This is a genomic window from Methanocaldococcus lauensis, from assembly GCF_902827225.1.
In the GTDB taxonomy this organism is placed as follows: domain Archaea; phylum AGJL01; class Methanococci; order Methanococcales; family Methanocaldococcaceae; genus Methanocaldococcus; species Methanocaldococcus lauensis.
Genome location: NZ_LR792632.1, coordinates 287,594 through 343,708, shown reverse-complemented (window position 1 = coordinate 343,708; position 56,115 = coordinate 287,594). Strand labels below are relative to the sequence as shown.

Annotated in this window: 68 protein-coding genes and 4 tRNA genes (2 of these 72 only partly in view); 50 read left to right on the top strand and 22 right to left on the bottom strand. The window is 29.8% G+C overall.

All coding sequences use genetic code 11. The annotated features are described in order from the left end of the window. Window positions 1–112 carry the beginning of a Tfx family DNA-binding protein gene (locus KMP69_RS01980; RefSeq protein WP_214400299.1) on the bottom strand. Its footprint begins 293 nt before the window's first position, so 112 of the gene's 405 nt are visible here — the first part of the coding sequence; it begins with the start codon at window positions 110–112; the stop codon falls past the left edge of the window. 77 nt (window positions 113–189) lie between these two features. Here KMP69_RS01980 and KMP69_RS01975 point away from each other — a divergent pair, with 77 nt between their 5' ends. The 3 genes from KMP69_RS01975 to KMP69_RS01965 all read left to right on the top strand — a co-directional run bounded on the left by KMP69_RS01975 (window position 190) and on the right by KMP69_RS01965 (window position 3,729). Next, window positions 190–834: a protein-L-isoaspartate O-methyltransferase gene (locus tag KMP69_RS01975; protein WP_214400298.1), complete on the top strand. Its 645-nt coding sequence runs from the start codon at window positions 190–192 to the stop codon at window positions 832–834. Between the two features lie 61 nt (window positions 835–895). Continuing rightward, window positions 896–2,629 (top strand): ATP-dependent DNA ligase, encoded by a 1,734-nt coding sequence (locus KMP69_RS01970; protein WP_214400297.1) that lies wholly within the window; start codon window positions 896–898, stop codon window positions 2,627–2,629. 44 nt (window positions 2,630–2,673) lie between these two features. Further along, on the top strand, window positions 2,674–3,729 hold the full coding sequence (locus KMP69_RS01965; protein ID WP_214400296.1) for a mechanosensitive ion channel family protein: 1,056 nt from the start codon (window positions 2,674–2,676) through the stop codon (window positions 3,727–3,729). 4 nt (window positions 3,730–3,733) lie between these two features. On the opposite strand, the gene KMP69_RS01960 is transcribed toward KMP69_RS01965, so the two are convergent. Next, window positions 3,734–4,342, bottom strand: coding sequence for a translin family protein (locus tag KMP69_RS01960; RefSeq protein ID WP_214400295.1), 609 nt, complete (start codon window positions 4,340–4,342; stop codon window positions 3,734–3,736). Between the two features lie 225 nt (window positions 4,343–4,567). Between KMP69_RS01960 and KMP69_RS01955 the strand changes: the two genes are divergently transcribed. The 5 genes from KMP69_RS01955 to rpsS all read left to right on the top strand — a co-directional run bounded on the left by KMP69_RS01955 (window position 4,568) and on the right by rpsS (window position 7,983). Further along, on the top strand, window positions 4,568–5,575 hold the full coding sequence (locus KMP69_RS01955; RefSeq protein ID WP_214400294.1) for a 50S ribosomal protein L3: 1,008 nt from the start codon (window positions 4,568–4,570) through the stop codon (window positions 5,573–5,575). A gap of 83 nt (window positions 5,576–5,658) precedes the next feature. Continuing rightward, window positions 5,659–6,420 carry a 50S ribosomal protein L4 gene (rpl4p, locus tag KMP69_RS01950; protein WP_214400293.1) on the top strand — a complete coding sequence of 254 codons (762 nt, stop codon included), beginning with the start codon at window positions 5,659–5,661 and terminating at the stop codon, window positions 6,418–6,420. 25 nt (window positions 6,421–6,445) lie between these two features. Continuing rightward, the gene (locus tag KMP69_RS01945; protein ID WP_214400292.1) at window positions 6,446–6,706 is read left to right on the top strand and encodes a 50S ribosomal protein L23; all 261 of its coding nucleotides are present in this window, start codon (window positions 6,446–6,448) and stop codon (window positions 6,704–6,706) included. Between the two features lie 26 nt (window positions 6,707–6,732). After that, entirely contained in the window at window positions 6,733–7,458 is a 726-nt protein-coding gene (locus tag KMP69_RS01940; protein ID WP_214400291.1) for a 50S ribosomal protein L2, read from the top strand. A 69-nt stretch (window positions 7,459–7,527) separates the two neighbouring features. Further along, entirely contained in the window at window positions 7,528–7,983 is a 456-nt protein-coding gene (gene rpsS, locus KMP69_RS01935; protein ID WP_214400290.1) for a 30S ribosomal protein S19, read from the top strand. A 102-nt stretch (window positions 7,984–8,085) separates the two neighbouring features. On the opposite strand, the gene argJ is transcribed toward rpsS, so the two are convergent. Genes argJ through KMP69_RS01920 form a run of 3 tightly spaced genes read right to left on the bottom strand, consistent with a single transcriptional unit; the run spans window position 8,086 to window position 10,529 of the window. Then, complete coding sequence (argJ, locus tag KMP69_RS01930) at window positions 8,086–9,288, bottom strand: bifunctional ornithine acetyltransferase/N-acetylglutamate synthase (protein ID WP_214400289.1); 1,203 nt, start codon at window positions 9,286–9,288, stop codon at window positions 8,086–8,088. A gap of 15 nt (window positions 9,289–9,303) precedes the next feature. Then, entirely contained in the window at window positions 9,304–9,735 is a 432-nt protein-coding gene (gene cgi121, locus KMP69_RS01925; protein WP_214400288.1) for a KEOPS complex subunit Cgi121, read from the bottom strand. 14 nt (window positions 9,736–9,749) lie between these two features. Further along, a complete protein-coding gene (locus KMP69_RS01920) occupies window positions 9,750–10,529 on the bottom strand; it encodes a CBS domain-containing ParB/RepB/Spo0J family partition protein (RefSeq protein WP_214400287.1) in 780 nt (259 codons plus the stop codon). A gap of 267 nt (window positions 10,530–10,796) precedes the next feature. Here KMP69_RS01920 and KMP69_RS01915 point away from each other — a divergent pair. From KMP69_RS01915 to KMP69_RS01855, 13 genes are all read left to right on the top strand, one after another. Next, window positions 10,797–10,885, top strand: a tRNA-Ser gene (locus KMP69_RS01915). Window positions 10,886–10,958: 73 nt separating this feature from the next. Further along, complete coding sequence (locus tag KMP69_RS01910; protein ID WP_214400719.1) at window positions 10,959–11,411, top strand: 30S ribosomal protein S13; 453 nt, start codon at window positions 10,959–10,961, stop codon at window positions 11,409–11,411. A 54-nt stretch (window positions 11,412–11,465) separates the two neighbouring features. Next, window positions 11,466–12,014: a 30S ribosomal protein S4 gene (locus tag KMP69_RS01905; protein WP_214400286.1), complete on the top strand. Its 549-nt coding sequence runs from the start codon at window positions 11,466–11,468 to the stop codon at window positions 12,012–12,014. Between the two features lie 25 nt (window positions 12,015–12,039). Then, window positions 12,040–12,429, top strand: a complete 390-nt coding sequence (locus KMP69_RS01900; protein ID WP_214400285.1) for a 30S ribosomal protein S11 — start codon at window positions 12,040–12,042, stop codon at window positions 12,427–12,429. 12 nt (window positions 12,430–12,441) lie between these two features. Further along, window positions 12,442–13,017, top strand: a complete 576-nt coding sequence (locus KMP69_RS01895; protein WP_214400284.1) for a DNA-directed RNA polymerase subunit D — start codon at window positions 12,442–12,444, stop codon at window positions 13,015–13,017. 61 nt (window positions 13,018–13,078) lie between these two features. Further along, window positions 13,079–13,441, top strand: coding sequence for a 50S ribosomal protein L18e (locus KMP69_RS01890; RefSeq protein ID WP_214400283.1), 363 nt, complete (start codon window positions 13,079–13,081; stop codon window positions 13,439–13,441). 18 nt (window positions 13,442–13,459) lie between these two features. Beyond that, the gene (locus KMP69_RS01885; RefSeq protein WP_214400282.1) at window positions 13,460–13,873 is read left to right on the top strand and encodes a 50S ribosomal protein L13; all 414 of its coding nucleotides are present in this window, start codon (window positions 13,460–13,462) and stop codon (window positions 13,871–13,873) included. Between the two features lie 9 nt (window positions 13,874–13,882). Beyond that, a complete protein-coding gene (locus KMP69_RS01880) occupies window positions 13,883–14,305 on the top strand; it encodes a 30S ribosomal protein S9 (RefSeq protein ID WP_214400281.1) in 423 nt (140 codons plus the stop codon). A 54-nt stretch (window positions 14,306–14,359) separates the two neighbouring features. Beyond that, window positions 14,360–14,581, top strand: a complete 222-nt coding sequence (locus tag KMP69_RS01875; protein ID WP_214400280.1) for a DNA-directed RNA polymerase subunit N — start codon at window positions 14,360–14,362, stop codon at window positions 14,579–14,581. A 35-nt stretch (window positions 14,582–14,616) separates the two neighbouring features. Further along, a tRNA-Pro gene (locus tag KMP69_RS01870) sits at window positions 14,617–14,693 on the top strand. Between the two features lie 73 nt (window positions 14,694–14,766). Then, a complete protein-coding gene (locus KMP69_RS01865; RefSeq protein WP_214400279.1) occupies window positions 14,767–14,940 on the top strand; it encodes a DNA-directed RNA polymerase subunit K in 174 nt (57 codons plus the stop codon). A gap of 43 nt (window positions 14,941–14,983) precedes the next feature. After that, the gene (locus tag KMP69_RS01860) at window positions 14,984–15,931 is read left to right on the top strand and encodes a phosphopyruvate hydratase family protein (RefSeq protein WP_214400278.1); all 948 of its coding nucleotides are present in this window, start codon (window positions 14,984–14,986) and stop codon (window positions 15,929–15,931) included. 126 nt (window positions 15,932–16,057) lie between these two features. Then, complete coding sequence (locus KMP69_RS01855) at window positions 16,058–16,246, top strand: 4Fe-4S dicluster domain-containing protein (protein ID WP_214400277.1); 189 nt, start codon at window positions 16,058–16,060, stop codon at window positions 16,244–16,246. Between the two features lie 71 nt (window positions 16,247–16,317). Here KMP69_RS01855 and hypC read toward each other — a convergent pair whose 3' ends face one another. Together hypC and KMP69_RS01845 are read right to left on the bottom strand one after the other, a co-directional pair. After that, window positions 16,318–16,566 (bottom strand): HypC/HybG/HupF family hydrogenase formation chaperone, encoded by a 249-nt coding sequence (hypC, locus tag KMP69_RS01850; RefSeq protein WP_214400276.1) that lies wholly within the window; start codon window positions 16,564–16,566, stop codon window positions 16,318–16,320. Between the two features lie 92 nt (window positions 16,567–16,658). Next, window positions 16,659–17,141 carry a YqaA family protein gene (locus KMP69_RS01845; protein ID WP_214400275.1) on the bottom strand — a complete coding sequence of 161 codons (483 nt, stop codon included), beginning with the start codon at window positions 17,139–17,141 and terminating at the stop codon, window positions 16,659–16,661. Between the two features lie 113 nt (window positions 17,142–17,254). Here KMP69_RS01845 and KMP69_RS01840 point away from each other — a divergent pair, with 113 nt between their 5' ends. The 3 genes from KMP69_RS01840 to purF all read left to right on the top strand — a co-directional run bounded on the left by KMP69_RS01840 (window position 17,255) and on the right by purF (window position 20,751). Next, window positions 17,255–18,133 (top strand): damage-control phosphatase ARMT1 family protein, encoded by an 879-nt coding sequence (locus tag KMP69_RS01840; RefSeq protein WP_214400274.1) that lies wholly within the window; start codon window positions 17,255–17,257, stop codon window positions 18,131–18,133. 14 nt (window positions 18,134–18,147) lie between these two features. Then, on the top strand, window positions 18,148–19,200 hold the full coding sequence (purM, locus tag KMP69_RS01835; protein WP_214400273.1) for a phosphoribosylformylglycinamidine cyclo-ligase: 1,053 nt from the start codon (window positions 18,148–18,150) through the stop codon (window positions 19,198–19,200). 129 nt (window positions 19,201–19,329) lie between these two features. Then, the gene (gene purF / locus KMP69_RS01830; RefSeq protein WP_214400272.1) at window positions 19,330–20,751 is read left to right on the top strand and encodes an amidophosphoribosyltransferase; all 1,422 of its coding nucleotides are present in this window, start codon (window positions 19,330–19,332) and stop codon (window positions 20,749–20,751) included. 4 nt (window positions 20,752–20,755) lie between these two features. Here the strand turns inward: purF and asd are convergent, their stop codons facing one another. The 3 genes from asd to KMP69_RS01815 form a co-directional block, all read right to left on the bottom strand. Next, complete coding sequence (gene asd, locus KMP69_RS01825) at window positions 20,756–21,802, bottom strand: aspartate-semialdehyde dehydrogenase (RefSeq protein ID WP_214400271.1); 1,047 nt, start codon at window positions 21,800–21,802, stop codon at window positions 20,756–20,758. Between the two features lie 79 nt (window positions 21,803–21,881). Next, on the bottom strand, window positions 21,882–22,952 hold the full coding sequence (locus KMP69_RS01820) for an MnmC family methyltransferase (RefSeq protein WP_214400270.1): 1,071 nt from the start codon (window positions 22,950–22,952) through the stop codon (window positions 21,882–21,884). Window positions 22,953–22,958: 6 nt separating this feature from the next. Next, window positions 22,959–23,621, bottom strand: coding sequence for a 2,5-diamino-6-(ribosylamino)-4(3H)-pyrimidinone 5'-phosphate reductase (locus KMP69_RS01815; protein ID WP_214400269.1), 663 nt, complete (start codon window positions 23,619–23,621; stop codon window positions 22,959–22,961). Window positions 23,622–23,813: 192 nt separating this feature from the next. On the opposite strand from KMP69_RS01815, the gene KMP69_RS01810 reads away from it, so the two are divergent. Both KMP69_RS01810 and KMP69_RS01805 read left to right on the top strand, forming a co-directional pair. Next, complete coding sequence (locus tag KMP69_RS01810) at window positions 23,814–24,200, top strand: 30S ribosomal protein S8e (RefSeq protein WP_214400268.1); 387 nt, start codon at window positions 23,814–23,816, stop codon at window positions 24,198–24,200. A gap of 88 nt (window positions 24,201–24,288) precedes the next feature. Next, window positions 24,289–25,305 carry a radical SAM protein gene (locus tag KMP69_RS01805; protein WP_214400267.1) on the top strand — a complete coding sequence of 339 codons (1,017 nt, stop codon included), beginning with the start codon at window positions 24,289–24,291 and terminating at the stop codon, window positions 25,303–25,305. 1 nt (window position 25,306) lies between these two features. Here KMP69_RS01805 and KMP69_RS01800 read toward each other — a convergent pair whose 3' ends face one another. Further along, window positions 25,307–26,500 carry a bis-aminopropyl spermidine synthase family protein gene (locus KMP69_RS01800; RefSeq protein ID WP_214400266.1) on the bottom strand — a complete coding sequence of 398 codons (1,194 nt, stop codon included), beginning with the start codon at window positions 26,498–26,500 and terminating at the stop codon, window positions 25,307–25,309. Window positions 26,501–26,571: 71 nt separating this feature from the next. After that, window positions 26,572–26,648 (bottom strand) — tRNA-Thr (locus KMP69_RS01795). 100 nt (window positions 26,649–26,748) lie between these two features. Between KMP69_RS01795 and KMP69_RS01790 the strand changes: the two genes are divergently transcribed. Beyond that, window positions 26,749–26,824, top strand: a tRNA-Gln gene (locus KMP69_RS01790). A 57-nt stretch (window positions 26,825–26,881) separates the two neighbouring features. Continuing rightward, a complete protein-coding gene (locus KMP69_RS01785; RefSeq protein WP_214400265.1) occupies window positions 26,882–27,544 on the top strand; it encodes a DUF166 family protein in 663 nt (220 codons plus the stop codon). Here the strand turns inward: KMP69_RS01785 and priS are convergent. Next, window positions 27,516–28,571, bottom strand: a complete 1,056-nt coding sequence (gene priS, locus KMP69_RS01780) for a DNA primase catalytic subunit PriS (protein ID WP_214400264.1) — start codon at window positions 28,569–28,571, stop codon at window positions 27,516–27,518. The genes KMP69_RS01785 and priS overlap by 29 nt on opposite strands. Before the next feature lie 186 nt (window positions 28,572–28,757). Between priS and mfnF the strand changes: the two genes are divergently transcribed. Further along, window positions 28,758–29,753, top strand: coding sequence for a (4-{4-[2-(gamma-L-glutamylamino)ethyl]phenoxymethyl}furan-2-yl)methanamine synthase (gene mfnF, locus KMP69_RS01775; protein WP_214400263.1), 996 nt, complete (start codon window positions 28,758–28,760; stop codon window positions 29,751–29,753). A gap of 255 nt (window positions 29,754–30,008) precedes the next feature. On the opposite strand, the gene mmp10 is transcribed toward mfnF, so the two are convergent. After that, window positions 30,009–31,256: a methyl coenzyme M reductase-arginine methyltransferase Mmp10 gene (gene mmp10 / locus KMP69_RS01770; protein WP_214400262.1), complete on the bottom strand. Its 1,248-nt coding sequence runs from the start codon at window positions 31,254–31,256 to the stop codon at window positions 30,009–30,011. Between the two features lie 201 nt (window positions 31,257–31,457). On the opposite strand from mmp10, the gene mcrB reads away from it, so the two are divergent. From mcrB to KMP69_RS01695, 15 genes are all read left to right on the top strand, one after another. After that, window positions 31,458–32,792, top strand: a complete 1,335-nt coding sequence (gene mcrB, locus KMP69_RS01765) for a coenzyme-B sulfoethylthiotransferase subunit beta (protein WP_214400261.1) — start codon at window positions 31,458–31,460, stop codon at window positions 32,790–32,792. Between the two features lie 9 nt (window positions 32,793–32,801). Further along, window positions 32,802–33,290 carry a methyl-coenzyme M reductase operon protein D gene (gene mcrD, locus KMP69_RS01760; RefSeq protein WP_214400260.1) on the top strand — a complete coding sequence of 163 codons (489 nt, stop codon included), beginning with the start codon at window positions 32,802–32,804 and terminating at the stop codon, window positions 33,288–33,290. 2 nt (window positions 33,291–33,292) lie between these two features. After that, window positions 33,293–33,889 carry a methyl-coenzyme M reductase I operon protein C gene (gene mcrC / locus KMP69_RS01755; protein WP_214400259.1) on the top strand — a complete coding sequence of 199 codons (597 nt, stop codon included), beginning with the start codon at window positions 33,293–33,295 and terminating at the stop codon, window positions 33,887–33,889. A 9-nt stretch (window positions 33,890–33,898) separates the two neighbouring features. Next, window positions 33,899–34,681, top strand: coding sequence for a coenzyme-B sulfoethylthiotransferase subunit gamma (gene mcrG / locus KMP69_RS01750; RefSeq protein ID WP_214400258.1), 783 nt, complete (start codon window positions 33,899–33,901; stop codon window positions 34,679–34,681). 111 nt (window positions 34,682–34,792) lie between these two features. Next, window positions 34,793–36,454 carry a coenzyme-B sulfoethylthiotransferase subunit alpha gene (gene mcrA / locus KMP69_RS01745; protein ID WP_214400257.1) on the top strand — a complete coding sequence of 554 codons (1,662 nt, stop codon included), beginning with the start codon at window positions 34,793–34,795 and terminating at the stop codon, window positions 36,452–36,454. A 257-nt stretch (window positions 36,455–36,711) separates the two neighbouring features. Further along, window positions 36,712–37,611: a tetrahydromethanopterin S-methyltransferase subunit E gene (gene mtrE / locus KMP69_RS01740; RefSeq protein ID WP_214400256.1), complete on the top strand. Its 900-nt coding sequence runs from the start codon at window positions 36,712–36,714 to the stop codon at window positions 37,609–37,611. Between the two features lie 33 nt (window positions 37,612–37,644). After that, window positions 37,645–38,337, top strand: a complete 693-nt coding sequence (mtrD, locus tag KMP69_RS01735) for a tetrahydromethanopterin S-methyltransferase subunit D (RefSeq protein ID WP_214400255.1) — start codon at window positions 37,645–37,647, stop codon at window positions 38,335–38,337. 54 nt (window positions 38,338–38,391) lie between these two features. Continuing rightward, window positions 38,392–39,192, top strand: coding sequence for a tetrahydromethanopterin S-methyltransferase subunit MtrC (mtrC, locus tag KMP69_RS01730; protein WP_214400254.1), 801 nt, complete (start codon window positions 38,392–38,394; stop codon window positions 39,190–39,192). Window positions 39,193–39,201: 9 nt separating this feature from the next. Further along, window positions 39,202–39,525 (top strand): tetrahydromethanopterin S-methyltransferase subunit B, encoded by a 324-nt coding sequence (locus KMP69_RS01725; protein ID WP_214400253.1) that lies wholly within the window; start codon window positions 39,202–39,204, stop codon window positions 39,523–39,525. Window positions 39,526–39,538: 13 nt separating this feature from the next. After that, a complete protein-coding gene (gene mtrA / locus KMP69_RS01720) occupies window positions 39,539–40,261 on the top strand; it encodes a tetrahydromethanopterin S-methyltransferase subunit A (RefSeq protein WP_214400252.1) in 723 nt (240 codons plus the stop codon). A 35-nt stretch (window positions 40,262–40,296) separates the two neighbouring features. Further along, on the top strand, window positions 40,297–40,512 hold the full coding sequence (gene mtrF / locus KMP69_RS01715) for a tetrahydromethanopterin S-methyltransferase subunit F (protein ID WP_214400251.1): 216 nt from the start codon (window positions 40,297–40,299) through the stop codon (window positions 40,510–40,512). 5 nt (window positions 40,513–40,517) lie between these two features. Continuing rightward, window positions 40,518–40,742 (top strand): tetrahydromethanopterin S-methyltransferase subunit MtrG, encoded by a 225-nt coding sequence (mtrG, locus tag KMP69_RS01710; RefSeq protein ID WP_214400250.1) that lies wholly within the window; start codon window positions 40,518–40,520, stop codon window positions 40,740–40,742. Window positions 40,743–40,772: 30 nt separating this feature from the next. Beyond that, the gene (gene mtrH, locus KMP69_RS01705; RefSeq protein ID WP_214400249.1) at window positions 40,773–41,732 is read left to right on the top strand and encodes a tetrahydromethanopterin S-methyltransferase subunit H; all 960 of its coding nucleotides are present in this window, start codon (window positions 40,773–40,775) and stop codon (window positions 41,730–41,732) included. A gap of 165 nt (window positions 41,733–41,897) precedes the next feature. Then, window positions 41,898–43,460, top strand: coding sequence for an FIST signal transduction protein (locus KMP69_RS01700; protein ID WP_214400248.1), 1,563 nt, complete (start codon window positions 41,898–41,900; stop codon window positions 43,458–43,460). A gap of 18 nt (window positions 43,461–43,478) precedes the next feature. Further along, entirely contained in the window at window positions 43,479–44,165 is a 687-nt protein-coding gene (locus tag KMP69_RS01695; protein WP_214400247.1) for a V4R domain-containing protein, read from the top strand. 13 nt (window positions 44,166–44,178) lie between these two features. Here KMP69_RS01695 and KMP69_RS01690 read toward each other — a convergent pair whose 3' ends face one another. The 7 genes from KMP69_RS01690 to KMP69_RS01660 all read right to left on the bottom strand — a co-directional run bounded on the left by KMP69_RS01690 (window position 44,179) and on the right by KMP69_RS01660 (window position 49,936). Beyond that, window positions 44,179–44,709 (bottom strand): DUF2096 domain-containing protein, encoded by a 531-nt coding sequence (locus KMP69_RS01690; protein ID WP_214400246.1) that lies wholly within the window; start codon window positions 44,707–44,709, stop codon window positions 44,179–44,181. Beyond that, the gene (locus tag KMP69_RS01685; RefSeq protein WP_214400245.1) at window positions 44,706–45,008 is read right to left on the bottom strand and encodes a DUF749 domain-containing protein; all 303 of its coding nucleotides are present in this window, start codon (window positions 45,006–45,008) and stop codon (window positions 44,706–44,708) included. The genes KMP69_RS01690 and KMP69_RS01685 overlap by 4 nt, the downstream gene beginning before the upstream one ends. A gap of 40 nt (window positions 45,009–45,048) precedes the next feature. Beyond that, complete coding sequence (locus KMP69_RS01680; RefSeq protein WP_214400244.1) at window positions 45,049–45,537, bottom strand: DUF2118 family protein; 489 nt, start codon at window positions 45,535–45,537, stop codon at window positions 45,049–45,051. Between the two features lie 26 nt (window positions 45,538–45,563). Continuing rightward, complete coding sequence (locus KMP69_RS01675) at window positions 45,564–46,517, bottom strand: polyprenyl synthetase family protein (RefSeq protein WP_214400243.1); 954 nt, start codon at window positions 46,515–46,517, stop codon at window positions 45,564–45,566. Window positions 46,518–46,535: 18 nt separating this feature from the next. Then, the gene (locus KMP69_RS01670) at window positions 46,536–47,882 is read right to left on the bottom strand and encodes an RNase J family beta-CASP ribonuclease (protein WP_214400242.1); all 1,347 of its coding nucleotides are present in this window, start codon (window positions 47,880–47,882) and stop codon (window positions 46,536–46,538) included. Window positions 47,883–48,046: 164 nt separating this feature from the next. Beyond that, window positions 48,047–49,123: a type 2 isopentenyl-diphosphate Delta-isomerase gene (gene fni, locus KMP69_RS01665; protein ID WP_214400241.1), complete on the bottom strand. Its 1,077-nt coding sequence runs from the start codon at window positions 49,121–49,123 to the stop codon at window positions 48,047–48,049. 75 nt (window positions 49,124–49,198) lie between these two features. Then, window positions 49,199–49,936: an HDIG domain-containing metalloprotein gene (locus KMP69_RS01660; protein ID WP_214400240.1), complete on the bottom strand. Its 738-nt coding sequence runs from the start codon at window positions 49,934–49,936 to the stop codon at window positions 49,199–49,201. A 130-nt stretch (window positions 49,937–50,066) separates the two neighbouring features. On the opposite strand from KMP69_RS01660, the gene KMP69_RS01655 reads away from it, so the two are divergent. From KMP69_RS01655 to KMP69_RS01630, 6 genes are read left to right on the top strand one after another with little or no spacing between them, the layout of a single operon-like run. Beyond that, a complete protein-coding gene (locus KMP69_RS01655) occupies window positions 50,067–50,429 on the top strand; it encodes a cysteine-rich small domain-containing protein (RefSeq protein WP_214400239.1) in 363 nt (120 codons plus the stop codon). Between the two features lie 4 nt (window positions 50,430–50,433). After that, window positions 50,434–51,450 carry an A24 family peptidase C-terminal domain-containing protein gene (locus tag KMP69_RS01650; RefSeq protein WP_214400238.1) on the top strand — a complete coding sequence of 339 codons (1,017 nt, stop codon included), beginning with the start codon at window positions 50,434–50,436 and terminating at the stop codon, window positions 51,448–51,450. Window positions 51,451–51,461: 11 nt separating this feature from the next. After that, on the top strand, window positions 51,462–51,848 hold the full coding sequence (locus KMP69_RS01645; protein WP_250543612.1) for a class III signal peptide-containing protein: 387 nt from the start codon (window positions 51,462–51,464) through the stop codon (window positions 51,846–51,848). A 42-nt stretch (window positions 51,849–51,890) separates the two neighbouring features. Beyond that, window positions 51,891–53,147 (top strand): DUF515 domain-containing protein, encoded by a 1,257-nt coding sequence (locus KMP69_RS01640; protein WP_214400236.1) that lies wholly within the window; start codon window positions 51,891–51,893, stop codon window positions 53,145–53,147. A 13-nt stretch (window positions 53,148–53,160) separates the two neighbouring features. Further along, on the top strand, window positions 53,161–54,090 hold the full coding sequence (locus KMP69_RS01635) for a hypothetical protein (protein ID WP_214400235.1): 930 nt from the start codon (window positions 53,161–53,163) through the stop codon (window positions 54,088–54,090). Between the two features lie 38 nt (window positions 54,091–54,128). After that, window positions 54,129–54,542 (top strand): class III signal peptide-containing protein, encoded by a 414-nt coding sequence (locus KMP69_RS01630; RefSeq protein WP_214400234.1) that lies wholly within the window; start codon window positions 54,129–54,131, stop codon window positions 54,540–54,542. A gap of 177 nt (window positions 54,543–54,719) precedes the next feature. On the opposite strand, the gene nrdD is transcribed toward KMP69_RS01630, so the two are convergent. Then, window positions 54,720–56,115, bottom strand: partial view of an anaerobic ribonucleoside-triphosphate reductase gene (nrdD, locus tag KMP69_RS01625; RefSeq protein ID WP_214400233.1) — the 3' end only. Its footprint extends 2,252 nt past the window's final position; the window shows 1,396 of its 3,648 coding nt (coding positions 2,253–3,648); its start codon lies off the right edge, out of view — the gene reads right to left on this strand; it ends in the stop codon at window positions 54,720–54,722.

Genomic DNA, 56,115 nt, shown 5'->3' with positions numbered 1-56,115 from the left:
TACTAATATTTGCTCTACTTGTTCCCAATAATTTTGCAATCTCTTCTTGTGTTAAACCCTTTTTTCTTAATTTTAAAACCTTAATTTGTGTTTCTGTTAGAAAGGATTCCATATTAACACCATGTAGAAATTTAATGTTATAAAAATTATATAAAATAAAATTTATTTAAATTTTATTTGGTGATAAGTATGAACTTAGAGGAAGAGAAAAGGAAAGTTATTGAAAAGTTAATTAGGGAGGGGTATATAAAGAGTAAGAGAGTGATAGATGCATTACTAAAAGTTCCAAGAGAGGAATTTCTTCCCGAACATTTAAAAAAATATGCCTATGTAGATACACCCTTAGAAATTGGTTATGGTCAAACGATTTCAGCCATTCATATGGTAGGCATGATGAGTGAGTTATTAGATTTAAAGCCAGGAATGAAAGTTTTAGAGGTAGGAACTGGATGTGGTTATCACGCGGCTGTTACTGCTGAAATAGTTGGTAAAGATGGTTTAGTAGTTAGTATAGAAAGAATTCCAGAATTGGCTGAAAAAGCTGAAAGAACTTTAAGAAAATTGGGATATGACAATGTTATTGTAGTTGTAGGGGACGGAACTTTGGGTTATGAGCCACTGGCTCCTTACGATAGAATATATGTAACTGCCGCTGGGCCTAAAATTCCAGAGCCGTTAATAAAACAGTTGAAGGATGGAGGAAAATTATTAATGCCAGTAGGTAGATATTTACAAAAATTGATTTTAGCAGAAAAGAGAGGAGATCAAGTTATAATAAAAGATTGTGGTCCAGTAGCATTCGTTCCTTTAATTGGAAAGGAAGGTTTTCAATAAATCAATAAAATAGTTAGTTTTATTTAATCCTTTAATTATTTTAGTTATATGTGGTGAAATTATGCTATGGAAAGATGTTTGTGAAATATTTGACAAAATTGAAAAAACCACTAAAAGATTGGAAAAAAGAGATTTATTTATAAAATTAATTGATATGGTTAAAGAAAAAGGAACACCAGAAGATTTAAAAAAGATTTGTTACATGGCAATAGGTAGAGTTTATCCAGAATATGATGAAAGAGAATTAGGAATTGGAGAAAAACTTTTAATTAATGCGGTAACATCAATAGGAATTAAAAAAGATGAATTATTGGAGAAAATTAAAGAAACTGGGGATATTGGTTTAGCTATTGAAAAGTTAAAGTCGAAAATTAAGCAGTCCTATTTATTTTTTCAGCCATTAACGGTAGATGAAGTTTATAATACATTAAAGAGAGTTGGAGAGATTGAAGGAGAAGGTTCAGTAAAGAAAAAGTTGAGATTAATAAGTAGTTTATTTTTAAGAGCGTCACCAATTGAGTGTAGATATTTAGCGAGGTTAATATTGGAGGATATGAGAATAGGGATGAATGTTCCTACTATATTGGAGGCACTTTCAGTTTATTTCAATGTGCCTAAGGAAAAATTGGAAAAATTATATGCTATAACCAATGACATTGGGCTTTTAGCTGAGAAATTATTAAGAGGAAATTTAGATGATGAAGAATTAAAATTAAAAATATTTAGACCAATAAAACCTATGCTGGCACAAATTGCTCCATCAATTGAAGAGGCTTTATTAGAAATGGGTAGGGCACAATTTGAGACAAAGTATGATGGAGCAAGAGTTCAAATACACAAAGATAAAGATAAAGTTAAAATTTACAGTAGGAGATTGGAAGATGTTACAAACGCTCTTCCTGAAATTGTAGAGGCTATTAAAAAAATTAATGTAGATCAGTTAATTGTTGAAGGAGAATGTGTAGCAATTGATAAAAATACTGGAAAGCCAAGACCATTTCAAGATATCCTTAGGAGGTTTAGAAGAAAGTATGACATTGGAAAGATAATGAAGGAAATTAATTTGAGAGTTTATTTATTTGACATACTTTATAAAAATGGAGAATCATTTATTGATGAAGAGTTTGAAAATAGAAGAAAAGTTTTAGAGGAAATTGTTGGTTATGAAAATGATTGGAGAACTGAAAGGGAAAGAATAGAGAAAGAACTGAGATCAGATAAAATTATTGACATATCTTATAAGTTAGTTACTAACGATCCAAAAGAGGCTAAAGAGTTTTATAATTGGAGTTTATCTATAGGGCATGAGGGAGTTATGATTAAAAATCTAAAAGCCCCATATACACCGGGAAGTAGAGTTAGAACTATGTATAAATTTAAACCAACTCTTGAAAATTTAGATGTTGTAATTACAAAGGCTAAAAGGGGAATGGGTAAGAGAAAAGATTGGTATGGTTCTTTTGAAATTTGTGTTAGGGATGAAGAAGGTAATTTATATCCAATCGGACATGTAGGAACTGGATTGACTGAAAGTGACTTAGAAATGTTAAAAGAGGAGATTGATAAAATAATTATTAGAGATTTAGGGGAAGAGGTAGAAGTTGAGCCAAAAATTGTTATTGAAGTTGCTTATGAAGAAATACAAAAATCTGATAAGTATCCCTGTGGATATGCTTTAAGATTCCCAAGAGTTGTAAGATTTAGATTTGACAAAGGTAAGGATGATATAAACACAATAGAGGATGTAAAAAGAATTTACGAAATTCAAAGAGGTAGAAAACAGAATAATAAGTAAGTAAATTAAACAATAATTAACTTTTATAAGAAAGGTGTAGGAGTATGGAGATATTTAATAATACTCCAACTCATATAGTTATTTTTATTGCTATTACATTGTTAGGAATTGTTGCAGGAAAAATTGTAGATAAATTTATAAAAAATTATATAAAAAAAATTGTATCTAAAACAAAAACAAAACTTGATGATATTTTTTTAGACGCCATAGATATACCAACAGTTGTAATTATAGTGGTTATATTCTTTTATTTTGGATTGAACTTTTTAGTATTACCTGATTACATTCATAAAATCATAGAAAGTGCTATAAAAGTTGTTGTTATTTTTTCAATAACATACTTTGCTGTTAAGTTTGTTGATGGGATTTTCGAACATTATGTATCACCATTAGTTGAAAAAACTAAAACAAAACTTGATGATCACATATTTAAACCGTTAAAAAAATTTACAAAAATATTAATAATAGTTCTTGGAATATTAACTGCTTTAAGTTCTGTTGGATATGATGTAACTGCTATATTGGCTGGTTTAGGTATTGGAGGTTTAGCAGTAGCACTGGCAATGCAAGATACAATAAAAAACTTTATTGCAGGTGTTTTAATATTAATTGATAAGCCATTTAGTTTTGGACACTGGGTTAAAGTTGGCGATGTTGAAGGAATCGTTGAAGAAATTGGTATGAGAAGTACAAGAATAAGGACATTTGATTATACATTAATAACAGTCCCTAATTCTAATTTGTTGGAATCCTCTATTGAAAATTTAACAGTTAGGGATAGAAGAAGAGTTTTAATGACTATTGGTTTAACTTACAATACACCAGTTGAGAAAATTAAAAAAGGTAAAGAAATAATAACAAATATTGTTGAAAATCATCCTGCCACTCTACCCCCCTATAGAGTTCATTTTACAGAATATGGTGATTGGAGTTTAAATTTAAGAGTAGAATATTTTGTAAGAAATATTAGTTTTGATTATTATTTAAATGCTGTTGATGAGATTAATTTAAAAATAAAAGAGGAGTTTGAGAAAGAAGGAATAGAGATGGCATTCCCAACATATACAGTATATTTAGAGAAAGATGAAAAAGATAATTAAATATTTATTTAAGATTTTTTACATTTTTTAAATCTTCTCTAAGTTTCAAATTTTCTATAAATGTAACTATATCTCCATGAGTTTTTTCTAAGATTCCTCTACATATATCTTGCTTTCTTCTTAAATTATCTACAACATAGTAGTAATCAAAGTTCATTAAAAAATCGTATAATGTTTCCATAAATTTAAAGTATCTTTCAACTTCTGATAGATCATCATTTTTCATAGATTCTAAAACTTCTCTCCTTAATTCCCCAATCACATCAGATAATCCCAAAATATAATTTTCCTCCTTTATAAAATCAAGGTCTTTAAACTTAGGAATTTTATTTTTAAATTTTATCATATACAATGCCAATGCCTCTACGAACTCCTGCTGAGGAGTTGATAAATATCCAACAAACTCTGGAAATGTTGCCATACTATTCAATTTTTTAATTTTTTCTTCAATTTCTTTTAATTTATCTTCAAAATTTTCTTCTTTGTCTGATTTATGTATTTTTCTAATTAACATTGAGCAATCTCTTACTATTTCCCTTGATAATTTTAAAATTTCTTCTCTAACGCTGTCTTTATTTGCAAGGTAGTTTATTAAGTATTCTACCTCTTCCATGATCATCACCAAAAATTTTATATACCCTTTTGTTAGTATTTGTTTATACACTTCTTTTCTTTTATTATGTTTATTAATATTAATGCAAACCTGAAAAGCCTTAATAGGCAATGACAGGTTTGCGCTATTATAGGCTTAAATTTAATATAGTATAAACACACTAAAACATAAAAACACAATTAAGATTTTTTAATTTATAGTAATAAATATTTCGGAGGTTAGATTATGGGGTTAAATGTTAATAGACCAAGAAGAGGTTCCTTAGCATTCAGTCCAAGAAAAAGAGCAAAAAGACCTGTGCCAAGAATTAGAAGTTGGCCAGAAGAAGATACTGTAAGATTGCAAGCATTTCCTGTATATAAAGCAGGAATGAGCCATGCATTTATTAAAGAAGATAATCCAAAAAGTCCTAATGCTGGGCAGGAAATATTTACTCCAATCACAATATTAGAGGCTCCGCCAATTAATGTATTTGGTATAAGAGTTTATGGAAGAAATGAGAGAAACTATTTAACAACATTAACAGAAGTTTGGGCAGATAACTTAGATAAAGAATTAGAAAGAAAAATCAAATTACCAAAGAAAGAAGATAAAAAGACAGTAGAAGATTTAGAATCATTAAAAGATAAAATAGAGGATGTTAGAGTTTTAGTTCATACAAATCCAAAATTAACATGCTTGCCAAAGAAAAAGCCAGAAATTTTAGAAATTAGAATTGGAGGAAAAAATATAGATGAAAGATTAAACTACGCTAAAGAGATTTTAGGTAAGCAATTAAATATTACAGATGTCTTCCAAGAAGGAGAATTAGTTGATACAATTGGAGTTACAAAAGGTAAAGGATTCCAAGGACCTGTAAAAAGATGGGGAGTTAAAATACAATTTGGAAAGCACGCAAGAAAAGGAGTAGGTAGGCACGTAGGTTCTGTAGGTCCATGGCAACCAAAAATGATAATGTGGACCGTTCCAATGGCAGGGCAAATGGGTTACCACCAAAGAACAGAATACAATAAAAGAATTTTAAAAATTGGAAATAATGGAGAGGAAATTACTCCAAAAGGAGGATTCTTACACTATGGTGTTATTAGAAACAAATATGTTGTATTAAAAGGTTCAGTTCAAGGACCAGCAAAGAGGTTAATTGTGTTAAGAAGAGCTATAAGACCACAAGAACCATTAATTAAGGTTCCAGAAATTACATACATAAGTACAACATCAAAACAAGGGAAATAATCAGGGAAATTAAAATAAACTAATTTAAAATTAAAAATTTTAAACGATAAATATGAGTAAATAGATGATAAAGGTGAATAAAGATGAAAGCCGTGGTTTATAATTTAAATGGTGAAACAGTCAAGGAAATTGAATTACCATCAGTATTTGAAGAAGAATATAGACCTGATCTAATTAGAAGAGCATTTTTATCTGCATTTACTGCAAGATTGCAACCAAAAGGTTCAGATCCTATGGCTGGTAAGAGAACTTCTGCAAAGTGTATAGGTAAAGGGCATGGTATGGCAAGAGTTATAAGAACCCCACAAGGATGGGCGGCATTTGTTCCACAGGCTGTTGGAGGTAGAAGAGCACATCCACCAAAAGTTGAAAAGATATTATGGGAGAGAGTAAATAAAAAAGAAAGAATTAAAGCAATAAAAAGTGCTATTGCCGCAACAGCAAATCCAGAATTGGTTAGAGAAAGAGGACATATATTTGAAAATGAAAATTTACCAATAATCGTTGAAAATTCATTTGAAGATTTGCAGAAAACAAAAGAAGTTTTTAAAGTTTTTGAAAAATTGGGAGTAAGTAGTGATGTTATAAGGGCTAAGAATGGTATTAAGATTAGAGCTGGAAGAGGAAAAATGAGAGGTAGGAGATATAAAAAGCCAAGAAGTGTTTTAGTTGTTGTTGGTGATAAATGTAATGCAATATTAGCATCAAGAAATCTACCTGGAGTTGATGTTATAACAGCCAAAGATTTAGGAATTATACACTTAGCTCCAGGGGGAGTTGCTGGAAGATTAACAGTATGGACTGAAAATGCTATAGAAAAATTAAAAGAGAGATTTAACAAATAAAAAATTTGAAACAAGGGGATGAATTATGGATGCTTTTGATGTAATAAAAATGCCGGTAGTTTCAGAAAAGGCTGTTAGATTAATTGAAACAGAAAACAAGTTAGTATTTTATGTAGATAGAAAGGCTACAAAAAGAGACATAAAAAGAGCAATGAAAGAATTGTTTGATGTTGAAGTAGAAAAGGTAAATACATTAATAACTCCTAAGGGAGAAAAAAAGGCATACATTAAGTTGAAAAAAGGATATGATGCTCGTAAAATAGCTGCAAGCTTAGGAATATACTAAGATTAAATTAAAAAACGGTGATGAATATGGGTAAAAGATTAGTATCCCAAAGAAGAGGTAGAGGTAGCCCAACATATACAAGTCCTTCACATAAAAGAAGGGGAGAAGCAAAATATAGAAAATTTGACGAATTAGAAAAAAAAGGAAAAGTTTTAGGTAAAATTGTTGATATTTTACATGATCCTGGAAGAAGTGCCCCAGTAGCAAAAGTAGAATATGAAACAGGGGAGGAAGGGTTATTAATAGTTCCAGAGGGAATGAAAGTTGGAGACATAATAGAATGTGGAGTTACCGCTGATATAAAACCAGGAAATGTTTTACCATTAGGATCAATTCCAGAGGGTATTCCAGTATTTAACATAGAAACAATCCCAGGAGATGGTGGAAAATTAGTTAGAGCAGGAGGATGTTATGCTCATATCTTAACACATGACGATGATAGAACATATGTTAAATTACCATCTGGACATATTAAGGCTTTACATTCAATGTGTAGAGCTACAATAGGAGTAGTCGCTGGTGGAGGTAGAAAAGAGAAGCCATTTGTTAAGGCAGGTAAGAAATATTATGCTATGAAGGCTAAGGCTATTAAATGGCCAAGAGTTAGAGGAGTAGCAATGAACGCAGTCGATCACCCATTCGGTGGTGGAAGACACCAACACACTGGAAAACCAACAACAGTTTCAAGAAGAATGCCTCCAGGAAGAAAAGTTGGACACATTGCAGCAAGAAGAACTGGAGTCAGGAAGTAATTTTCTCTAAATTTTTTCTACCTACCTTCATAAATTATAAATAAAAATAACAATTAATGGTGAATTAATATGGCATCTAAAAGAAGAAGATTAAGAAAGAAAAAACAGGTAATTTCTAAGAAAGTTGAATTTAGATATAGAGGATACACATTAGAAGAATTACAACAAATGCCTTTGAGAGAGTTTGCTAAATTATTACCTGCAAGGCAGAGAAGAACATTGTTAAGAGGATTAACTCCACAACAGAAAAAATTGGCTATGAAAATTAAAAGAGCAAGAAGATTGTTAAACAAAGGTAAAGAACCAAGAATTATTAGAACTCACTGTAGAGATTTCGTTATAACTCCAGATATGGTTGGATTAACATTTGGTGTCTATAATGGAAAAGAGTTTGTTGAAGTTAAAGTGACTCCTGAAATGATAGGTCATTACTTAGGAGAGTTCTCATTAACAAGAAAACCAGTTCAGCACGGAGCTCCTGGTATGGGTGCTACAAGAAGTTCAATGTTCGTTCCAATCAAATAAATTTGGCAAGATTTATTACTATTTTTTATTTTGATTAATAAGATTTACTAATCTAAATTTATAAATATAGATTTTAAAATAAAAAATAATTTAAAAAATAATTTAAGTAGTGTATTCAGCATTTATTCTAACATACTCATAACTTAAATCACATCCATAACAAACATTTTCAAAGTCACCCATTTTTAAATCAACTATTATTTTAATTTCATCACTTTTCATAATTTCTTCTGCTTTTTTTAACTCATCAGTTCCTTCATCTGCTAATGGAGTTCCATCTTTGACTAAATAAACCTCCTCCTTATTATTACCAATTATAATATCAACAATACTTGGATCAAAATCAGCCCCACTATACCCAACTGCCGCTAAGATTCTTCCCCAGTTAGGATCTTCTCCAAATATTGCAGTTTTTACTAATAAAGAATTAACTATTGCCTTTGATGCTTTAATAGCATTCTCTTTAGTTTTTGCTCCTTTAACTATTACCTCTACAAATTTAGTGGCTCCTTCTCCATCTTTGACTATCATTTTGGAAAGTTCTCTACAAACATAAAGTAAAGATTTTTCAAACTCTTCCTTACATTCCTCATAATTAACTCCACATCTACCATTAGCTAAAATAAAAACAGTATCATTTGTAGAAGTATCTCCATCAACAGATATATTATTGAAGGTTTTATCCACAACCCTATGTAAAATTTTAGTTAAGTTTTCTTTGTCAATAATTATGTCGGTAGTTATAAAACAGAGCATAGTAGCCATATTGGGATGTATCATTCCCGCTCCCTTAGCAATTCCCCCAATTCTAACTTTTTTTCCATTTACTTCAAACTCAACTGCAATCTCTTTTGGTTTTGTATCTGTTGTCATTATAGCCTTAGCGGCATTTATAGAACTACTCTCTTTTTGCATTAATTCATAAACTTTTTTTATTCTATCTTTTATAATTTCCATATTCATTTTTCTTCCAATTACTCCTGTAGATGCCACTAAAATTTCCTCTTCTTTGATATTAAAAAGTTCAGCAACTATTTTCTGCATTTCTTTTGCATCTTCTAAACCATTTTTTGTAAAGCAGTTAGCGTTTCCACTATTTGCAACTATTGCCCTAAATTTATCTCTATTTTTTATTAGGTTCTTTGATAAAACAACTGGATGAGCTACAACTTTATTTTTTGTAAAAACACCAGTTCCAACAGCTTCATTTTCAGAGATAATTATTGCCACTCCATACTTTCCTTCCTTATAACCATTAGCCTTAAAACCTTTTGGGGCTATAACTCCACCATTAATAACTTTCACAACATTCACCTTATTTTATTTTAATTCAATTAATGCTATCTTCTCTAAAACTCTCTCAACAGTATTTCCAAAACCTTTTATGTTAAAAGCTTTTCTAATTAGTTTTTCTTTTTCTTCATTAAGTTCTAAAACTGAATCATCAACTTCTCCACCTATTAGTTTATGAATCTTTTTAAATGTATCCTCATCTTTACATACTACACAAACATTTCCATCTTTTGCTCCTATAATCTTTATAGCCTCCTGTATCTGCCTCTGTCCAGAAGCTCTAACTAAAATTTCAATCCAAAAATTTTTAGCAATTGGTTTTTTTGTCTTAGCCTGATTTATTGCATGTAGTATATGTTTTTTTGTCGCTATTAAATCAGCATTTAAAATTTGAAATTCTAATCCTAAATTAAAAATGTCTTTATTTATTTTTGCTCCTCTTATACCTTTAATTATCATAACTATCCCTAAATTTAATATACTTTTTTCAATTTAACTGAGTTTTCGTCTTCCTCATCAACAATCTTAATATCATCCAATGATTTTAAATTCATCATTTCAGCAGTCTTCTCGATACCAAGTTTTTTATCCGTATCTAAGTAGATAACATAAGCATCTAACTTTGGAATACCCATTTTATATGCCGCAACTGCCCTATGATGTCCATCTATTAAAATATAATGGTTATCATTTTTTTTCTTTATTACTATTATAGGTTCAGCTAATCCTTTTTTTAGTTCATACTTTCTTCCAACTAATTCATCAGCTTGTATTTTATTTTGGGTAGGTTTTAATTTAGTAACCTCCACTTCTTTCTTTTCGACTTTTAAGTTGTATCCTAAGCTTTTATAAGTTTTAATTATATTTTCTAATTTTTTAGGAGTAGTTTTTTCTATTTGTGATCTAATAACATCCATATTTGATATTATTCCAACCAAATTATTCTCATTATCTACAACTGGTAATTTTGAAAAGCCTGTTCTAAACATTATTCTACCAACATCCATTATATTAGCGTCAGGAGTTGTAACTACCATATCCTTTCTTTTAGTCATTACATTTTCTACTTTTTCATTATCATCTTTACCGACAATATCATTAACTGAAACTATTCCTATTAATTTTCCATTCTCTACAACAGGAAATGAGTTATGACCTGTTTCTTTTATCAATTTAATAACATCCTTAACCGTGTTATCTTTAGATACAGTTATGACATTTTTTGTCATATACTCAGAAACTTTAACTTTCATATTATTTCCCCCTATTAATACTATAATTAAAGAGTAACAACATATAAGGTTTAAATATTATGCATTAGAATTAATATAAAAGTTTATTTTAATTCTGATTTTGAGTGATTAATATATTTTTATATGCATCTGTATAGAAATACCTTAATTTTTAAATCTACAAACCGAAAATAATATATAAGTATAATTGACATTAATAATCATAGCATAAGGTATAGGTTTTAATATTGGTGCCATAAATTATATAAAGCACAAAACACTTTTAGAGCGGAGGTAGCCTAGCCCGGCCAAGGCGTGGGACTGGAGATCCCATGGGGCTTTGCCCCGCGGGGGTTCAAATCCCCCCCTCCGCGCCACTTATTTTTTATTTTTTGTTTTTTATTTTTATATTAAAACACGAATTATGGAGGTGCAACCTTGACTGAAAATATGCAAAATTCTGAATTTAAATACTTAATTAGAGTTTCAAGAACAGATTTAGATGGTAATAAAAAGTTAATAATGGCTCTCCAAGATATATACGGCGTTGGAGAGGCAATGGCAAGAGCTGTTATAAGAGTAGCTAAATTAGACCCTAACAAGTTGGCAGGTTACTTAACTGAAGAAGAAGTTAAAAAAATTGAGGAAATATTGGCTGATCCTGCTAAATATGGAATACCATCATGGATGTTTAACAGAAGAAAAGATTATGTTACTGGAAAAGATAAACACGTTATTGAAAGTGACTTAATGATTGTAAAACAAGAAGATATAAACAGATTGAAAAGAATTAGATGTTATAGAGGAATTAGGCACGAACTTGGATTACCATGTAGAGGACAGAGAACAAAAAGTACATTTAGAAGAGGACCTACTGTTGGAGTTTCAAGAAGAAAGAAATAAACTAATAAGTTTATAAAACAAACATAAATTTAAAAATTTAACAAAGGTGATTAAATGGGAGATCCAAGAAGAAGATTTAAAAAAACTTATGAAACACCTAACCACCCATGGATTAAAGAAAGAATTGAAAGAGAAAAAGAATTATGTAGGAAGTATGGGTTAAGAAGAAAGAGGGAAGTCTGGAAAGCTGAAACAATTTTAAGAAAGTATAGAAGACAGGCAAGAAGATTAATTAGCGATAGAACAGAACAAGGGGCTAAAGAAGCTGTTCAGCTATTTAATGTATTGAAAAGATATGGTATTTTAAAAGTAGAGAATCCTACTCTTGATGATGTCTTATCATTAACAGTTGAGGATATTTTAGAAAGAAGATTACAAACACTCGTATTTAGAAAAGGATTGGCAAGAACACCTAAACAAGCAAGGCAGTTAATAGTTCATGGTCACATAGCAGTTAATGGAAGAGTGGTAACTGCTCCAAGTTATATGGTATCAGTTGAAGAAGAAAACAAAATTACCTATGCAAAAAACTCTCCATTTAATTATGAGGATCATCCAGAAAGAGCAAAAATTATAGGTTTAGAAGAAACACAAACTGAATAAATTAAAATAAGAAAGGTGAAATACCATGACTGAACAAAAAAAAGAAAAATGGGGGATTGTTCATATATACTCATCTTATAACAACACAATAATTCACGCGACAGATATTACTGGAGCGGAAACTATTGCAAGAATCTCAGGAGGAATGGTTACAAGAAATCAGAGAGATGAAGGTTCTCCATATGCAGCAATGCAGGCGGCTTTTAAGTTGGCTGAAGTATTAAAAGAGAGAGGTATTTACAACATACATATAAAAGTTAGAGCTCCGGGAGGTAGTGGTCAGAAAAATCCTGGACCTGGAGCTCAAGCGGCAATTAGAGCATTAGCAAGATCTGGGTTAAGAATAGGAAGAATTGAAGATGTTACACCAATACCACACGATGGTACAACTCCTAAGAAGAGGTTTAAAAAATAAAGGTGGTAACCTTTGATTACACTTAAAGAGAAGAAAAAAACAAGAATTGGTGAAAATTTTATTTTTTCTTTAAAAGCACCAATATCTTTTTCTAATGCTATTAGAAGAATAATGATTTCTGAAGTTCCAACCTATGCTATTGAAGATGTTTATATATATGAGAATTCTTCATCAATGGATGATGAAATTTTAGCACATAGATTGGGATTAGTTCCAATTAAGGGAAAACCATTATTAGAAAATGAGGTTATAAAATTCACCTTAGAAAAAGAAGGGCCTTGTGTGGTTTATTCATCAGATTTAAAATCTGATAATGGAGAAGTAGCATTTAAAAATATTCCAATTGTAAAATTAGGTAAAGGACAAAAGATACAGATTGAATGTGATGCAGTTCCAGGTATCGGTAAAATACATGCAAAATGGCAGCCATGCAATGCTGTTTATAAACAAATTGATGAAGATGAGGTAGAATTTTTAGTAGAAACATTTGGTCAAATGGAGGCTGAAGAAATATTAGAAGAGGCTGTTAAAATATTAAAAAATAAGGCAGAAAGTTTTTTAAAACAACTGGAACAAATTGAGGAATAATACTATATAATATTATTAAATTTTTTAAAACCTTAAAAAGGTTTAAAACACGGTGAGAATTATGAAAAAGATTAGAGCAACAAATCCAAGATTGGTTAAGTTAATTGAGACTTTAAAGTATGAAAGTTATAAAAATCAGGCAAAGATTTGGAAGGATATAGCAAGAAGGTTAGCAAAACCAAGAAGGAGAAGAGCTGAAGTAAATTTAAGTAAAATAAATAGATACACAAAGGAAGGAGACATAGTTTTGGTTCCTGGTAAGGTTTTAGGAGCTGGTAAATTAGATCATAAGGTAATAGTTGCGGCATTTGCATTTTCAGAAACAGCTAAAAAGTTAATTGAAGAGGCTGGAGGAGAGGCTATAACTATTGAAGAATTAATAAAAAGAAATCCAAAAGGTTCAAATGTTAGAATTATGGCATAAAACACGTTGGTGATAGTAATGACAGTAATAGATGCTGAAGGAGCGATATTGGGAAGATTAGCTTCAGAAGTAGCGAAAAGAGTATTAAGAGGAGAAGAAATAGTTATAGTAAATGCTGAAAAGGTAATTATAACTGGTAATAGAGATTGGATTATAAAAACATATCAAGAAGAGAGAGAAAAGAAAAACGTTGCTAATCCAAGAAGATTTGGTCCAAAGTTTCCAAGAAGACCTGACGATATATTGAGAAGAACTATAAGAAAAATGCTTCCATATAAAAAACCAAAAGGTAGAGAGGCATTTAAGAGAGTTAAGGTTTATGTTGGCAATCCTAAAAATTTACAAGTTGATGAAAAAATATCTCATCCATTAAACACTACAAAGTATATTACATTAGGTGAGTTAAGCAAACACTTAGGAGCGAAATTCTGAGGTGATTAAATGGAAGAACAAAATAAAAAAATAGTTTTAACAGTTGGTAAAAGAAAAAGGGCAATTGCAAGGGCTGTAGCAAGACCTGGAAAAGGTAGAATAAGAATTAACAAAATACCAATTGAGTTAATAGAACCAAAGTATAAAAGAATGAAATTAATGGAACCTATATTGTTGGCTGGAGAGGAAATAATTAGCCAGATGGATATAGATGTTACTGTAAAAGGCGGAGGAGTTATGGGACAAATGGATGCCGCAAGAACCGCAATTGGTAAGGCAATTGTTGAATTTACTGGTAGTAAAGAGTTGAGAGATAAATTCTTAGCTTACGACAGAACATTGTTAGTTAGCGATGCAAGAAGAACCGAGCCACATAAACCAAGTAGATCTACAAAAGGTCCAAGAGCAAAGAGACAAAAATCTTACAGATAAATTCTTTACTTTATTTATTATGTTATAATTTTCTTTTTATAATGGGTGATGATTATGATGTTCCCAATTAGATGCTTTTCTTGTGGTAATGTTATTGCCGAAGTTTTTGATGAATATAAAAGAAGAATATTAAATGGAGAAAATCCAAAAGATGTTCTGGATGATTTAGGAATTAAGAAATACTGTTGTAGAAGAATGTTTATATCATATAGAATTAGTGAAGATGGAAAAGAGATTATAGATGAAATTATTGCTCACGATGAAAAATACTTATAAAAATTTTTAGTTCTTTAGAAATTATACACTCTTGTGGGGCCGTGGGGTAGCCTGGTTATCCTGTGCGCTTGGGGGGCGTGCGACCCGGGTTCAAGTCCCGGCGGCCCCACCATTTTAACATAAACACATAAAATAAATAAAAATAAGGTTATTTTTCAATAATTTAATATGTTAGGGGTGAGATTTTGAAATTAACGAAATTTGAAATTGCGAGAATTTTAGGGGCAAGAAGTTTGCAATTATCCAATGGAGCATATACAACAATTGAAACAACCTTAGATAGTTCATTAAAAATAGCTTATGAGGAGCTTAAACAAGGAAAAGTTCCTTTAAAACCTATAAGACCAATAAAAGGGTAGAAACTACTATTTTTTAATTGATTTCTAATTGAGGTGGATGTATTTGACAAATGTTATTATTGAAAAAATTAGTGCAAAAAAAGTTTTTAAAGGAGCTAAAATTAAAGTAATGATAACTACAATGACAAACATTTCAGCAGGTTATGATATTATTGATGTTGCCAATCCTGAGGAAGCTATAGCTGACGTTGAAAATGTTATAGCTCCAGAACTTATAGGATATCCAGCAACTGACATTGATTTTATTGACTCATTAATTTGTGAAACTTCAGCATCTAACAATCCTAATGTTGCCATGGGAATATCTATCAGCATAGCAAGAGCGGCATCAAATAGTTTGGATATTCCTTTATTTAAATTTTTAGGGGGAGCTTTAACAACAGACTTACCAATAGTAGCCTCAGGAATATTGGTTGATAAAAATGATAATGAATTAATCCCAATAGTTATGGCTGAATCTATAGAGGATATTGTTAATTTCTATTTAAAATTGTCTAAAAGGTTGGTAGAGGACTATTCTATTGTAAATATTAATGGAGCATACACTTGTAGTGATATATTCAACGAAATCCCAAAAATTAGGAAATTAATTGATGAGCTTAAAGAAGATGAGGATTTAGATGTTTTATTAGGACTTAGTACTAAAAAGGATATTGTTAAAGATAAGGAATTATCTCAAATTGACTACTTAGAAGTTGAAGAACCCATAGAGTTTGATGGATTTTTATGCACGGATATTATTTATGAGGAAAGTGATTTTGTTAAAGTATATCCTTACGAAATGGGAACGATAACTGAGATGTATTACTATATAAACTATATTATGGAAAAAGGACTTTATCCAGTAATATTTGGAAATAATTCCTCATTTGCACATATAGCAGTTAGTTTTAAAGTACCATTTTTGAGATCAAATCTTTCCTCAAATGTACTAAATGAAGTTTGGAACATAGAGAGAACTATAGTTAATCCAAATATAAGAAGATTTTAAAACTTTTTTAATTTTTAAATTTTTATTATTTAATATTATTCGATAACTATTTATAGATAGATATTACTATACCTTAACTATCCTATCCTAATTAAACTTTAAATAATTAAGTAATGAGGTGATATAATGGCAGTAACTATAAACTACGATTTATGTAAAGGTCCTGACTGTGCAGAATGTGTAAATAACTGCCCAATGGAAGTTTTTGAAATTGATGGGGATAAAGTAGTTGTTGCAAGAGAAGATGAATGTACTTATTGTGGAGTCTGTGAAGATGTTTGTCCAACTGGGGCTGTAAAGGTTGAACCAGAATAAAAAGGAGATTTTAACAAAACAATTAAAAATAAGTAATAATAAATTTAAAATTTTAAAATTTTTTATTCTTTTTATTCTTCCATTTCCTTTAAAGCGTTAAATAGTTCTTCCCAAGCTTCTAAACTTAATTTTGCATCTTCTTCACTTAAAACTTCTAATGCATAGCCAGTGTGAATTAAAATATAATCTCCTATTTTAACATCTTTATCTAATAATGTTAATTTTGCTTTTTGTCTAACTCCTTTATATTCTGCTATTGCATATTTCTCTCCATCCTCTTCTATTATCTCTACAACTTTACAGGGAATAGCCAAACACATAATTCATCACCATAAAAATTTAAACCCTAATAATTATTTTCCTATAAAGAATATAAAATTATGCTTATGAAATTTTTTATTTAAAGTATTAATCAAAAATTGATGTGGTCTTTTAAAACAAATGGAATAATAACCATCCCATGCCTAATTAACCTACTTAAAAATACTGCAACCATATATTTTCCAAATGGCATTTTAAAGATACCACAAATCCAACATATAACTTCAAAAGGAATTGGCGTAAAACTCGCAATAATAACTCCAAGAATTCCCCACTTTTTTAAATAGAAAGTTCCTTTATCTATTTTTTCCTCTTCAAATAATTTTAACATTAACTTTTTTCCATACTTCATTGCAAGATAATATGTAACTACTGCCCCAAGGTTGCAAGCAACTGTTGAAATAATCCAAACCAATTTCCAATCTAATCCAGCCAATAAGCCAGCGGCAATAAATATCTCTGTTGGAAAAGGTTGAAATATTGGTTCAGAAAATCCTACTAAGAAAATACCAAAATAACCATATTCCTTTATAAGGTTTAATAGGAATTCTTTAAATATCTCAAAGTTAATCATATCTATCTCCAAGATTTTTAATCATTCCACATAATTATATAATTCTCAATTATATAAACCTCTAAAAATATCAAGGTTCTAATTTAAATACTAAATTGTGGAGGGATGATTATATGAAGATAAAACCAGAATGTGCTATCTGTATAATTAGGCAAGTAGTTGATGCTGTTAAAGAAATAACAAATGATGAAAAAGAGCAATTTAGATTAATAAAAAACACTATGGAAGTGATTAAAGAAGTTTATGGAGAAAATGCTGTTCCAGCGTGGATGGGAACTGTTGTTCATAGGCATTTAAAAAAAATTAGCAATACTGAAGACCCTTATAAGAATTTAAAAGAAAAAGCGAATAAAATTGCATTAAAATATTTAGACAAAGTTAGAGAATTGTGTAATGATAACAACGATTTAGAAAGATTAAGAAAAAAAGTCTTAGCTACAATTGCGGGTAATGTTATCGACTTTGGAGCATACAGCACAGATATAGATATAGAGAAGTTAATTGAAGATACCTTAAATGATAAACTAAAAATAGACAACAGTAAAGAATTATTAGAAGATTTAAAAAATAAAAATATAAAAAAAGTTTTATATATCTGTGATAATGCTGGGGAGATTATTTTTGATAGAATTTTAATAGAAGAAATTCTTAAATATAATAAAGAAGTTGTTGCAGTAGTTAAAGGAAAACCAATTTTAAACGATGCTACATTAGAGGATGCAAAGATAGCAAATATTGATAAAATATGTAGAGTAATAACTACTGGATCTGATATAATTGGAATCATATTGGAGGAGTGTTCAGAAGAATTCCTAAAAGAATTTAGAAGTGCTGATTTAATAATTGCAAAGGGTATGGGAAATTATGAAAGTTTAACAGAGTATGAGAATGAAATAGATAAGCCAATTTATTATATATTAAAGGCAAAATGTAAGCCAGTTGCTGAAAATATAGGAGTTAATGTTGGAGATAATATACTATTAAAAAGATAAAAGGTGAATAAACAATGGTTACATATAAAGATGCAGGAGTAGATATCTTGTATGAAGATAAAATAATTAAATCTTTAGTTTCACAGATAAAATTTAAGAGAAGTGATATAAAACCAGCTGAGTTAGGATTACATTACGCTGGGGCAGTTGAATTTTTAGACTATTATTTGGTTTTATCTACTGATGGAGTAGGAAGTAAGATGATAGTGGCTGAAATGGCTAATAAATTTGATACTGTAGGAATAGATATGATTGCTATGAATGTAAATGATGCTATATGTATAGGAGCCGAGCCAATTGCCTTGGTAGATTACTTAGCAGTGGGACATATAACTGAAGAGATTGCTGAGCAAATTGGTAAGGGTTTAAATGAAGGAGCAAAAGAGGCAAATATAAACATAATTGGAGGAGAAACAGCCACTTTACCAGATATGATTAAAGGAATTGATTTAGCAGGAACTGTTTTGGCAATAGTTAAAAAAGATGAAATTATAACTGGAAGAGATGTTAAACCGGGAGATGTAATTGTTGGATTGAGAAGTTCTGGAATCCATAGTAATGGTTTATCATTGGCGAGAAAGGTATTTTTTGATATAGCCAAGTTAGATGTTTTCGATAAACTATCTTATGGAAAGACAGTTGCTGAAGAGCTTTTAACACCAACAAGGATTTATGTAAAGCCAATCTTAGAGATGGTTAGAGATAAAGATATTAATGTTAAAGGATTAGCCCATATTACAGGAGGCAGTTTTAGAAAACTTAAGAGATTGAATAACAATGTTACATATTATATTGACAACCTTCCAGAGCCATTACCAATATTTAAAGAAATTCAAAGATTGGGTAATGTAAATGATGAAGAGATGTTTAGAACATTCAATATGGGAATTGGCTTTTGTGTAATTGTTGATGAAGAAGATGCAAATAAAGTTATAAAAATCTCTAATAAATATAATATCCCAGCTCAAATAATTGGGAGAGTAGTGGATAATTTAGATATTAATGGAGAAAAAATTGTAGGAAAGTCAGTAGTTAAATACAAAGATAAATATATTATATTAGGTTAAATAACCTAAACATTAAATATTAACAAATTCTTTTAATTTTTTAAAGTTCTAATTTTTATCAAATTTAATTTTATTTTAATTTTCCATTGATTTTCATTATAAAAAACAAAAATAAAAAGGGTTTTTAATATGTGTGGGATATTTGGAGTTTATTCTTATGAAAAACTAAATGTTGCAAAGAGAATTTATTATGGATTATTTGCTTTACAACATAGAGGACAAGAAGGAGCAGGAATTGCTACAAGTGATGGAAAAAATATAAACTACTATAAAAATCTTGGTTTAGTAACGGATGTCTTTAAAAGTGAGATACTACAAAATCTATTTGGATACATTGGAATTGGGCATGTGAGGTATTCAACAACTGGAGGAAAATCTGTTGAAAACTGTCAGCCATTTGTAGTTAAAAGTTCTTTTGGTAATATAGCAATAGCTCATAATGGTGATTTAGTAAATTCAAATGAATTAAGAAAAGAGTTGGAATCAAAAGGGCATATATTTGTTTCTTCTACAGACTCTGAAGTTATAGCCCAACTCTTAGTTAGAGAGTTGTTAAAAACTTCTGATAAAATTGAGGCAATAAAAAATACATTAAAAAAACTTGTTGGGGCTTATTCACTTTTAATAATGTTTAACGATTCGTTAATAGCCATTAGAGACCCACGAGGATTTAAACCGTTATGTATTGGTAGAGATGAAAATAATATATATGTTTCTTCAGAAGATTGTGCTTTAACAACCTTAGATGCTGAGTTTATTAGAGATGTTAAGCCGGGAGAAATTATTGAAATCAAAGATGGTGAAATAACATCTTATGAATTTGATTATGATATTTCCAAAAACTATGATACTATAAGTGTTAATGCTCCTTCAATATATAAGGGAGCGACAACATGTATGTTTGAGTATGTATATTTTGCAAGACCAGATTCAACAATTGACGGAATAAGTGTATATAAGGTTAGGAAAAATATAGGAAAAATTTTGGCTAAGGAACATCCTGTAGATGCCGATGTAGTTTCTCCAATTCCAGATTCGGGAGTTGCTTTTGCATTGGGTTTTTCTGAAGAGTCAAAAATTCCATACTATGAAGGTTTGATAAAAAATAGATATGTAGGAAGAACTTTTATTTTACCATCCCAAAACGAAAGGGAGTTGGCTGTTAGATTAAAACTAAGTCCAGTAAAAAGTGTTTTAGAAGGAAAAAGAGTTGTTTTAGTAGATGACAGTATTGTTAGAGGAACTACTTCAAGGAGAATTGTAAATATGGTTAGAAAGGCTGGAGCAAAAGAAGTGCATCTAAGAATAGGATGCCCTAAAATTATATCTCCTTGTTATTATGGTATAGATATGGCGACTAAAAAAGAGCTTATCGCTTCAAATAAAACAGAAGAGGAGATTAGAAAAGATCTTGGTGTAGATTCTATTGGATATATATCGTTGGAAGGGTTAATTAAAGCAATTGGTAGAAAAGATTTATGCTTAGCTTGTTTAACTGGGAAATATCCTACTGATGTCAATTTTGAAAAAGTATTAGAAAGAAAGCATTAAAAAGTTATAAATACTTTTTAACGAAGTATTCTGCATTTAATACACTTGCTCCTGCTGCTCCTCTAATTGTGTTATGCTCTAATGCAACGTATTTAACATCAAATATTGGATCTTTTCTAATTCTACCAACAACTATACTCATTCCATTTCCAATGTTTCTATCTAATCTTGGCTGAGGTCTATCTATTTCTTCCTTAATAACTATTGGTTTAGCATAAGTTGGAAGGTTTAAATCTTTTAATGGATCAAATTTATCCATAACTTCCTTTATCTCCTCTGGCTCAGCTCCATTTTCTGTTTTGACAAATATACATTCAGTATGTCCATCTATAACAGCCACTCTATTACATGAAGCACTTAATTTAAATTTAGCAAATTCAACTTTGCCATCTTTTAAGGTTCCTAAAAGTTTTAAACTCTCTGTTTGCATTTTTTCTTCTTCATTTTTAATAAATGGAATTAAATTATCTAAAATTGCCATTGATGGGACTCCATTATATCCTGCTCCACTAACTGCCTGCAATGTGGTTATAATAACTGAATCTAAACCAAATTTATCCATAATAGGCTTTAATGTAATTACAGCACAGATTGTAGAACAGTTAGGATTTGTTATTATTGCTCCATCCCATCCTCTCTTTTCTCTCTGAATTTCTATTAAATTTAGATGGTCTGCATTAACTTCTGGAATGACTAATGGGACATCTTCCTCCATTCTATAAGCTGATGCGTTAGAGAAAACTAACTTTCCTTCTTTAGCAAATTCTGGTTCAAACTTTTTAGCTAAATCTGATGGTAAGGCTGAAAACACAATATCAACATCTTCAAATGCTTCATGCTTAGGATCTGTCGGAACTACAACCATATCTTTTATATTTTCAGGAATATCCCTATCTTGGAACCAATAACAGGCATCTTTATACTTTTTTCCAGCACTTCTCTCTGATGCGGCTAAAACAGTTAATTCAAACATTGGATGCTCTGCCAACAACTGAACAAATCTCTGTCCTACGCTACCAGTAGCCCCTAAAACACCAACATTTATTTTCATCTTTTCACCTTTTGTTTTAATTTGTATCTTTAATTTTTATTTGAAAGGCAAATAAATATTTTATTATTTTTTGAAAGATTTAATAAATAGAAAAAATCTCATCATATATGTCTTTAAAGAATTCTCTTCTCATCTTTATAATAATTTCTGAGGAATTTAAATTCTCTTCTTGAATTTTTAAAATATCTTCTGGAATGTTTCCTTTTTTTATCTGTTTAGTTGAAATATACTTACCAACTTTAATTAATTTTTCTCTTAATTTTTCTTTACGAATATTTCTATTTTTTATAATTTCTTCCTTAGTTAAATTTAAAGTTTCATCCCTATAGGGGATTGCATTAATTGATAAGGCAATAACTCTTTCATCAATTTTATTAATTCTGTTTGGCTTAAAATTTGGATTTTTATATCCCAAAGTAATACCTCTTTTTCTTCCAATACTCTCTCTTTCTGAAATTATAAATCCGCAACTAACTAATGCACTTCTAAATGGAATTGATGATGAATAAGATATTATTACCCCATTATCATTTAATCTTTTGTAAATTTCTCTTAAAAAATCGTAAGTGTATAAAGTTGGATCTCTCTTAGGAGAAAAGGCATCGTGAAAAACTATATCATATTTTTTATTACAATTTACAATAAATTTTCTTGCATCTTCGACATATATATTAATGTTATCATATTTTGACTTGTATTTAATTCCTATTTTATTTAAAAAATACTCTCTAACTTTGTCTTTTATAATCTCATGCTCTTTAAATGGGATATCTAAAAATAAAGTTAAAAATAAAACCTCTTCACAAATTTCAACCATATCTATTTTGCTGTTTTTATTATAATGTAGAGCAGATATAGCATTATAACATAAACCACTACACAAATCTAAAACTCTTGGATTTCCTAAATTTTCAATATTTGAAGGTTTAACAAATTTATAAACAGCTTCTTTTAAAGCCCCGACTTTTGAGTGCATCATTTCCTCTTCATTTTCAGATTTTAATGTATAGGTTTCATCTTCAGTTTCTACTAAAACATTGTTTTCTATTAATTCTTTAACTAAATGTTCTTTAATAAAATCTTCATTACTTCCATTGTATATTTTCATATATGTTCTAATAATCTCTAAACCTTTTTTATTTGGAAGCATATTCTATCACTTCTTCACTTTAAATTCTAAAACAATTCCCTCTCCCAATTTATAAAAGTTTTTTAATTCTAATTTAACACATTCATCAACGGTTTTAAAACCTTCCCCATCTACATAGGTAGGAGCATCTTTTCCACCAAATATTTTTGGAGCTATATAGACAGAAACTTCATCTACTAAACCTTCCTTAAACATACCCCAGTTTAATGTTCCCCCGCCTTCTAACAAAATGCTCTTTATTCCTTTTTCATAAAGTATCCCCATTAATTTTTTTAAATCCACTTTTCCTTTACCACATCTAACAACTTCTACTCCCATATCTTTTAGTATTTTTATTTTCTTTTCTTTTTCTTCATCACTATCTTCTGTAGTGGCAATTATAGTTTTTGCTTCCTTGTTTAAAACTCTTGCATTTAGAGGAATTCTCAACTTGCTATCAACAACTATTCTAACAGGATTTTTATCACTTTTAATTTTATGAACTGTTAATCTTGGATCATCCTTTAAAACTGTTCCAATACCCACCATAATTCCATCTACATTAGCCCTAATTTTATGAACTCTTATTAAATCCTCTTCACAGGATATTCTTGAATCGTTATTTACTGTGGCTAACTTTCCATCTAACGACATTCCTACATTTGATATTACATAAGGCTTTTTTGTCATATTTTCACCTTTTAAATTGAAATATGTAAAGAGATTGTTATTTTAAATTACATAGTTAAGTTTTTATATTCCATATTGATATAATTCATTAAACTCCTTAAAGTTAAAGTAAATATTAATTATAAAAATATAGAAATTAATAAAAACTAAAACAAAAATCTAAAAAACAAATAACTATTTTTGGGTGTTAATATGAGTGTATGGCAAGGTAGAAGTAGAAGAAAACCAACAGGAGGTTTATATAAACCAGCAAGAAAAAAGAGAAAGTATGAGATGGGTAGAGAGCCTATAGAAACACACGTAGCAGATAGTTTAAAAATAAAGAAAGTTAGAACAAGAGGAGGTAACTTAAAAGTTAAAGTTGTTAGAGCTGATTTTGCTAATGTATTAGATCCAGAAACAAACACTTGTAAAAAAGTTAAAATACTAAGAGTTAAAGAAAACACTGCAAATCTTCACTATGTTAGAAGAAACGTTATAACAAAAGGAGCAATTATCGAAACTGAAATTGGATTAGCAAAAGTTACCTCAAGACCAGGACAGGATGGAACAATCAACGCAGTTTTAATTAAAGAATAAAATATTACTTCTTCATATTTTTTTACAAGATATAATTTATTAATTTAAATTAATCATTTTTACTTTAAAAATAAAAAACTGGGATAGTATGAAACTTGAAAGATACTTGGCAGTTTCAAAAGATATAATTCCAGCAAAATTTATAATATCCAAATCTATAGAGGTTGAAAATTTTGAATGTTTAGAAATAAATGAATTGTGGGAAATTCACAATAGAACATTAAAAAAAGTTGATTTTAATAAGTTTGACTTCTATGATATTGAATATGTATCTCCAAACTTGTTAGATTTGAAAATAGAAATTGCCAAAAGAATTTTTGAAAATTGTAAGTTTTGTGAGCATAGATGTTATGTAAATAGAAAAATTGAAAGAGGATTTTGTAGAATAAAGGAAAGTTATTATTCTACAGAATTTTTGCATCTTGGAGAAGAGAGAGTTTTAATTCCCTCACATACAATTTTTTTCTGTGGGTGTAATTTTAAATGTGTCTTCTGCCAAAATTGGGATATATCTCAAGTATATTTTGATAGAAGTATAATAAATAGATGTATTCCATACAATCCTAAGAAAATTGCCAATATTATTGAAAATAAGAGAGTATATTCAAAAAATGTAAATTTTGTTGGTGGAGAACCAACTCCTCATTTATTGAGCATACTAAAAACATTGAAGTATTTAAATAGAAATATTCCAGTGGTTTGGAATTCAAATATGTATCTAACTGTTGAATCTCTCAATTTATTAAAGGGCGTTGTTGATGTATTTTTAACTGATTTTAAATTTGGAAATAACAAATGTGGAGAAAGATTATCAAATGTTAAAAACTATTTTGATATAGTAGGTAGAAACCATCTCCTAATAAAAGATGAGGAAGTTATAATAAGACATTTAGTTCTACCAAACCATATTGACTGTTGCACAGAAAAAATTTTCCAATTTATTTCTAATAATCTATATAATGCTGTAGTTAATGTTATGTTTCAATATCGCCCAGAATACAAGGCAAAAGAATATCCAGATATAAGTAGAATATTAAATTATGAAGAAATAGAGAGAGTTATATACTTAGTTGAAAAGTATAACTTAGATGTAATTTCTGATTAATTTACTCATTTTGATTTTTAATCTTTTCTCTCTTAATCATTTTAAATTTTTTACTTCCACATTCACAAACTAAATCTTCAACTTTTTTTATTTTATCTCCAACCTTATAAATTTTTCCACATTTTAAACACTTATAATATCTAATAACTGGTTTTACTAAGCCAGTGTATATTTTATTTATGTCTCCTATATTTACTTTTAAATCTTTTCCAATTAATCTTGATATAAATGTAGTATTTGCTATTATTTCACTACCTTCATAGTAATTAAAGTTGGGGATTAGTTCAGAAATAACGAATCCCATATCAGTTATTGCCTTCTGAATTAACAACCATTCTTCTATAGGTTTGTGAGAATAAGATAAATAGGCAACTCCCTCATTCCCTAATCCTTCAATCCCTCTTGACAGAAATAGCTTTAAACCATCAACAGTATATGGAGGATCTGTTGAAATTACATCAAACTTTTCTTTTAACTCCTCAGGTAGTGGATTTCTTAAATCATACTTAACAGTTTTAATATTAACATTTTCCTTCTCTGCAAATTTTTCTATTAATTTTAAAATTCTTTCGTCTATATCTACAACCACAATATTTTCAGCCATATTTGTGAGTGCTGTTGGTAGAGAGGTTAGATCATCATCTCCAACAAATAAAATATTCTTCCCCTCTAAATCTCCTCTCTCATACATTAATGCCGCTCTGTATGTTGATGTCTCAGGGGTGGCAAAAGATTGATCTAATGATGTATCAACTACTGGTCTCTTTTTACTCCATATTTTAACCTTATTTAAAATCTCTTCAAAAAATTCATCTAATACTATGCCTCTACCTTTGCAAGTTTTACATGTAAGAGATTTTTTATACTTCAATTTTAAAACATTTTCAGCAAATTTTAATCCTTTTTCAGTTAATTCAGCCCCTTTTTCACATCTTTTTAAGAGTTTTTCTCTTTCTAAGATAGTTCTAACCTTAGCCACTATTGGTAAAGGTAATTTAGTTTTTTGTGCTATTTTTTTGGTTGATATTGGTTGATGCCTATATATCACTCTAATTATATCTTCTACAGCCCTCTTTCCTTCACTAATATCAACTTTTTTAGATATATAATCTAAAAGTAAGTTATATTTTAATTCTTCTAAATCATCTTCTTTAATCTTTTTAACGCCTTTTCCAATTTTACCTATAACTTTCATTTATTACACCTTAAAATAAACAATATATTTAAAGATTTAATTTATTAAATTTATGTATGTAAAAAAATAAATGGAGCCTCGGGCGGGGTTTGAACCCGCGACCTCCTGCTTACCAAGCAGGCGCTCCACCAGGCTGAGCTACCGAGGCACCTTTGCATAATTAAATAACTATCACTCATATATAAACATTACGCCGAAAAGTATATATATAAGTTATGTGTATTTACTAAATTGCCTACATTTGATGTAGCCCGGTGGTGTAGTGGCCTATCATCCGGGGCTTTGGACCCCGGGACCGCGGTTCGAATCCGCGCCGGGCTACCATTTTTATTTTAGATGTTTATATTTGTAAATTTAAATATATCTAAATATGGTGAAACTGTGAAAGTTGCTATTTTAAGTGAAGGACTATATGGAGATAGAGCATATAAAACTATTAAGTCAAAATTTCCATGTGATTTTATTGTAGTCAAATATAATTATGAAGATTTTGATAAAATTGGAATATATGAAGAAATTATTAAAAAATTAAAAGATTACGATTTGTTTATCACATATATTTTAAATCCAGATGTAGCTTATGAAATTGTTAAAAAAATAAAGGAAATTAATGAAAAAGCTTTTGTTATTGTGGGAGCTTGGAAAGGTTTAGGATTCAAAAAACAGTTGGAGAGTTTTAAAAATGCTTTTTGTCCAGATTTAATGTGTAATATTGATGAAAATGAATTAAAAAAATATCTATATAAATATCCCCAATTAAAAGAGTTTTTAAAGTTTTTTGGAAAGCCTAAAGTAAAGTTATATATTAAAGATAATATAATTAAAAAAGTTGAGATTTTAAGAGAAGCTCCATGTGGTTCAACGTCAGAAACTTTAAAGGAATACATAGGCAAGGAATTTAGTAACGAAACTTTAACAAATATGGGTTTGAGAGTTCAACACTTTTGTAGGGCTGGAAAAATAAGGTTATTTGTAGAAAAAGAAAGTAAAAAAACAAGGGCTGGGAAATTATTAGTTAATGGGATTCAAGTAGTTCAAATTTAATGTTGTGTCCAAATAGATATAACAAAACTGAACCAGTAATTTTTTTACTTTTATTAGTATATTTTTTTCCACATATTTCAATTTCGAATTTTCTACTGTCATATATATTGACCTCATAAAATTTATTTTCAAAATTTTTGAATATAGCATCTTTTAATGGGTCAAATTTTTTTAGGTCATCTAAACTATCTAATGATTTAACGATAAAACCTGTATATCCATGTAAAGAGTTAATAACTCTCAATAATCTTATATCATCATCCATAACCTTTTCATCTAATTCAAGTTTATTTTTAGTTTCTTCAATAATTTTATAAATTTTATTTTTAGATTTAAAATTTTCTATAATTTTTTTCCAATTTTTTTCTTTTTCAAGTTTTTTTGTAGATATTCTTTTATCTTTTTCTTTAATTGCTTTTATTAATCTTCTTCTCCAACCGCTACCAACCTTATTTAAATTTAAATTTTTTCCTAAGATGTAGTTAATTAAAAATTTTCTATCGTCTTTTGAATAATTCTCAATAATGTCTCTAATTTTGTTATTTTTTGGTTTTATATAGATATGATAACCTCTATTACCACTAAATACAATTTTTATATCCTCCTCATTTAATCCAAAGTCAGGAATTAAAAATTCTTCAATTAAATAGATAACTTGATTCTTTGCTTCCTTTAAACAATATTTGCATATCCAATCATCCTCATGCTTACACTTATTAGTTTTATGGACATCTATATCAAAAGCCAACTCTCTCCTAAATACTCCTTTCTTTTCAGCCCCTCCAGGGTTATTTGGATATAGCATATAAGCTAAGGATTTGTATAAGTGCATTGGTGAATTTTTTAAAACCCAATCTTTATACACTCTCTCATTTTTAAAGGATAAGTTTCTATTATCGACTTTTTTTAAATATCCATAACCAAATTCCCTATGCTCTATATCTTCAGGGACTTCAAGGATATTGTTTTTTATTGCAAATTTGTAATATTCTTTATATAACTTCTGAACTTCTACAAATGCATTCATACATAGATCACCATAATTAAACAAATAAAAAACAAAATAAAGCTAATAGCCAAAAATTAGACAAACATTTATAATAAAGATAAAAGCTGTAAATAACAGGAATACTGTATAAACTACTTACATACTCTTATTTTAAGGTTTTATTTCAATAGATTTTTATATTAAAATAAATAATTGGTGAAACTTATGATTTTAGGAATTGATATTGGAGGAGCAAATACAAAAATTACAGAGATTGAAAATGATAGATATAAAATTCATCACATATATTTTCCAATGTGGAAGAAAAAAGATGAATTACCAGATTTATTGAAATCTTATAATAATGACAATGTTGAATATGTCGCATTAGTAATGACTGCTGAATTAGCAGACTGTTATAAAACAAAAAAAGAGGGAGTTTATGACATAATAAATAAAGTTGAACAATCTTTTAATTGTCCAATATATGTTTTTGATGTTGATGGAAATTTTTTAACAACAGAAGAGGCTAAGAAAAATTATTTAAAAGTTTCAGCGTCAAATTGGGTAGCTACAGGAAAATTTGTTTCTGAATTTATAAAAGAGAGTTGTATTTTAGTAGATATGGGCTCTACGACAACTGATATAATTCCAATAAAAAACAAAAAGATTTTAGCAGAAAAAACTGATTTAGATAGATTAATGAATAACCAACTTGTTTATGTTGGGGCATTGAGAACACCAGTAAGTTTTTTAGCTAATAAAATAGAATTTAGAGGAAAATTAACCAATCTATCATCAGAATACTTCTCCATAACAGCAGATATTTCTTTAATTCTTAATAAGATTAGTGAAAATGAGTATAGTTGTGAAACTCCAGATAACGGAGGAAAAGATTTTAAAAGTTGTTTGACAAGATTGGCAAGAGTTTTGTGTGCTGATTTAAATATGGTTAGTGAGGATGAAATTATTGACTTTGCAAAAAAACTTTACAATAAACTACTAAATTTAATTAGAGAAAATGTAGATAGTGTTTCAAAGAGATATAATTTAAATGATATAGTGATTACAGGACTCGGAGAGGATATATTAAAAGATGCATTAACAGATTATAATATAATCTCTATAAAAGAGCTGTATGGTAAAGATGTTTCCTTAGCAACTCCAAGTTTTGCCGTAGCTGACCTCCTCTCCGCCCTAAAGGGGCGGAGGTTCCCATAGGGAACACCCTACTACCCATCGTCGCCGATGGGTCACAGGGCAGGTTGGGTCATCAGGCGGGGTCAGACCGCCCTCATAAAATAATCAATTAATTTCGAGTATATAAAACTCACCCACCTCCCCTATCTCCCTGCTTCGCAAGGAGAGTAATGAAATCTGAAAGATTTCGTCTGAATTCATCACCGCCCTAAAGCAGAGTTTCTTAGCAACAATTTATGGTAAATTATTACAGATGAAGTTGAAATAAAGTTAAAATTATCTCTTCCTCATTCCAAAAAAGTTAATCATTCCTATTAACTCTTCAAATGCATTAATTTCAAATTCTAATGCCTCTTTTTTGCTATATACTCCGCTAACTTCTCCATCTAAGGTTAATTGTTCTACTCCTCTAACAACTATTCTGTCTATTCCATCTCTCCTTAAAAGATCTTCTGCTACTCTATCGTGCACAAATGCTTTAGGAGGAATAAAAACAGTTTCTTTAACATCTTTTAAATTTAGATTTTCTAAATCTTTAGAAGTTATTAAATCTGCAATGTCTTTATTGACTCTAACAACATTAACAGAAGTTTCGTCAAAAATCTTTTTTAAGAATGGATAAGCAACATTTCCAGTTATTATTGTAGCCTCTCCATTTATTTTATTTTTTAATCTTTCTAAAATATGTTTATTTTCATCATCTGCCAACGCAAAAGGAGTTTTTGTAATTGGATCATATAATGGGGTTCCAGTAACTCTAATACTGTCTCCAAATTCGTTGTGAATTTCATCAATTATCTTTTTAAATTCTTCAACTGTATGCGTTTTTATATTTTCAAGTAATGGAGCATTTCCTAATATTAATCCTTGTTCTTCAGAATTCGCAAATCTCATTAATATAACAGCCTTTGCTCCCCAATCTACTAAATCTGAAACAGTTCTCTTTAATTCTTCACCATCATTAACTCCTGGAATAACTATTATTGCACAATGAACTTCACAATGCTCACAAAAGTATTTTAAGCATTTTAATGCAGTTTCAGCATTTTTGTCATTCATCCACTCTTTTCTAAGTTTTGCATTCGTTGAAAAAACTGAAAATGTAACTTCATCTACTCCATAATCAACTAAATTTTTGGCTATATCTATATTATCAAAACCTTTGCCTGATGTATATCCAAGATGTATATTCAACCCCATATTATTTATAAATTTACATAAATCAACTAATTGAGGATAACAACTTATATCTCCTCCTCCAGTGATATTAACTTTTTTGTATCTTTTAAATAATAAACTGCTTTGCACTTCCATTAATGCCAATGGTAAAGGAATAAAATCTCCATTAATTTCTCTAACTGAGTAAGTACAATAATCACAGCCAAATGTAAATTGACAGTATCTACAACCCAAAGGTTTTGGATTTTTTTTATCAACTTTTCTAAAATAACAAAATTTGCAAAACCCATTACAGTTAATTCCTGGCTCCCCTTTTAAATCTACCAACAAACTACTTTCTTTCATAATTTCACTTAAATTATAGTCTCTAATTTTATGAATTTTTAATTTAATATTAAACAACTCATTATAAAAATACTTTTGCTGTTTGGGAATTACAAACTCATCTTATATATATATTTTACGATTTTTTTTAAATGAAAAATGGAATATATAATAAAAATCGTTATACTAAATATCGAACCAATAAATGTGGGTGTGATTAATATGGTTAAGTATAAAGACACCATAAACTTGTATGATGCAAAGGGTAATTTAGTAGAAGAAAATGTTCCATTAGAAGCTATTAGTCCATTGTATAACCCAACAATTCAGAAGTTAGTTAGAGACGTTAAGAGAACAGTTGCAGTTAACTTAGCAGGTATTGAAAATGCATTAAAAACTGGTCAAGTTGGTGGAAAAGGTTGCAAAATTAAAGGGAGAGAAATTGATTTACCAATTGTTGAAAATGCTGAAACAATTGCTGAATACTTAGAAAAAGTTATTAGAGTTTCAGAAGATGATGACACCTCAATTAAATTAATTAACGACGGAAAGCAGATGGCTGTTCAAATACCAACAAAAAGATTAGATATTGCAGCAGAATATTCAGTTTCTGTATTGGTTACTGCTCAGGCATTGAAAGAGGCTATTATAAGAACCTTTGATATAGATATCTTTGACGCTCCAATGGTTCATGCTGCTATTTTGGGAGGTTATCCACACGATGTTTCAATGAAAGGTTCAAATATTATGGCATTATTAGGTAGTCCATTATCATTAGAAGGTCCAGGTTATGCATTAAGAAATATTATGGTAAATCATTTTGTAGCTTGTACAAAGAAAAATATTATGAATGCTGTAGCATTCGCGGCAATAATGGAACAAACAGCAATGTTTGAAATGGGAGATGCTGTTGGATTATTTGAAAGGTTACACTTATTAGGATTAGCTTATGAAGGATTAAATGCTGACAACTTAGTAATTGACTTAGTAAAAGCAAACGGTAAGAATGGAACTGTTGGAACCGTTGTAGCCTCAGTAGTTGAAAGAGCTTTAGAAGATGGAGTAATAAAAGAGGATAAAAAATTATCCTCAGGATTTACATTATACAAACCTGTTGATGTTGCCAAGTGGAACGCTTATGCAGCAGCAGGTTTAGTTGCAGCAGCTATTGTAAATTGTGGAGCAGCAAGAGCCGCTCAAAATATTGCATCAACAATATTATACTACAACGATATTTTAGAATATGAAACTGGATTACCAGGAGTTGATTTTGGTAGAGCAGAAGGTACTGCAGTTGGTTTCAGTTTCTTCAGTCACTCAATCTATGGAGGAGGAGGGCCAGGTATCTTCAATGGAAACCACATTGTTACAAGACACTCCAAAGGGTTTGCTATTCCACCAGTTGCAGCTGCAATGTGTTTAGATGCAGGAACTCAGATGTTCTCACCAGAGAGAACTTCTGCATTAGTAGGAACGGTATTCAGTGCAATTGATGAGTTTAGAGAACCATTGAAGTATGTCATTGAAGGGGCATTAGAAGTTAAAGATAAAATCTAAGTGATTATAATGATAGAAGTTGAAATTTTCCCTTATAGATACTTAAAAGCCTCTACAACTGAAAAATTTCTTAATAAAATATATGACTTAAAGACCGTGGAGAGAGTAGTAATCCACGGTCAACCCCTTCCTAAAGTTGTTCCTTATGGACCTGCCAGAGGAACACCAGTAAATCACACAGAAAGGAAAGTAATTAATGTTAAAGGAGTTCCAGTAGAACTTACAGTTATGGCAGGGAGATTTTGGATAACACTTAGTGATGACAGTGAATTAGACAAATTAGATGAAATATGTAAAGAGATGTTTCCATTTGGATACAATTTAAGAGTAGGGAAATTCTTAAAAGACAGACCAACAGTTACAGATTATATTAAATATGGAGAAGATGGCGTTTTCTTAATAAATGAGATGGATAGAAGATTAATAGGAATGGTTGATCCAAGAAGTAGAATGGCTAATTCAGTAGATATCATTGAGAAAGATGGAAATGAGGAATGAATATGGTTGTTGGTAGAAGAGAGCAAATTATAGATTGTAGAGCAGTGATGGGATTAGGAGAAGGGGGAGGATTGGCGCAAAGAGGGACATTTGCAGAGGCTCTAAGAAACGATGTAGTAGTTGTAGCGATGTCGCCAGGAAGAAGGCATATAACAAAACCAGTGTGTGAAATAACATATGGTATAAGAGAAGCAGGTATTCAAACCAGTGTTCTCGTATTAAACGCTGGATCAGGAATACCTCATGATGCTCCAAGAGGTTCTTTGGGATCAACTTTTGGAATTAAACCAGAAGAGGCAGAGCAAATAAATAGACATAAACTTTGCATAGTACATTTTGGAAATGTTATTAGTCATATTGTATATAAAGCCGCCTTGTTTCTAAAATATGTAGAAATTCCTACAATTATCGTATGTCAAGCTCCTGTAGATATGGAAGACCTTGCCAAATATGGTGTAAAGACTATAAATGTTATGCCTTTAGAACCTAAAACTAAAGGAATCGTTGTCGATATTGTAACAGGAGTTATTAGAGGAGAATCCTGTCCACAAAGTAAAATTGATGAAATCATAAGAAAAATAAAGAAGCATTTAAATTGAGGTGATTATATGGCATACAAGCCACAGTTTTATCCAGGTCAGACAAAAATTGCTCAAAATAGAAGAGATCATATGAATCCAGATGTTCAGTTAGAAAAGTTGAGAGATATTCCAGATGATGATGTAGTTAAAATAATGGGTCACAGACAGCCAGGAGAAGATTACAAAACAGTTCACCCACCATTAGAAGAAATGGATTTGCCAGAAGATTACGTTAGAGACTTGGTCGAGCCAATAAATGGAGCTAAAGAAGGGCATAGAATTAGATATATTCAATTTACTGACTCAATGTACTTTGCTCCAGCACAACCTTATGATAGAGCAAGGACATACATGTGGAGGTTTAGAGGAGTAGATACAGGTACATTGTCAGGGAGACAAGTTATTGAAATGAGAGAAAGTGACTTAGAAGCATTATCTAAGAACTTCTTAATTGATACTGCCTTCTATGATCCAGCAAGATGTGGAATTAGAGGAGCAACAGTCCACGGACACTCATTAAGATTAGATGAAAATGGTTTAATGTTTGATGCTCTTCAGAGATATGTATATGATGAAAAGACAGGACATGTTTTATATGTTAAGGACCAGGTAGGAAGGCCTTTAGATGAACCAGTTGATGTTGGTGAACCATTACCAGAAGAGAAATTGAAAGAAATTACAACAATCTACAGAATTGACGGAGTACCAATGAGAGATGATGAGGAGTTATTAATTGTTGTTAAAAGAATCCACAGAGCAAGAACATTAGGAGGGTTCTTACCAGTTGATGATGTCTTCGAGAAGCTCTAAAACTAAACTACTTCCTTATCTTCAAAACTTTTAACTTTTTAACTTGTTGAAAATGAAAAATAAACAATAACAATAAAATAATATAATAATTATGTCTCAGAGGTGAGTGAGATGGATGCAGAAAAAAGATTGTTCTTAAAGGCATTAAAGGAGAAGTTTGAAGAAGATCCAAGAGAAAAATACACAAAGTTCTATGTATTTGGAGGATGGAGACAATCAAAAAGAAAGAGAGAATTCGTTGAAGCGGCACAGAAGTTAATTGAGAAGAGAGGAGGAATTCCATTCTACAACCCAGATATTGGGGTTCCATTAGGTCAAAGAAAATTAATGCCTTACAAAGTTTCAAATACTGATGCAATTGTTGAAGGTGATGACTTACACTTCATGAACAATGCCGCAATGCAGCAGTTTTGGGATGACATTAGAAGAACAGTTATCGTTGGATTAGATACAGCACATGCTGTCTTAGAGAAGAGATTAGGGGTAGAAGTTACTCCAGAAACTATTAATGAGTATATGGAAACAATTAACCATGCTTTACCTGGAGGGGCTGTTGTTCAAGAGCACATGGTCGAAGTTCACCCTGCATTAGTTTGGGACAGTTATGCTAAGATATTCACAGGAGACGATGAATTAGCAGATGAAATTGATAAAAGATTCTTAATTGATATAAACAAATTATTCCCAGAAGAACAGGCAGAACAAATTAAACAGGCAATTGGTAAAAGAACATACCAAGTCTCAAGAGTTCCAACATTGGCTGGTAGAGTTTGTGATGGAGGTACTATTGCAAGATGGAGTGCAATGCAGATTGGAATGTCCTTCATTACAGCATACAAACTCTGTGCTGGAGAGGCAGCAATTGCTGACTTTGCTTATGCCGCTAAGCACGCAGATGTCATTCAAATGGCTTCATTCTTGCCTGCAAGAAGAGCAAGAGGGCCAAATGAACCAGGAGGAATGTTCTTTGGAGTTTTAGCAGATGTTGTTCAAACATCAAGAGTTAGTGACGATCCTGTCGAACAGTCATTAGAAGTTGTTGCCGCAGGGGCAATGTTATATGACCAAATCTGGTTAGGAAGTTACATGTCTGGAGGAGTTGGATTCACACAGTATGCTACAGCATCCTACACTGACGATATCTTAGATGACTTCTCATACTACGGTTATGACTATATAAATAAAAAATATGGTGGTTGTAACAGTGTAAAGCCAACAATGGATGTTGTCGAAGACATTGCAACAGAGGTAACATTGTATGCTTTAGAGCAATACGATACTTTCCCAGCATTATTAGAGGATCACTTTGGAGGATCACAAAGAGCAGCAGTTACTGCAGCTGCGGCAGGAATTACAGTAGCATTAGCTACTGGAAACTCAAATGCTGGAGTTAATGGATGGTATCTAAGTCAGATCTTACATAAAGAATACCACAGCAGATTAGGATTCTATGGATACGACTTACAAGATCAGTGTGGAGCCGCTAACTCCTTATCATTTAGAAACGATGAAGGTTCTCCATTAGAATTGAGAGGACCTAACTATCCAAACTATGCAATGAACGTTGGACACCAAGGAGAATATGCAGGAATTACACAGGCGGCACATTCAGGAAGAGGAGATGCATTTGCACTTAACCCATTAATTAAGGTTGCATTTGCAGATCCATCATTAGTATTTGACTTCAGATACCCAAGAAAAGAGTTTGCAAGAGGTGCTTTAAGAGAGTTCGAACCAGCAGGAGAAAGAGACCCAATTATTCCTGCACACTAAAATTAATTTAATTTTTAAATTCTATTTTTTATTTTTTAACATATTGTTATTTATTTTGTAACATTATTTTAGTGGATTTTAAATAGCACTAAATATGTTTATTATAAGCATTCTGTAAGAGTTTTAGATTTTGGCAAATATCTACTAATTAAAAGAAAGTTAAATAAAAATTAAAAGAATTTTATCAAATCTAAATAGAAAACCTTATATATTAACCACCATAAAGATAAATCGTATGTAGAATGAGGTGATTAAGCATGGATGCTACATTAATAGCATTAGGAGCTCTTGCATTAAGTGGAGCATTAGCAACAGTTGCTGGATGTGCAGAAGATGCAGAATCGGATGTAGGTTCTCAATCAAACCCAAACTCTCAGGTTCAGTTGGCTCCACAGATGGGAAATATACATAGATATTACAACAAGGCAATATCTGGGGAGCCAGTTTCTTATGGTTTATATGTAGCAGTTGCCGGAACAGTTGCCTATGCATTAATAAACTTAGGTATTTCACCAGTTTTAGCATTAATTTTAGGAGCTGGTGTAGCTGCATTTGTTCATGGTGCATATGCAGTTTCAGCCTACTTGGGAAGAATTGTAGGGCAGTCAAAGAACTTTGGTCAGCCAGTTTATTGGGATGTTGTAATGAGTCATGTTGGTCCAATTGTTGGACATGGTTTTATTGCTGTCTTTTGTATGGTTTTAATGGCATATATTGCCAATAATATATTAGGAAATCCATTTCCATTGCCTTTAATTGCGTTAATATTTGGAATTACTGTTGGGGCAATTGGTTCCTCAACAGGAGATGTTCATTATGGAGCTGAAAGAGAATATCAAAAATATCCATTTGGAGGAGGAGTACCTGTTGCTAACCATGGAGATATCGATATTAAAGCAGAGTATGGTTTAAGAAATAGTATGGACTCATCATATTTCTGTGTTAGAGTTGGAAGTGTCTTAACTGGTTTATGCTTTGGTTTAATTGTTTTCTTAGATGGTTGGAGAGGAATTATTGGAGATATATTACAAGGTAAAAATCCAATTCTTTCATCAATTATTTCAATAATTGTAGGTTTAATAATTGTAGCAATTTTAGCAATAGCAAATAGAAAAATTGAAGTCTTTGCAAGAAACAAGTTTGGTCCATACAAGTAAAATTTAAAAGAAGTTATTAAAAGGTGATAATATATGGATATAATTAATTTGGCTATTTCACTAATTGAAATAACTATTGCAGGAGCTATAATCAATGCAAGTGTTCATTTTGTCCCTGTTGGTGGTGCTCCAGCAGCAATGGCTACATCAACAGGGGTAGGTACTGGAACTACTCAGTTGGCGGCAGGAGCTGGTTTTACAGGATTGATGGCTGCTGCTGTTATGTCATCTAAATTAGGTATAGATGGATTAAGTTCTATCTTAATTTTACTCTCAGGAGCTATTGGTTCAATGATTATGCTGGGAGTAACAATGTTAATTGGTCAGTTAATTTATGTTTTTGGAGTGGGTGTGGTTCCAGCAGCTGACAAGTGTGAAATAGATCCAATAACAAAAGATCCTCAAAAACCTTATATTACTCCCGGTACTACTGGACATGGAATTCCTACTGTGTGTTTCATAAGTGGGTTGATAGGAGCAGCTTTAGGGGGTATTGGAGGGGCTTTAGCTTATATTGCACTTATTAATATAGGATTTTCAATGGCAGTTGCTGGAATTTTAGCAGTTGGTTTCTTCTTTATTAATGCAGTTCTTGCATCATATAACATTGGAGGGACAATTGAAGGTTTCCACGATCCTAAGTTTAAGAAAATGCCTAATGGAGTTATAGCATCTACAATTGCTTCATTTGTTTGTGGTATCGTTGCAGTATTAATGGCTCTCTAATACTAACAATAAATATAATAAAATACCAAAATAACATAAAATTTGGTGATAATCATGTCACATGGTGGAGGAGGTCATGCAGCTGAATTGTATCCTGAAAATCAAATATTTGCGGCAGGTGTTGTTTTATCATTAATTGGAATTTATGCAGCTCATTTCTTATCTGGATATGGTTTATCAATGCTGATTGGAGGATTATTAGTATCATCAGCATGTATTGCAGGGGCAAATACTGTTAGAAAAGTAGCAGCATATGGTTTGGGAACTGGAGTACCATCAATTGGTATGGTTAGTTTAGGTATGGGTACATTATCAGCAGTTGCAGGAGTTTTAATACCAAAAGCTGTTGGTATAACATCATTAGCTGCACCAATATTAACATTAGTATTATCATTTATTGTTGGATTTATCGTGGGTAAATTAACTGTTAAACCTGTTGGAATGAAAATTCCAATTATGGTTAGAAGTATGACATATCTATCAGTTGCAGGAGCTTTAGCATTATTAGGATTTACAACAGCATATGTTGGTAGTTTAGATCCTAAAATGTTTATTGATGGAGCATTAAATTCAGGAGTCATGGCTTTAGCATTTATTGTAGCAGGTATGGCAATACTACATCCATTCAATGCATGTTTAGGTCCAAATGAAAGCCATAAAAGGACATTAACTTTGGCAGTATCTTGTGGATTACTTTCATGGTTTGTATTTTCAGTGGTTAAATTAGATATTTTATCAATCATAGCTTCCATAATCTTATGGGCAGTATTTTATGTGAAATTTGTAAAGATGTCATTCAAAGATGCTTGTGCAGTTCTTTATGTTCCTGAGATTCCTAAGAAAGAAGAACAATAAGGTGGAAACATGGAAATTGTTAAAATATGTCCTGAACTTGATATAGCTATGGATGTAGATTCAGGATTAGTAGCAGAAACAAGAAAAGATATTTTAATGGTAGATTTAAATCCTGTAGAAGAAAGAATTAAAAAATTAGAGGAGTTAGTTATAGCTTTTGAAAACTCATTAGATCCAAGAAATCCTCCATTAAAATCTTTCCCAAATAGAGATAGGGTTTATGAAATAGCAGGATATTTTAAAGGGATATTCTTTGGTTTTTGGTTAGCTTTAGCAATAATGACACTTGTAATATTTGCAATAATTAAACTATATCCTGGTTTGATTCAATAAGGAGGTGTAAATTATGGTAGAAAAAAAATCTCCAGCCCCAGGTTGGCCAATAGTTTCTGGGGAGTATGTTGTAGGTAATCCTGAGAGTTGTGTTGGAGTAGTAACTCTTGGTTCTCATGGTTTAGAACAGGCATGTATTGAGGCTGGAGCAGCTATTGCTGGTCCATGTCACACAGAAAACTTAGGTATTGAAAAAGTTGTAGCAAATTATATTTCAAATCCTAACATTAGATTTATGATCCTTTGTGGTTCTGAAGTTCAAGGACATCTAACAGGGCAATGTTTTAAAGCATTATGGGAGAATGGTATTGATGACAGTGGGCAAATTGTAGGTGCAAAAGGAGCAATTCCATTCTTAGAGAATGTTGATAAAGAGGCTGTTGAGAGATTTAGAAGGCAGATTGTTGAGCTTATTGACTTAATTGATTGTGAGGATACTAACAAAATAACACAGGCTATAAAAGAATGTTTAAGTAAAGATCCAGGAGCTATTGATGAAGAACCAATGATATTAGAATTAGAAGGTTCTAAGGGTGGAGAAGAGGAAGAAGGTTTGGCGATAAAACCAATGTCTCCAGAAACTGCCTTAATAGAAGCAAGAATAAGAATGATTTCCGAAAAAATTAATTCTGCAGCATTACTTTCAAAATATAATTCAGGATATTATAATGGAAAAATACAAGGATTGGCTATAGGTTTGTTTATCTCAATACTTTTATTTACATTAGTGATCTAAAGTAAGCTTTTATAAAATATAAGTAGGTGTCAATTATGGAAATTGAAGGAATTCCAACAGTAGTAAAACCAAACTTAGAACACTGTGACAAACACTTAGAAGATTTAGAGTATAAAGTAGGGCTAATAACAAGAGATATTGGTTTAGCTTCAGGAATATATACAAAATCTACAACAGGGGTAATTATTGGAGCAGTTGGTGCTATTGTACTAGTAGGAATTCCAATTATATTAAAAGCTATAATAGGGTGAATTAAATGACTATCATTACACCAAGTGATGATTTTAAAAAGATAATGAAAAAATTAGATGAACTTGAAGAGAAAGTAGAAAATACCAATGCTGAAATATTCCAAAGGGCTGGAAAAAAAGTTGGTAGAGATATAGGTATAGCCTATGGGTTGATTATTGGAACCATACTATCAATTATATTACCTAATTTGTTAAATATAATGCAATTAATTATAAAAATGTCTCATTAAATAAAATAATTTTCCTGAGGTGATGTAATTATGTTTAAATTTGAAAGAGAACAGATGGTTGTTGAAATCGCAGGTAGAAAAATAGGAGGTCAGCCAGGAGAATATCCAACAGCATTGTCTGGAACCATATTTTATGCAAGGCATAAGATTGTAGAAGATGAAAGAAAAGGTATCTTTGATAAGGCGGCAGCTGAAGATTTAATAAACAAACAGGCAGAGATGGAAGACATAACAGGTAATCCAGCATTAGTTCAAGTATTTGGTGGAACTCCAGAAGCATTAGTTAAATATATTGACTTCGTTGCTGAAATTTGGGATGGTCCAATGTTACTTGACTCAACTGCAAAAGAAGCAAGAATGGCAGCTGCAAAAAGAGCAACTGAGGCAGGATATGCTGACCAGTGTATTTACAACTCTATTAATGTTTCTATTGATGATGAAGAGTTCCAAAACTTAGTAGAGAGTGATATAGAGGCTTCAATTGTTTTATGTTTTGATCCAATGGATTCAAGTGTTGAAGGTAAACTAAATGTTCTATTAAATGGTGGTAAAACAGCTGATAAAGGAATGTTAGAACTTGCAGAAAAAGCTGGTATCAAGTATCCATTAGTTGATGTAGCAGTTACACCATTGGGTAATGGAGCAGGTAATGCTGTTAGAGCAACTTTTGCCGTTAAAGCAAAATTAGGATTACCTTCTGGAAGTGGTATCCACAACGTACCATCAGCATGGGACTGGTTAAGAACATTTAGAAAACAGTTAAGAGAAAGTGGTAAGACACAGCTGGCAAAAGATGTCCATCATGTATGTGATATTGGAGCAAATATAGTTCAAGTCATGGCTTCAGGAGACTTCGTCTTATACGGACCTATTGATAACGCCCAATTAGCATTTCCAGCAGTAGCTATGACTGATGCTATGATTGCAGAAGCAGCAAAAGAAATGGGAATAAATCCAGTAGATAATCATCCAATTAACAAGTTATTATAAAAAACATTCTCTTTTTTATTTTTTTATTAATAATTATGATAAATTTAATGATAAATAATAATTTAAAGATATATAATTTTTATATAATTTAATCATAAAACATATATAAGTGTAAATTCATTATAATGATGAAGATAATAAAATTCTTCATTCTTGGGTGTTTATATGCAAATATATAAAACATATATACATACAAAAATTAATAATCCATATGAAGATGGATTAAAAATTGGAAAAGAAATTAAAGAAAAAATAGGATCTCCATCATTAATGATACTTATAACATCAATATTTGATGAAGATAAATTAAAAGAATTTTTTACTGGATTAAAAAAGAATATTTCATTGGAGGGGCTTATAGGTTGCTCTACAGGAGGAACATTTGTAGGAAATAATTATATAAAAGAAGATGGAGTTTTAATATTAGTTTTTAATAGATATTTCAAATATGCAACTACATATAAAAAAATTGAAAAATGTGCAGAAAAAACAGGAAAGGCTGTTGCCTTAGATATAAAAAATATCCTGAGATCCAAATATATGTCCTATTTAAGTGTAGAAGACAAGTTTCTTGGATTTTTATTTTCTGATTGGGATTCTAATCATGAACAAGAAGTGTTAGATGGATTAGGAAAAGAACTAGGAATACCTATTGTTGGAGGTACTGCTGGTAATGATGGTTCATTTGAAAATATTTTTTTAATATATAAGGGGGAGATTGTTAAAGAAGGTTGTGTCTTTGGAGTTATTGGTGGAAAAATAAAATTTGACTTAATTTATGGACATGGATATGAACCCACTGATATTTATGCAAGAGTAACTAAATCAGAAGGTAGAGTTGTTTATGAGCTAGATGGAAAGCCAGCATATCAAAGATACTTAGAGATGATTTCAGAATATACAAAACTTCCTAAATATATAATTGAAAAATATATCAAAATTGATAAAAAAGAACGATTAGAATCTATAAATTTCTATTTAATCCATCCTTTAGGTTTTATGGATATATATGGGAATGTTATAACGGCATTTTTGGAGGGTGTAGATAATAATAAGTTAATATTTAGAAGAAATATAGCTGAAGGTTCATTTTTAATATTGATGAAAACTAATTTAGAAATGCAAATTAAATCTCTTTCAAATAAAGTAAGAACTATTAAAAAATATTACAAAAATCCACTCATATTTATAAATGAATGTTATGGACTTGAAGTTCTTAAAAATCCTATGTATAGAAAGAAAAATCAGGATTTACCGTATTTTTTTGAATATTTTTATGATGGCTTTAAGAATATAGATAAATACCTTATTGGTACTGAATGCATTGGTTGGTTGTCCTATGGGGAGATAATTTCTAAAGACATAATTAGACTTCATAACAATCTATCTTTTACGGGGGTTGTATTTGAATTAGAGGAATTAAGCATCAATCCTTATTATACTCTAAAAAGCTTTGATTTTTCCGATGAAGAAATTAAAATTATTCTAAATTTATTATATAATGAGCTAAGCATAGAGGAACTATCAGAAAAGACAAATATGTCTATTGAAGACGTGAAAAAAATCATAAAAATACTAAAAGAGAAAGATATAGTAAAATACATTGACGTAACAGGGAAATACTACATAGATGACCTAAAAAATGTTCTCAAAAAAATTGATGAAGAGATAGACAAAAATTATAGAATTAAAAAATTAGAAAGAGAAAGATTATTAAAAATTTTATAAATAAAATGAGTGATCTAAATGTCAACATCAGCTATGAAGATTATTGAAATGCTAAAAATTATTGACAATCGAGCAAAATTTATGGGGATAAAATTAAATATGATGAAAAATTTATTAGAAAAATATAAAGATAATAAAGAATTACTAAAAGAAGTTTTAAAAATTACAAAAGGAACTAGACTCCATGAATTAATATTAGAAGCTTATCCTCCATTAGAAACCTTAGAAAAAGAAATTGAAGAAGAGGACATGACTATCACTCTCGAAGAATCTGAAGAAGAAAAAAAAGCAGAAGAGTTTTGTAGTTTTGATGGTTATGTATCTATTATTGCCTATGTAAGGGAATACATGAGAAAATACTATTTTGGATATAATGTAAAAAAAATTTTCTATGAAATAGGTAAAGATTATGCAATTAAAATGGGGATTAATAATTATGATACAATGATTAATTTTATGAATGATGAATTTGGTGAAACACATATTGAAACTTCAGAACCTTTAACATTCATCGTTAAAAACAATAAAGAGGCTATTAATTGTAGAGCTTCAGAACCTGTTTGCTATATAACAGCAGGTTTTATAGCAGGATGTTTAGAAAATATAACTGAAAAAAAATATATGATTGAGGTTACTGAAAAAAAATGTCTCGCAAAGGGGGATCCTTACTGTCAATTTATTGTAAAAAAGTCAATAAGGATATAAAATAAATAAAAAATTAAAATTCCTCTTTCCAGAGAATTGCAAAGTCTTTTAAAGCTCTTTTTACTCTTTCTATATTTCCTTCAATAACTATTTTATTATCTTCATCACTATATTCAAATATAACTCCATACCATTCTCCTAAGTCGCTTAATCTTTCTATTTGAATTTCTCTTTGTAATCTTACTCTTATTGATTCTACTTTTCCTTTTTTTCTAACTTCTTTAGTATATATACTTCTATTTAACGGGAATTTTACATTTAATTCTCCTCTAATAACTTTTGTCATTTTATTTAAATATTCCTCTAATAATTCTGAATTACATAAACTAAATAGTTGAGATTGAATAAAATTTAATTCTCTTTCAATATTTGGAAGCATAGTTATAGATACATGGGGGTCTAATATGTAATAGGATATAAGGGCATAGGTTAATCTAAGCTTTTCAAAAACAATTTCGGGAACTTTAATCCCTCTTTTAACTAATTCAGCTGATAGCTCAGATAATATTACCCACTGTTTATCTAAGTTTCTAACATCTTTCATTTCTTTACCCTCTCAATGTATCTTTTTAAAATTTTCTCACTATCATAGTTAAGTCTCACATTCATTTTTTTTAATTCTTCTTTTAATTTCTCAATGTCTGTATCTTTATCTATAAAGAACGCTTGATAACTTGTAGTAGAGGATATATTAAAAATTGCAACTACATCATCTTCGTTTAATTCCCTTTTGTCAATCGCCGCTCTAACTCTAACAAAATTTTCCATTTCGCTATTTAACGCTTCTTTAACAGTTAATATAGAGATTAATGTAGCAGTAAATTCTACTTTACTATTATTCATAAATCTCCCTCAAAATTATTATTCTGTATTATTAATTATTTTAAAGTTCTTCTTCAAATTTAATCTCTTTTTCTGGTAATATGTAGAATACATAATTTTCTCTCTTAGCAGGAACTTCTTTTAAGAATACTACAATTCCATTAACTGGTGTATTTACAAACCTTATATCACCCTTTCTACTCTGTAAGGCCGCTAATCTATGTCCTTCTAAAATTCTACATCCAAAATCTACTATTGGATAAACTTTATAACCCTCAGCAGGAATTTCTAATAACCTTGTTCCTTTCTTTATATAAGTTAATTGCTTAACTCCTCCAACTTCATACTCAATAAGCATATCTTTTGTAACTTCTCCCATAAGAACATATTTATCAAAGTCATCATATATAACTTGATACAATACTTTTCCATTTCCACTATACTCTTCATCTTTATCTAAAAACTTAATAACTTTTCCATTATTTTCTATAACTACTTTTCTTCCTTCATGTTTTTCAGCATTTTCAACGTATAATTTAGGAATTCTCATTTTATATCACCATATAAAATAAAATTTTAATATATCCTTTCAATTATAAAGTCAGCTAAATCTTCTAAAACTTTTCTTCTGTCTTTATCAAATATCTTTAAATAGTTCTTTGCTTCTTCAGTTTTTTGTTTCATAAGATTTTTAGCATAATCAATTGAAGGTTTTAATATTTCAATAATTTCCTTAATTTCTTCATCACTAATATTTTTATTTCCTAAGACATTTAATAGTTTTTTCTTATTATCTTCATCCAATGTTTTTAAAGCGTGAATTACAATAATTGTTTTTTTTCCTTCTCTTATATCACTTCCAACTGGCTTACCAATCTTCTTCTTATCTCCAATTAAATCTAATATATCATCTTGTATTTGGAAAGTTAATCCAATTCTTTTTGCATATTCCTTTAATGCTTTCCTTTCTTCCTCATTACAATCTCCCATAACTGCTCCAATTTCTACAGCCGCCTCTAACAATGCACCTGTTTTTTTTCTAATCATCTCTAAGTATTCTTCCATACTTGGGAAATAGTTTTCAAATTCCATATCCATAGCCTGTCCTTCGCAAACATCTACACAAGCCTTTGATAGAATTTTTAAAACTTCATAAGATTTTTTCTCATTGTTTATCTTTGAAACAGCCTCAAAGGCTTTAGCATATAATAAATCTCCAGCTAATATTGCTATAGGTTCTCCATAAACCTTATGAACTGTTGGTTTTCCTCTTCTCTCATCATCGTTATCCATTATATCATCGTGTATTAAAGTGTAATTGTGAATCAATTCAACGGCTACAGCCGCTGGAAGAACTTTTTCAATATCATCCTTTTTTAGCATGTATGTTACAACAGTTAAATATGGTCTAATTCTTTTACCACCAGCAAATAGTAGATGCTTTGACGCATTATATAATTTATCATCTTTATTTACATAGTTTTTTAGTTCTTCATCTATTTTTTGTAGTATATACTTATCAAATTGCATAAATTTCACCTCAAATTATTAAATTATCCTTTCAAAACTTAAACACTGTCCATTTCTTAATAAATGAACATCTTCTCCTAATCTATATCCTTCCTCTTCTGCTAATTTTGTATATTCAGCAGTTAAATTAAAGTCTCCATGAGAAGGAATAATATGTTCAGGATTTAACCATCTTAACATATCTCTATGATCTTCCTTTGAAGCGTGCCCTGAAACATGAGCCCCTTTAAATATTCTAACCCCCAATAATTTTAACCTTGACTCTAACATGTATCTCTGAGCTGCGTTCATTGGATTTGGTATAGGATCTGCTGAAAATACAACACAGTCGTATTTCTCAAATTTGTAAGGTGTTTTGTTAGTAGCCATTCTTGACAATACAGCCCCTTCCTCACCCTGATGACCAGTTGCAATTATTAAATATTTCTCTTTTCCTTCTTTTGCTATAGTTTTTAAAGCCATTTCTATAGAACTTGGATCTCCATAAATTCTTAAATCTTCTGGAAATTGAACTAAACCAATATCTTGAGCTATCCCACAGTATCTCATCATACTCCTACCTAATAAAATAGGAGTTCTACCCATTTTTTCAGCTATGTCAGTAATGGACTTAATTCTTGCAATATGTGAAGAGAATGTTGTAACAATTACTCCATTTTTATCGTTATCTGCCGCTAATAAATCATTCTTTAATAAACCAGAGGCAATAATTTCTGGAGGAGTTTTTCCTTCGTGATTTATTCTTGTAGTCTCAGATATAAAACAAAGAACTCCATTTTTACCCACTCTTTTTATTGCCCTATAATCAGGTCTTTCACCAACTACTGGAAAGTTGTCAAATTTAAAATCGTTACCGTAAACTATAGCTCCATATGGAGTATGTAATACAGGTAAAACAGAATCTGGAATACTGTGAGTAATTCTAATAAATTCTAAGGTTAAATTTGGTGTTAAATCTATAGACTCTCCAGCGTTTAAAACAATTAGTGGATTTTTGACATTAAACTTTTTTTCACTTAAAATTTCTCTTTTAACTAATTCAATTGTGTATGGAGTTCCAATTATTGGAGCATTGTATCTGTGAGCTAACTTAGGAACTGCCCCAATGTGATCTAAGTGTCCATGAGATAAAACAATTGCCTTAACTTCACCCTCTATATTTTTCATAACTGTATCATTAGGAATTATTCCTTTTTCTATTAATTCTAAACTGTGTAGTTTTGATATATCAGTATCTTCGTGAATTAAAACTCTATCTAACCTAACTCCCATATCAAATATTATAATTTCTCCATCTACATTAATAGCTGTCATATTTCTACCTACTTCTTCATATCCTCCTATCGCAATAATTTCTAATTTCACATTTATCATCTCCTAAGTTTTTATTTTGTTTTAGATTTAATTAAGGTTTATTTTATGCAAATATGTTATTATTTGAATTTAAAATTTAATTTACTCAAATAAAAAATAACAAACGATAATAACAATGACAACCAATAAATTGAATAATGAATAACTATATAAATTTACAATCTTTGTGAAATCCAATCTTTTAAATAACCTTTAACTATGTAAGGTGTTTTTTTAAGTTCTTCAATATTTTCTGCTCCTACTAAAAACATTGCAATTTTTAACTCTTTAATGTATTTTTCTAAAACTTTAACAACTTCTTCCCAACCTTTTAATGATGCCTTTAATATAGGTAATGCTACACCACAACAATCACAACCAATCGCTATACATTTGGCAATATCTAATCCACTCCTTATACCTCCAGAACCTATAATTATATTATTATAAACACTTTTTACTTCAAATATAGATGCAGCAGTGGGAATTCCCCAATTTACAAATTTTTTTAATAAATCTTTTGTTTCATCATCTTTTATTCTTAAAAGTTCAACTTTTGCCCACGAAGTGCCTCCGCTTCCTTGGATGTCAATAGCATCAAAGTCTATATTTTTTAAAATTATAGCATCTTCCTTTGAAAAACCTTCTCCAACTTGTTTAGCAATGAATGGAATATCTTTATATTTCTTTTTATAATTTGAAATAATCTCTTTAAGTTTATCTATATTTTTAAAGTTTAAATCACCTTCTGGTTGTATAATTTCTTGTAATGGATTAAAATGTATTGCCATTGCATCAGCGTCTATCATCTCTACGGCTTTATCTATAATCTCCTCATCCCAGTTATCAACTATAAAATTAACAGCCCCTAAGTTACCTATAACTAAATTGTCAGTATAACTTCTAACTATGTTGTAAGTATCTATTAGATCTTCATTAACAATAGCCGCCCTTTGAGAGCCAACACCCATTCCTAAACCTAACTCATCAACTGCCTTGGCAATATTTTTATTTATTTCTTTTGCTATTGTATGCCCCCCAGTCATTCCAGAAACAATAATAGGGGCTGAAAGTTTTTTACCAAATAATTTTATTTCTGTTTCAATGTCATTGAAATTAATTCCAGAGGTTCCTCTATGTATTAATTCAACATCTTCTAACAAAGTTGTTTTATCATATTCAACATTACAATATTTACATAACAGTATATGTTCCAATTTTCTAACTTCTATTTCATTTTTACTATAACCCATACTTTCACCAAATATATAAATATTTGCTTTATTTTTAAAATTTTTAAAATTTTAAGAATATTAAATTTAAAAATCTTAATCTATTTTCTTTATATTTTCTTCCTTATCGTTCTCACTTTCAATAATAATTTCTAATGATTTTAGAATATTCTTTAAATATTCAATACATTTTAATTTTCCTTCTTTACTTCTAACTTCATAAACTTTCAATGGATTAATTGCTTTATATATTTCATTCTCAGAAATTCCTAAATCTCTACTTCTTGCTTGGCATACTCTTACAGCAACATCGTTGATTTTTGAATCAACTTCATCAGCATAATGGACTATATACGCCTCTATAGAACTTGGTCTCGTTGGAGAATGCTCCCCGTGATGTGAAGCAACTATCTTTATAACTTCCAATGGAAAATCTCTTTTATAAAGTTCAGCAACTGCTAAAGTTAAGTGATCTAAATTAAACATATCGTAGTGGTCATAAATCCCATCCTCTTTTTTAATGTAATTGTATGGCTTCATTATATCATGTAATAATGCCCCAGCGATTATATAATCTCTATTAACATTAACTCCATAAACTTCCTCTAAAACATCTGCTATCTTTAAAGCCATCTTTGTTACTGAAATTGTATGCTCAATTAACCCTCCCTCATATCTATGGTGCCAATTTATACTTGCTGGTGATTCTTCAACACTAATTCCTGTATCTACAATCTCTGGATGCGTTGCCTTAGGATTTTTTAAAAATTCTATAACTTTTTTTCTTAAATTTTCATCTTTTATCAGTTCAGCGAGTCTAATTAATCTTTCCATTATAATCTCCTCCTAAATTTTTATAATAAAAATTAAATAACTGTGAAGTTAAAGACATATTTTTAGTAAAAATATAAAACATTTTTTCTATAACATTAATTATAATCACTGTATCTACTGAGGTGAAGAGATGATAGAATTAGCTAAAAATCATTTAAAAAAAGTTTTAGAAACCTGTGGAGCTAATAGAAATTGTGAATACTATCCATGCCATTTTGATGGGCAAGTTTGTTTATGGTGCTACTGTCCATTTTATCCTTGTGAAGATTATGAGCTTGGAGAATACATTGAAAGAAAAGACGGATCTAAAATTTGGAGCTGTAGTAAATGTTTTTGGGTTCATAGAATAGATATAGCTGTTGAAATATTAAAAGAGATTTTTAATCTAACAAAAGATAAAGGGATAGATGAAGCTTTAGAATTATTAAATGATCATGAATTAATGTTAAAAATAAAAGATAAAGTTAAAGAAAAATATCCTGTAAATAGGTGAAAGCGTGGATATTTTAAGCATTACATATATTATAAACTTTTTATTACTCATTTTGGCATCTATTACTGATATAAAAGAAAGAATAATTCCACATAAATATACGATTGCTATGTTTTTAATTAATATAGTTGTTGGTTATTACTATTTTGGATTTGATGCTATAATAGCACTATTTTCAACATTTATATTATGTTTAATATTAAGTATAGGGATGGGTGGAGGAGATGTTAAAGTATTTACTGCCTTAGCCCCTATTTTTGCATATCCAAATTCTTTTGTATTTTATATTCCTAAATATATCCTTTATATGATTGGAATTAGTATGTTTATTGCCGCAATTTTTCCAATGTTTAAAATTTTAGTGAGATATTGGAAAGATATAATTCCATCAGCATTATATTTAGCAATGATTTTAGGAATTATTCACTATATTGTTTATTTATATAAAATACCATATGTCTCTGTGATAATATGGGCTTATATTATTGTATCTATATACATTTCAAGAAAAGTTCCTAAATATAAAGAATATTCTAAAAAATTAGGATACCTATTTCCAATATATCTTTTAGTTTTATATATAATTGACCCGATATATTTTATTAAAAATAATCTATTGTTATCTTCAATAATATATATAGGAGAAATCCTATTAATATCTATTGTAATTTATGCATTGGTTGGTATAGAAATTACTAACAAAAAAAGTATTGATGAATTAAAAGAGGGAGATATTTTAAGAGACATAATAGTTATAGATGGTGACAAGGTTGAAGTAAAAAACTTAAATATTATAAAAAGAATAAAATTCTTAATAGAAAATGAAATTAAAAAGAGTAACAAAAAAATAATAGCAACAGATGGAGAAGGTTTATCAGAAGAAGATATAAAAATAATAAAAAAACTCTACAATGAAGGGAAACTTCCTGAGGAATTAAATATTATAAAAACTTATCCCTTCATTCCGTTTGTTATTATTGCTTATACAATAACCTTAATATTGGTTTATCTAAAATTTTAATGATGATACCTATGTTGATAAAATTAAATAAAGGTCAAATAACTCTGGAATTTTCAATACTGTTCCTTGCAATATTAATAATGTCCTTAGTGACAATTAATAATTTTATATCTAAAAATGTATCAAAAGATGATTTAATTATTAACCAAATTGACATTGCGGCGAAATCTGCTGTTATATTAATAAACTCAAATTATAAAGGACTACATCTTAACACTACCTTAATTTATGGAGGCATTTCTTGGTCAGAAAATAAAAAAGATATTTACATATACATATCACCGAAAGATCTCGTATCAAATGATACAAAAAACTTTATTATTGAGTATGTAAAAAATTATGTTTATAATACAACAAAAATAAATATTAGTGATTACAATATAACTATAAATCCTTAAAAGATTAAATAAAAAATTAAAATTATTAAATTTGGTGATTATATGGTGGATATTTCTAAAATTAGAAAATTAAAGGAAAAAAGTAAAGGACGAAAACCAAGACCAAATTTTATGCCAATTATTGTAATTATTATAGTTATATCTATTGTAGCTCTTTTAGTGATAACTGTTCCTCCAATTATTAAATCTATGCAAGAGGAAAAAATTTTATCACAACAAAGTTTAGAAAATGCAAAAAAAAATGCTATCAATAACATAAATATACTTTTTTCTGAATATCCCTCAGATCCTATGAAAGCATATTTTATCACTAAAATAAATACAGCAAAAAATCAAGATGACATTAATAAAATTATAGATGAGGCTCAAAGATACATAAAACTTAAAGAGTATAAAGAAAATCTAAAAAATCAGATAAAAAATATTTATGGTAATTATGTATCAGAGAGTCCTTTAGCTCAAAAAGTAATGTCTGAAATAGATTTAGCAAAAAGTATTGACGAAGCTGGAAACATATATTTAGCAAATTTAGAAAAACTAAAAGAGGATGCAAAACAATATTACATATCTAAATATAGAAATGAAGTGGTTAATTCAAAGTATGTTAGAGTTGTGATAGACGATAGAGAATATTTATATACTACAGATAATTTTTTAAAAGCGTTAAATAATTATGACTTAGAAACTCTAAAAAACCTAAAACTTTATAAAGTAACTATGTGTGAAGCTACACTACCCGTTTTGGCATCATATTGTGGAAATCTTCCAAAACCTGGAGATAAAATAATAATCTATGAATTTGTTAATTTTAGTAAAAAAAATATCATAAAGTTAAAAGATGAAAAAAAATTATTTGACTATTATAAATGGTATAATATACCTAAAAATGAAACAATTAATAAGGGATCTTTACCTATTCCCATATCTGAAGCTATTGTAAAAGATGTTTATGTTATATTTCCTTTAGATACTGTAAGTTATTCAGAGTCTAAATCTTCAAAAGTTACTATATCACAAGACGACGATACTACCTCAGCATCAAAAGATGTGAATATTAACTATCAACTTACAGGAATAAGCAATATATTACATGCAGCTGTAATGGGTAAAATTGATTATAATACTTTGAGATACAAATTAAGAGATTATGGATATAGATTAAACAAATTAGAAGAAGATACTCAAATATTTGATCCTAATGTAGTTTATTTACTTGTTGTTGAAATTCCATCAGATAGAGCTCCAGAAATCATTGGTTTAGATTTAGATAAAACTGCTATTGTAAAAATAAAAGAATAACGGTGAAGTTTTCATGAAAATAAGAAATTTCCTTCTTTTAATATTTTTGTTTTTTATATTTCAAGTTTCTTATGCTCAAAATGAGACAACAAATACAACAACTATGTCTGAATCTATTGGAACAATTTCCTTATCCTATTCTATAGTTGGAGAAGTTACTAATTTAAATCCATACAGTGTATTTGTTGCAATTCCTGATGAATATATAGAAATTGAAGATGTTGAAACATTGCCTATTCCATCAAGTGGAATAATTCCCTCAACAATAGATTGTCCAGATACTACCTCATTCCAAATATTAAAACCTAAATATTTGTGTATATTTAATAAGAAAATTGGATTTTGGCTCCCTCCATATACCACAGCAAAAATAAAACTTTCAGTATATGATTACAATATGACAATCAATATAAATGCTCCAACAGAGAATAATTTCAGAGTAATAGGTCCAGCAGTTGTTAATTCTTATAAAGTTATAAGTATTAAAGATTTGTTTCCAAATGCCAAAAAAGAACATATTAAGTTGGAAAACTTTAAACTATATGTTAATGGTTATTTGGAAATATATAAAGATTATTCAAATGAAAATATAACAAGTTCCGGTGATTCTATTATATTACCTTTACCATTAGCATTTAAAGATTATAAAAATATTAATATAATTGATGATAATGGAATTTGGATAAATTATTATGATTGGTATCATAACTTTATAAATATAAAGAATTCTTATATAAATAATGAACTTAATGATTACAATAGTGACTTTGATCCTACTTTAACTGATGATGACTTAATAGATAGTAATTTAAATATGGAAAATAAATACTTCCCAGCAATGGCTTTTACTGTAAGTGATAGCTCTGGAAAAATTAGATTCTATTATATTATTGAATGGAAAAATAACAATGATATGAATATAGAACTTCCAGATTTTATCTAATATTTTAGCTATTTTAAAATTTTTATTAGGTGTTTATAATGAGAGGACAAATATCCTTGGAATTCTCTCTATTATTTTTAGGAATGTTAGTTGTTATTTTAATTGCTACGATACATCCAGGAATTTTTGGTTTGCATAAAACTGTTGAAATTTCATCAATGAGTTTGGCTCATGCGGCAGTATCTAAAATGAAGCAAAATATTGAATTGGTCTCTTCTGGAGATGTAGGAACTATAAGAATTGTATATGTAAAATGCCCTCCGGGATCGTGGAGAGCTAATAATACTATTTTATATTTTAATCGTAGTGGAGATATTAATTATAATATTACAGCATACTGTGATGTAAATATAAGTCTAAATGGGAATACAACTATTACTAAATCAGAAATTATAGCAGTTAAAATTGTAAAAATTGTCCAAAATAAAGTAAATGTTACTATATATTCATAAAGAAGACATAATATTCCAATTTTTTCAATTAAATTTATATCTTTCTCTCTATATGATTATTTAAAGGAGTTTCAATGACTTCTATATAACTGTTTGTAGCTTTTAAAAATTTTAATTCTTTTCTCTTTTTAATATAGATAATAATCTCCAAAAAATATAATGAGTTACAAAGTCTTACTATTTTTTGCCTTCAAATATCTTTACCATCCTTCTATCTTCTAATTCTTTCTGTTTTGCCCTATTCCAGTTTGAAATATTTTGTAAATAACCAGTTATTCTGCTAAATTTAGCTATATCCTCAGAACCACAGTTCATACATTTATCTAATAATCCTCCAGCACTTATTCCACATTTATTACAAACACTTAGATTTTTTGTATATGTCCAGAAGCCAATATCTGTTTTAGTTATCTTTTTTGTTATACTCATCAATACATCAGGATCTGCGGCTCTTTCTATATTCCATATATGCATAATATGTCCTCCATTACACAATGGATGGAATCTTTCCTCAATTCTTACCTTTTCTCCGAATGTTATTGGAGCATCAACTCTAACATGTGAGGAGTTTGTATAATACAAAGTTTCTGGGTCTTTTAAATCTCCCCTAACAACACTTATTGTTTCTTCTTTATAGTATTTATAATCCAATCTTGCAAACCTTCCAGCGGTGGATTCAGCAGGAGTTTGAGTAACTGTCCATCTTAATCCAGTTTCTTCTTTTAATTTATCTGCATATTCTTTAATGTATCTAATAACTTTTTCTCCAAACTTCACAGCTTCCTTAGATTCATGTAACTCTTCTCCAATATGGTATTTAAGCATCTCATTTAATCCTACGAATCCAAAGGTTTTTGTCGTATTTTCATATCTATAGTATGGCTCTCCATTAAAGTCTTGAGTCAAGAATGGCATTAATTTATCAATATATAACCTTTCCTTTGTTACTTCATGTTTTATTAATAAAGCCTCTTTTAATAGCTCTAATCTTTCATTCAAAATTTCAAATAATTTATCATCATCTCCATTAGCTTCATAAGCAATTCTTGGTAAATTTAGAGAGTACCACTGCATATTTCCTGTTCTTAATGTATCTATCTCAGCATCTCCTGTCCAATTTCCACTTAATCTTGTTCTACAACCCATTGCATTTGTATTTATTTCTTGCCAGTCTGGGAACATATTTATAAAGTAAGGAATTCCGAATTTGGCAGATAATTGATGAATTTTATACATAAGTTCTCTATTCTCATCTTTAAAGGCATTTTCTCTTAATTTAATTATAAAGTTTGGGAATAAGAAAGGTTTTCCCATTGCATCTCCTTCCATCATTACCTCAACTAACGCCTCTAAGATTAACTTTGCCTCATCTTCATAGTCTCCATAAGTACCTCTTGTAGTTCCTGCTATTACAGCAGGTTTATCTTTTAGGAAGTCAGGAATTTCCAATTCTAAGTTAATAGAGCTAAATATTGTATTATGACATAAGATTCCAGTAGCAGTTATAAAGTTCTCATTTTCTTCAACACTCAAATCATATACATAGCCATTATAGTCAATCTCTTTAATTTCT

Excerpts from the sequence above, each read along its gene's own strand:
- KMP69_RS01975 (WP_214400298.1), top strand. The coding sequence starts at position 190 with ATGAACTTAGAGGAAGAGAAAAGGAAAGTTATTGAAAAGTTAATTAGG.
- KMP69_RS01970 (WP_214400297.1), top strand. The coding sequence starts at position 896 with ATGCTATGGAAAGATGTTTGTGAAATATTTGACAAAATTGAAAAAACC.
- KMP69_RS01965 (WP_214400296.1), top strand. The coding sequence starts at position 2,674 with ATGGAGATATTTAATAATACTCCAACTCATATAGTTATTTTTATTGCT.
- KMP69_RS01960 (WP_214400295.1), bottom strand. The coding sequence starts at position 4,342 with ATGGAAGAGGTAGAATACTTAATAAACTACCTTGCAAATAAAGACAGC.
- KMP69_RS01955 (WP_214400294.1), top strand. The coding sequence starts at position 4,568 with ATGGGGTTAAATGTTAATAGACCAAGAAGAGGTTCCTTAGCATTCAGT.
- rpl4p (WP_214400293.1), top strand. The coding sequence starts at position 5,659 with ATGAAAGCCGTGGTTTATAATTTAAATGGTGAAACAGTCAAGGAAATT.
- KMP69_RS01945 (WP_214400292.1), top strand. The coding sequence starts at position 6,446 with ATGGATGCTTTTGATGTAATAAAAATGCCGGTAGTTTCAGAAAAGGCT.
- KMP69_RS01940 (WP_214400291.1), top strand. The coding sequence starts at position 6,733 with ATGGGTAAAAGATTAGTATCCCAAAGAAGAGGTAGAGGTAGCCCAACA.
- rpsS (WP_214400290.1), top strand. The coding sequence starts at position 7,528 with ATGGCATCTAAAAGAAGAAGATTAAGAAAGAAAAAACAGGTAATTTCT.
- cgi121 (WP_214400288.1), bottom strand. The coding sequence starts at position 9,735 with ATGATAATTAAAGGTATAAGAGGAGCAAAAATAAATAAAGACATTTTT.
- KMP69_RS01920 (WP_214400287.1), bottom strand. The coding sequence starts at position 10,529 with ATGAAAGTTAAAGTTTCTGAGTATATGACAAAAAATGTCATAACTGTA.
- KMP69_RS01910 (WP_214400719.1), top strand. The coding sequence starts at position 10,959 with ATGCAAAATTCTGAATTTAAATACTTAATTAGAGTTTCAAGAACAGAT.
- KMP69_RS01905 (WP_214400286.1), top strand. The coding sequence starts at position 11,466 with ATGGGAGATCCAAGAAGAAGATTTAAAAAAACTTATGAAACACCTAAC.
- KMP69_RS01900 (WP_214400285.1), top strand. The coding sequence starts at position 12,040 with ATGACTGAACAAAAAAAAGAAAAATGGGGGATTGTTCATATATACTCA.
- KMP69_RS01890 (WP_214400283.1), top strand. The coding sequence starts at position 13,079 with ATGAAAAAGATTAGAGCAACAAATCCAAGATTGGTTAAGTTAATTGAG.
- KMP69_RS01885 (WP_214400282.1), top strand. The coding sequence starts at position 13,460 with ATGACAGTAATAGATGCTGAAGGAGCGATATTGGGAAGATTAGCTTCA.
- KMP69_RS01880 (WP_214400281.1), top strand. The coding sequence starts at position 13,883 with ATGGAAGAACAAAATAAAAAAATAGTTTTAACAGTTGGTAAAAGAAAA.
- KMP69_RS01875 (WP_214400280.1), top strand. The coding sequence starts at position 14,360 with ATGATGTTCCCAATTAGATGCTTTTCTTGTGGTAATGTTATTGCCGAA.
- KMP69_RS01855 (WP_214400277.1), top strand. The coding sequence starts at position 16,058 with ATGGCAGTAACTATAAACTACGATTTATGTAAAGGTCCTGACTGTGCA.
- hypC (WP_214400276.1), bottom strand. The coding sequence starts at position 16,566 with ATGTGTTTGGCTATTCCCTGTAAAGTTGTAGAGATAATAGAAGAGGAT.
- KMP69_RS01845 (WP_214400275.1), bottom strand. The coding sequence starts at position 17,141 with ATGATTAACTTTGAGATATTTAAAGAATTCCTATTAAACCTTATAAAG.
- KMP69_RS01840 (WP_214400274.1), top strand. The coding sequence starts at position 17,255 with ATGAAGATAAAACCAGAATGTGCTATCTGTATAATTAGGCAAGTAGTT.
- purM (WP_214400273.1), top strand. The coding sequence starts at position 18,148 with ATGGTTACATATAAAGATGCAGGAGTAGATATCTTGTATGAAGATAAA.
- purF (WP_214400272.1), top strand. The coding sequence starts at position 19,330 with ATGTGTGGGATATTTGGAGTTTATTCTTATGAAAAACTAAATGTTGCA.
- asd (WP_214400271.1), bottom strand. The coding sequence starts at position 21,802 with ATGAAAATAAATGTTGGTGTTTTAGGGGCTACTGGTAGCGTAGGACAG.
- KMP69_RS01820 (WP_214400270.1), bottom strand. The coding sequence starts at position 22,952 with ATGCTTCCAAATAAAAAAGGTTTAGAGATTATTAGAACATATATGAAA.
- KMP69_RS01815 (WP_214400269.1), bottom strand. The coding sequence starts at position 23,621 with ATGACAAAAAAGCCTTATGTAATATCAAATGTAGGAATGTCGTTAGAT.
- KMP69_RS01810 (WP_214400268.1), top strand. The coding sequence starts at position 23,814 with ATGAGTGTATGGCAAGGTAGAAGTAGAAGAAAACCAACAGGAGGTTTA.
- KMP69_RS01805 (WP_214400267.1), top strand. The coding sequence starts at position 24,289 with ATGAAACTTGAAAGATACTTGGCAGTTTCAAAAGATATAATTCCAGCA.
- KMP69_RS01800 (WP_214400266.1), bottom strand. The coding sequence starts at position 26,500 with ATGAAAGTTATAGGTAAAATTGGAAAAGGCGTTAAAAAGATTAAAGAA.
- priS (WP_214400264.1), bottom strand. The coding sequence starts at position 28,571 with ATGAATGCATTTGTAGAAGTTCAGAAGTTATATAAAGAATATTACAAA.
- mfnF (WP_214400263.1), top strand. The coding sequence starts at position 28,758 with ATGATTTTAGGAATTGATATTGGAGGAGCAAATACAAAAATTACAGAG.
- mmp10 (WP_214400262.1), bottom strand. The coding sequence starts at position 31,256 with ATGAAAGAAAGTAGTTTGTTGGTAGATTTAAAAGGGGAGCCAGGAATT.
- mcrB (WP_214400261.1), top strand. The coding sequence starts at position 31,458 with ATGGTTAAGTATAAAGACACCATAAACTTGTATGATGCAAAGGGTAAT.
- mcrD (WP_214400260.1), top strand. The coding sequence starts at position 32,802 with ATGATAGAAGTTGAAATTTTCCCTTATAGATACTTAAAAGCCTCTACA.
- mcrC (WP_214400259.1), top strand. The coding sequence starts at position 33,293 with ATGGTTGTTGGTAGAAGAGAGCAAATTATAGATTGTAGAGCAGTGATG.
- mcrG (WP_214400258.1), top strand. The coding sequence starts at position 33,899 with ATGGCATACAAGCCACAGTTTTATCCAGGTCAGACAAAAATTGCTCAA.
- mcrA (WP_214400257.1), top strand. The coding sequence starts at position 34,793 with ATGGATGCAGAAAAAAGATTGTTCTTAAAGGCATTAAAGGAGAAGTTT.
- mtrE (WP_214400256.1), top strand. The coding sequence starts at position 36,712 with ATGGATGCTACATTAATAGCATTAGGAGCTCTTGCATTAAGTGGAGCA.
- mtrD (WP_214400255.1), top strand. The coding sequence starts at position 37,645 with ATGGATATAATTAATTTGGCTATTTCACTAATTGAAATAACTATTGCA.
- mtrC (WP_214400254.1), top strand. The coding sequence starts at position 38,392 with ATGTCACATGGTGGAGGAGGTCATGCAGCTGAATTGTATCCTGAAAAT.
- KMP69_RS01725 (WP_214400253.1), top strand. The coding sequence starts at position 39,202 with ATGGAAATTGTTAAAATATGTCCTGAACTTGATATAGCTATGGATGTA.
- mtrA (WP_214400252.1), top strand. The coding sequence starts at position 39,539 with ATGGTAGAAAAAAAATCTCCAGCCCCAGGTTGGCCAATAGTTTCTGGG.
- mtrF (WP_214400251.1), top strand. The coding sequence starts at position 40,297 with ATGGAAATTGAAGGAATTCCAACAGTAGTAAAACCAAACTTAGAACAC.
- mtrG (WP_214400250.1), top strand. The coding sequence starts at position 40,518 with ATGACTATCATTACACCAAGTGATGATTTTAAAAAGATAATGAAAAAA.
- mtrH (WP_214400249.1), top strand. The coding sequence starts at position 40,773 with ATGTTTAAATTTGAAAGAGAACAGATGGTTGTTGAAATCGCAGGTAGA.
- KMP69_RS01700 (WP_214400248.1), top strand. The coding sequence starts at position 41,898 with ATGCAAATATATAAAACATATATACATACAAAAATTAATAATCCATAT.
- KMP69_RS01695 (WP_214400247.1), top strand. The coding sequence starts at position 43,479 with ATGTCAACATCAGCTATGAAGATTATTGAAATGCTAAAAATTATTGAC.
- KMP69_RS01690 (WP_214400246.1), bottom strand. The coding sequence starts at position 44,709 with ATGAAAGATGTTAGAAACTTAGATAAACAGTGGGTAATATTATCTGAG.
- KMP69_RS01685 (WP_214400245.1), bottom strand. The coding sequence starts at position 45,008 with ATGAATAATAGTAAAGTAGAATTTACTGCTACATTAATCTCTATATTA.
- KMP69_RS01680 (WP_214400244.1), bottom strand. The coding sequence starts at position 45,537 with ATGAGAATTCCTAAATTATACGTTGAAAATGCTGAAAAACATGAAGGA.
- KMP69_RS01675 (WP_214400243.1), bottom strand. The coding sequence starts at position 46,517 with ATGCAATTTGATAAGTATATACTACAAAAAATAGATGAAGAACTAAAA.
- fni (WP_214400241.1), bottom strand. The coding sequence starts at position 49,123 with ATGGGTTATAGTAAAAATGAAATAGAAGTTAGAAAATTGGAACATATA.
- KMP69_RS01660 (WP_214400240.1), bottom strand. The coding sequence starts at position 49,936 with ATGGAAAGATTAATTAGACTCGCTGAACTGATAAAAGATGAAAATTTA.
- KMP69_RS01655 (WP_214400239.1), top strand. The coding sequence starts at position 50,067 with ATGATAGAATTAGCTAAAAATCATTTAAAAAAAGTTTTAGAAACCTGT.
- KMP69_RS01645 (WP_250543612.1), top strand. The coding sequence starts at position 51,462 with ATGTTGATAAAATTAAATAAAGGTCAAATAACTCTGGAATTTTCAATA.
- KMP69_RS01640 (WP_214400236.1), top strand. The coding sequence starts at position 51,891 with ATGGTGGATATTTCTAAAATTAGAAAATTAAAGGAAAAAAGTAAAGGA.
- KMP69_RS01635 (WP_214400235.1), top strand. The coding sequence starts at position 53,161 with ATGAAAATAAGAAATTTCCTTCTTTTAATATTTTTGTTTTTTATATTT.
- KMP69_RS01630 (WP_214400234.1), top strand. The coding sequence starts at position 54,129 with ATGAGAGGACAAATATCCTTGGAATTCTCTCTATTATTTTTAGGAATG.